Annotated in this window: 51 protein-coding genes (2 of these 51 only partly in view); 24 read left to right on the forward strand and 27 right to left on the reverse strand. The window is 38.2% G+C overall.

The features are described 5' to 3' along the window. Positions 1-295, reverse strand: the start of a protein-coding gene (locus IBX42_RS00330) for a class II aldolase and adducin N-terminal domain-containing protein (RefSeq protein ID WP_294927057.1). It extends 296 nt beyond the left edge of the window; 295 of the gene's 591 nt are visible here — the first part of the coding sequence; the start codon lies at positions 293-295; the stop codon falls past the left edge of the window. 43 nt (positions 296-338) lie between these two features. After that, entirely contained in the window at positions 339-713 is a 375-nt protein-coding gene (locus tag IBX42_RS00335) for a metalloregulator ArsR/SmtB family transcription factor (protein ID WP_294927060.1), read from the reverse strand. A gap of 93 nt (positions 714-806) precedes the next feature. Here IBX42_RS00335 and IBX42_RS00340 point away from each other — a divergent pair, with 93 nt between their 5' ends. Together IBX42_RS00340 and IBX42_RS00345 are read left to right on the forward strand one after the other, a co-directional pair. Next, the gene (locus IBX42_RS00340; protein ID WP_294927063.1) at positions 807-1,286 is read left to right on the forward strand and encodes a rhodanese-like domain-containing protein; all 480 of its coding nucleotides are present in this window, start codon (positions 807-809) and stop codon (positions 1,284-1,286) included. A gap of 10 nt (positions 1,287-1,296) precedes the next feature. Further along, the gene (locus tag IBX42_RS00345; protein ID WP_294927066.1) at positions 1,297-1,650 is read left to right on the forward strand and encodes a DsrE family protein; all 354 of its coding nucleotides are present in this window, start codon (positions 1,297-1,299) and stop codon (positions 1,648-1,650) included. An 18-nt stretch (positions 1,651-1,668) separates the two neighbouring features. On the opposite strand, the gene dnaJ is transcribed toward IBX42_RS00345, so the two are convergent. Then, positions 1,669-2,793 carry a molecular chaperone DnaJ gene (gene dnaJ / locus IBX42_RS00350; RefSeq protein WP_294927069.1) on the reverse strand — a complete coding sequence of 375 codons (1,125 nt, stop codon included), beginning with the start codon at positions 2,791-2,793 and terminating at the stop codon, positions 1,669-1,671. A 142-nt stretch (positions 2,794-2,935) separates the two neighbouring features. On the opposite strand from dnaJ, the gene IBX42_RS00355 reads away from it, so the two are divergent. The 6 genes from IBX42_RS00355 to IBX42_RS00380 all read left to right on the forward strand — a co-directional run bounded on the left by IBX42_RS00355 (position 2,936) and on the right by IBX42_RS00380 (position 8,783). Next, positions 2,936-3,961: an MltA domain-containing protein gene (locus tag IBX42_RS00355; protein WP_294927072.1), complete on the forward strand. Its 1,026-nt coding sequence runs from the start codon at positions 2,936-2,938 to the stop codon at positions 3,959-3,961. Next, on the forward strand, positions 3,961-4,530 hold the full coding sequence (recR, locus tag IBX42_RS00360) for a recombination mediator RecR (protein ID WP_294927074.1): 570 nt from the start codon (positions 3,961-3,963) through the stop codon (positions 4,528-4,530). Before IBX42_RS00355 ends, recR begins: the two co-directional genes overlap by 1 nt. Positions 4,531-4,532: 2 nt before the next feature. Then, positions 4,533-5,321 carry a VacJ family lipoprotein gene (locus IBX42_RS00365; RefSeq protein ID WP_294927077.1) on the forward strand — a complete coding sequence of 263 codons (789 nt, stop codon included), beginning with the start codon at positions 4,533-4,535 and terminating at the stop codon, positions 5,319-5,321. 3 nt (positions 5,322-5,324) lie between these two features. Continuing rightward, the gene (locus tag IBX42_RS00370) at positions 5,325-5,927 is read left to right on the forward strand and encodes an ABC transporter substrate-binding protein (protein ID WP_294927080.1); all 603 of its coding nucleotides are present in this window, start codon (positions 5,325-5,327) and stop codon (positions 5,925-5,927) included. 3 nt (positions 5,928-5,930) lie between these two features. Beyond that, positions 5,931-8,417: an MMPL family transporter gene (locus IBX42_RS00375; RefSeq protein WP_294927083.1), complete on the forward strand. Its 2,487-nt coding sequence runs from the start codon at positions 5,931-5,933 to the stop codon at positions 8,415-8,417. Positions 8,418-8,621: 204 nt separating this feature from the next. Further along, positions 8,622-8,783, forward strand: a complete 162-nt coding sequence (locus IBX42_RS00380) for a hypothetical protein (RefSeq protein WP_294927086.1) — start codon at positions 8,622-8,624, stop codon at positions 8,781-8,783. Positions 8,784-8,802: 19 nt separating this feature from the next. On the opposite strand, the gene IBX42_RS00385 is transcribed toward IBX42_RS00380, so the two are convergent. From IBX42_RS00385 to IBX42_RS00450, 14 genes are all read right to left on the reverse strand, one after another. Beyond that, positions 8,803-9,630, reverse strand: a complete 828-nt coding sequence (locus IBX42_RS00385; RefSeq protein ID WP_294927089.1) for an alpha/beta hydrolase — start codon at positions 9,628-9,630, stop codon at positions 8,803-8,805. Position 9,631: 1 nt separating this feature from the next. Next, positions 9,632-10,057, reverse strand: a complete 426-nt coding sequence (locus IBX42_RS00390; RefSeq protein ID WP_294927092.1) for a hypothetical protein — start codon at positions 10,055-10,057, stop codon at positions 9,632-9,634. Then, the gene (locus IBX42_RS00395; protein ID WP_294927095.1) at positions 10,057-11,487 is read right to left on the reverse strand and encodes a Ni/Fe hydrogenase subunit alpha; all 1,431 of its coding nucleotides are present in this window, start codon (positions 11,485-11,487) and stop codon (positions 10,057-10,059) included. The genes IBX42_RS00390 and IBX42_RS00395 overlap by 1 nt, the downstream gene beginning before the upstream one ends. A 2-nt stretch (positions 11,488-11,489) precedes the next feature. Beyond that, the gene (locus tag IBX42_RS00400; protein ID WP_294927098.1) at positions 11,490-12,029 is read right to left on the reverse strand and encodes a hypothetical protein; all 540 of its coding nucleotides are present in this window, start codon (positions 12,027-12,029) and stop codon (positions 11,490-11,492) included. Continuing rightward, positions 12,026-12,745 (reverse strand): 2Fe-2S iron-sulfur cluster-binding protein, encoded by a 720-nt coding sequence (locus IBX42_RS00405; protein WP_294927100.1) that lies wholly within the window; start codon positions 12,743-12,745, stop codon positions 12,026-12,028. The genes IBX42_RS00400 and IBX42_RS00405 overlap by 4 nt, the downstream gene beginning before the upstream one ends. After that, positions 12,738-14,096 carry an NADH-quinone oxidoreductase subunit F gene (locus tag IBX42_RS00410; protein WP_294927103.1) on the reverse strand — a complete coding sequence of 453 codons (1,359 nt, stop codon included), beginning with the start codon at positions 14,094-14,096 and terminating at the stop codon, positions 12,738-12,740. The genes IBX42_RS00405 and IBX42_RS00410 overlap by 8 nt, the downstream gene beginning before the upstream one ends. Further along, entirely contained in the window at positions 14,093-14,566 is a 474-nt protein-coding gene (locus tag IBX42_RS00415; RefSeq protein ID WP_294927106.1) for an NAD(P)H-dependent oxidoreductase subunit E, read from the reverse strand. The genes IBX42_RS00410 and IBX42_RS00415 overlap by 4 nt, the downstream gene beginning before the upstream one ends. Positions 14,567-14,657: 91 nt before the next feature. Further along, complete coding sequence (locus IBX42_RS00420) at positions 14,658-16,238, reverse strand: 1,4-alpha-glucan branching protein domain-containing protein (RefSeq protein WP_294927109.1); 1,581 nt, start codon at positions 16,236-16,238, stop codon at positions 14,658-14,660. Next, positions 16,239-16,631: a DUF4912 domain-containing protein gene (locus tag IBX42_RS00425; RefSeq protein WP_294927112.1), complete on the reverse strand. Its 393-nt coding sequence runs from the start codon at positions 16,629-16,631 to the stop codon at positions 16,239-16,241. It abuts the gene before it with no gap. Positions 16,632-16,642: 11 nt separating this feature from the next. Then, on the reverse strand, positions 16,643-18,292 hold the full coding sequence (gene glgP / locus IBX42_RS00430; protein ID WP_294927115.1) for an alpha-glucan family phosphorylase: 1,650 nt from the start codon (positions 18,290-18,292) through the stop codon (positions 16,643-16,645). Positions 18,293-18,294: 2 nt separating this feature from the next. Then, positions 18,295-19,068 carry an ROK family protein gene (locus tag IBX42_RS00435; RefSeq protein ID WP_294927118.1) on the reverse strand — a complete coding sequence of 258 codons (774 nt, stop codon included), beginning with the start codon at positions 19,066-19,068 and terminating at the stop codon, positions 18,295-18,297. After that, a complete protein-coding gene (locus IBX42_RS00440) occupies positions 19,065-20,477 on the reverse strand; it encodes a glycogen/starch synthase (protein ID WP_294927121.1) in 1,413 nt (470 codons plus the stop codon). The genes IBX42_RS00435 and IBX42_RS00440 overlap by 4 nt, the downstream gene beginning before the upstream one ends. Further along, entirely contained in the window at positions 20,474-23,107 is a 2,634-nt protein-coding gene (gene galT / locus IBX42_RS00445) for a galactose-1-phosphate uridylyltransferase (protein WP_294927124.1), read from the reverse strand. Before galT ends, IBX42_RS00440 begins: the two co-directional genes overlap by 4 nt. Next, positions 23,108-25,600, reverse strand: coding sequence for a sugar phosphate nucleotidyltransferase (locus IBX42_RS00450; RefSeq protein ID WP_294927127.1), 2,493 nt, complete (start codon positions 25,598-25,600; stop codon positions 23,108-23,110). A 149-nt stretch (positions 25,601-25,749) separates the two neighbouring features. On the opposite strand from IBX42_RS00450, the gene IBX42_RS00455 reads away from it, so the two are divergent. From IBX42_RS00455 to hypF, 14 genes are all read left to right on the forward strand, one after another. Then, positions 25,750-27,672, forward strand: a complete 1,923-nt coding sequence (locus tag IBX42_RS00455) for an alpha-amylase/4-alpha-glucanotransferase domain-containing protein (protein WP_294927130.1) — start codon at positions 25,750-25,752, stop codon at positions 27,670-27,672. A gap of 70 nt (positions 27,673-27,742) precedes the next feature. Next, on the forward strand, positions 27,743-29,212 hold the full coding sequence (gene pyk, locus IBX42_RS00460; RefSeq protein ID WP_294927133.1) for a pyruvate kinase: 1,470 nt from the start codon (positions 27,743-27,745) through the stop codon (positions 29,210-29,212). 68 nt (positions 29,213-29,280) lie between these two features. Further along, positions 29,281-30,840, forward strand: coding sequence for a class I SAM-dependent DNA methyltransferase (locus tag IBX42_RS00465; RefSeq protein ID WP_294927136.1), 1,560 nt, complete (start codon positions 29,281-29,283; stop codon positions 30,838-30,840). Further along, a complete protein-coding gene (locus IBX42_RS00470) occupies positions 30,827-31,921 on the forward strand; it encodes a PDDEXK nuclease domain-containing protein (RefSeq protein WP_294927139.1) in 1,095 nt (364 codons plus the stop codon). Before IBX42_RS00465 ends, IBX42_RS00470 begins: the two co-directional genes overlap by 14 nt. Beyond that, positions 31,914-33,125, forward strand: a complete 1,212-nt coding sequence (locus IBX42_RS00475; RefSeq protein ID WP_294927142.1) for a restriction endonuclease subunit S — start codon at positions 31,914-31,916, stop codon at positions 33,123-33,125. Before IBX42_RS00470 ends, IBX42_RS00475 begins: the two co-directional genes overlap by 8 nt. Then, positions 33,122-35,368 carry an AAA family ATPase gene (locus IBX42_RS00480; RefSeq protein WP_294927145.1) on the forward strand — a complete coding sequence of 749 codons (2,247 nt, stop codon included), beginning with the start codon at positions 33,122-33,124 and terminating at the stop codon, positions 35,366-35,368. The genes IBX42_RS00475 and IBX42_RS00480 overlap by 4 nt, the downstream gene beginning before the upstream one ends. Positions 35,369-35,595: 227 nt before the next feature. After that, positions 35,596-35,826, forward strand: a complete 231-nt coding sequence (locus IBX42_RS00485) for an ATP-binding domain-containing protein (RefSeq protein WP_294927314.1) — start codon at positions 35,596-35,598, stop codon at positions 35,824-35,826. 150 nt (positions 35,827-35,976) lie between these two features. Further along, complete coding sequence (locus tag IBX42_RS00490) at positions 35,977-36,585, forward strand: DUF6088 family protein (RefSeq protein WP_294927148.1); 609 nt, start codon at positions 35,977-35,979, stop codon at positions 36,583-36,585. Next, positions 36,582-37,580 carry a nucleotidyl transferase AbiEii/AbiGii toxin family protein gene (locus IBX42_RS00495; protein ID WP_294927151.1) on the forward strand — a complete coding sequence of 333 codons (999 nt, stop codon included), beginning with the start codon at positions 36,582-36,584 and terminating at the stop codon, positions 37,578-37,580. The genes IBX42_RS00490 and IBX42_RS00495 overlap by 4 nt, the downstream gene beginning before the upstream one ends. Continuing rightward, a complete protein-coding gene (locus tag IBX42_RS00500) occupies positions 37,573-40,737 on the forward strand; it encodes a type I restriction endonuclease subunit R (RefSeq protein ID WP_294927154.1) in 3,165 nt (1,054 codons plus the stop codon). Before IBX42_RS00495 ends, IBX42_RS00500 begins: the two co-directional genes overlap by 8 nt. A gap of 15 nt (positions 40,738-40,752) precedes the next feature. Next, the gene (locus IBX42_RS00505; RefSeq protein ID WP_294927157.1) at positions 40,753-41,772 is read left to right on the forward strand and encodes an aldo/keto reductase; all 1,020 of its coding nucleotides are present in this window, start codon (positions 40,753-40,755) and stop codon (positions 41,770-41,772) included. Positions 41,773-41,776: 4 nt separating this feature from the next. Beyond that, positions 41,777-42,265 carry a histidine phosphatase family protein gene (locus tag IBX42_RS00510; protein ID WP_294927160.1) on the forward strand — a complete coding sequence of 163 codons (489 nt, stop codon included), beginning with the start codon at positions 41,777-41,779 and terminating at the stop codon, positions 42,263-42,265. A 3-nt stretch (positions 42,266-42,268) separates the two neighbouring features. After that, positions 42,269-42,973 carry a CHAD domain-containing protein gene (locus tag IBX42_RS00515; RefSeq protein WP_294927163.1) on the forward strand — a complete coding sequence of 235 codons (705 nt, stop codon included), beginning with the start codon at positions 42,269-42,271 and terminating at the stop codon, positions 42,971-42,973. A gap of 2 nt (positions 42,974-42,975) precedes the next feature. After that, positions 42,976-45,207 (forward strand): carbamoyltransferase HypF, encoded by a 2,232-nt coding sequence (hypF, locus tag IBX42_RS00520; protein WP_294927317.1) that lies wholly within the window; start codon positions 42,976-42,978, stop codon positions 45,205-45,207. Here the strand turns inward: hypF and IBX42_RS00525 are convergent. From IBX42_RS00525 to IBX42_RS00565, 9 genes are all read right to left on the reverse strand, one after another. Beyond that, positions 45,187-45,978, reverse strand: coding sequence for a shikimate dehydrogenase (locus tag IBX42_RS00525; protein ID WP_294927166.1), 792 nt, complete (start codon positions 45,976-45,978; stop codon positions 45,187-45,189). The genes hypF and IBX42_RS00525 overlap by 21 nt on opposite strands. Then, a complete protein-coding gene (locus IBX42_RS00530; protein ID WP_294927169.1) occupies positions 45,979-47,382 on the reverse strand; it encodes an anthranilate synthase component I family protein in 1,404 nt (467 codons plus the stop codon). Between the two features lie 16 nt (positions 47,383-47,398). Then, positions 47,399-48,055, reverse strand: a complete 657-nt coding sequence (locus tag IBX42_RS00535) for an SPOR domain-containing protein (protein ID WP_294927172.1) — start codon at positions 48,053-48,055, stop codon at positions 47,399-47,401. A 113-nt stretch (positions 48,056-48,168) separates the two neighbouring features. Then, the gene (locus tag IBX42_RS00540) at positions 48,169-48,711 is read right to left on the reverse strand and encodes a DUF1882 domain-containing protein (RefSeq protein WP_294927175.1); all 543 of its coding nucleotides are present in this window, start codon (positions 48,709-48,711) and stop codon (positions 48,169-48,171) included. Positions 48,712-48,723: 12 nt separating this feature from the next. Then, positions 48,724-49,971: a serine hydroxymethyltransferase gene (locus IBX42_RS00545; RefSeq protein WP_294927178.1), complete on the reverse strand. Its 1,248-nt coding sequence runs from the start codon at positions 49,969-49,971 to the stop codon at positions 48,724-48,726. A gap of 2 nt (positions 49,972-49,973) precedes the next feature. Then, the gene (gene lysS, locus IBX42_RS00550; protein WP_294927181.1) at positions 49,974-51,491 is read right to left on the reverse strand and encodes a lysine--tRNA ligase; all 1,518 of its coding nucleotides are present in this window, start codon (positions 51,489-51,491) and stop codon (positions 49,974-49,976) included. Beyond that, on the reverse strand, positions 51,481-51,987 hold the full coding sequence (locus tag IBX42_RS00555; protein WP_294927184.1) for a Fur family transcriptional regulator: 507 nt from the start codon (positions 51,985-51,987) through the stop codon (positions 51,481-51,483). Before IBX42_RS00555 ends, lysS begins: the two co-directional genes overlap by 11 nt. Position 51,988: 1 nt before the next feature. Then, positions 51,989-52,639, reverse strand: coding sequence for a CvpA family protein (locus IBX42_RS00560; protein WP_294927187.1), 651 nt, complete (start codon positions 52,637-52,639; stop codon positions 51,989-51,991). After that, complete coding sequence (locus tag IBX42_RS00565; RefSeq protein ID WP_294927190.1) at positions 52,639-53,553, reverse strand: GGDEF domain-containing protein; 915 nt, start codon at positions 53,551-53,553, stop codon at positions 52,639-52,641. The genes IBX42_RS00560 and IBX42_RS00565 overlap by 1 nt, the downstream gene beginning before the upstream one ends. A gap of 159 nt (positions 53,554-53,712) precedes the next feature. On the opposite strand from IBX42_RS00565, the gene IBX42_RS00570 reads away from it, so the two are divergent. Continuing rightward, positions 53,713-55,065 (forward strand): class II 3-deoxy-7-phosphoheptulonate synthase, encoded by a 1,353-nt coding sequence (locus tag IBX42_RS00570; RefSeq protein WP_365943136.1) that lies wholly within the window; start codon positions 53,713-53,715, stop codon positions 55,063-55,065. Between the two features lie 19 nt (positions 55,066-55,084). Here IBX42_RS00570 and IBX42_RS00575 read toward each other — a convergent pair whose 3' ends face one another. Further along, complete coding sequence (locus IBX42_RS00575) at positions 55,085-57,022, reverse strand: ABC-F family ATP-binding cassette domain-containing protein (protein WP_294927196.1); 1,938 nt, start codon at positions 57,020-57,022, stop codon at positions 55,085-55,087. Positions 57,023-57,124: 102 nt separating this feature from the next. Between IBX42_RS00575 and IBX42_RS00580 the strand changes: the two genes are divergently transcribed. Further along, a protein-coding gene (locus IBX42_RS00580) for an MBL fold metallo-hydrolase (RefSeq protein WP_294927199.1) crosses the window boundary here: on the forward strand, positions 57,125-57,671 show its beginning. 851 nt of this gene lie beyond the right edge of the window; the window shows 547 of its 1,398 coding nt (coding positions 1-547); the start codon lies at positions 57,125-57,127; the stop codon falls past the right edge of the window.

Genomic DNA, 57,671 nt, shown 5'->3' on the forward strand with positions numbered 1-57,671 from the left:
TTGTAAAAGGGGGCATACTAAAACAGATAAATTTAGCGTCGGATATTTGGGAGTAGATGCTGTGATGAATATTTGAGTCAATACTCGCTTGGTTCCATCTGTAATCTTTTTTATAATAAAGCTCTATAAGTGAACTCTCATCAAGCGCGTCAAATATAGCTTCTTTAGTATTGATTACAAAGCGGTTTGATTCGGTTTTTGCAGAGATGGAGCCGTGATATATGCCGAAAAAATCTTTTCTAAACATTGATAGTGCAAGTCCGGAGAGTTTCTTTTTGAGATGATCTTTATTCATTAAAATTGCTCTTTTGTTGAAATATAAAAGTTTATCACAAAGCTTACTTTAAAACAACGTCATCAAAAAAGAGTTCTCTATTGTTCTCGAAGTTTTCAACTAGGTTTGTAAAGCATCCCCCAAGCTCTCTGATTGTTTCAATATTTGGCTCAATATATATCTTATTTGCCTTTTTTTGCATTTTTATGACGCCTGCTTCACGAAGCAGTTGCAGATGTTTGGATATTGTAGGCAGTGAGTATTCAAAGTGCTCGGCAATTGTCGATACGCAGGTAGCATGCGGATTTACTTTTACTTTAGGATTCTTCTTGTCGATAGAGCAGACATAGCCGCCGGTAAAAATATTTTTAAAGATTAGAAAACGGGTCTCATTACCCAGAGCCTTGAAAATCTTGATTTTTTGTTGCATATCGAGCATCTATTTTCCTTGACAAATTATTTAGATAATTATATCATACCAAAAGGTATTTAGTTAAATGCCTAAATAAGCAAATAGCTTAAAGGAAAGATTATGAAAAAAGTATCAGGAAGGTTGTTTCATACAGCACTGTTAGTAATGTTACTGCTCTCTAGCAGTTTGTACGCTCAAGAGAGTGGGAAAACGGTGCTTATTAACGAGGCAAAAAAAGAGGCGGGTGAAGTGACCCCTGAGCAACTAAAAGAGATGATAGAGGATGAAGAGGTCATTATTCTTGACGTAAGAGAGAGTGAGCAAAGGACAGAAGGATACCTTTTTAGTGACTTTGCATCAGTAAATACGATTTCCATTACCCGCGGTAATTTAGAGTGGGAGATAGAGGATAAAATCAAAGACAAAGAGACTCCTGTTGTTACTTACTGCAGAAATGGCGGTCGTGGTGCGCTTGCGGCTCAAACATTAAAGAAGATGGGCTACAAAAATGCCAAAAATCTCAAAGGCGGGATTCAGGATTGGGCAAAAGCCGGTTATAGCGTAAAAACTGGATTGGGCGTTTTTAAAATAGCAAAATAGGAGATAAAAAATGATAACGATTATTCTGAACCATGAGCCTTATGACGGCTCTGATATTACGTGGAATGCCCTGCGTCTCGCTTCAACACTACATAAAAACGCAGAAGATGTAAACATCTTTTTAATGAATGATGCAGTTGATTTAGCAAGAGACAAAACAAAAAAGCCTGATAGCTATGACCATGATTTGGTTTTAATGCTAAAAAAACTCTATGCAGATGGAGTTTCACTGCAAGCTTGCGGAACATGTAGCGCAAGATGCGGCATTTTTAAAAACGAACCCTACTTTGATGAGAAAGTATCCTCAACAATGCAGGTTCTATCAGATTGGGTTGTAGGCAGTAAACAGGTGCTTACATTTTGATTTAAATAGGAGGATTCCCTATTTAAACCAGCTTTTCATCTTCTCGATGGCAGAGTCCAAAACGCTCTCGTGCGGTTTTGACTCTATGCCGAAAGACTCTTGAAGTTTGCTAAGGAGTTCGCGCTGCTCATCGGTCAGTTTTTTAGGGTAGGTGATGTTTACCTGTGCGATGAGATCTCCCTTACCGTGACCGTGAACATCCTCGATGCCTTCGCCTCTAAAAACAAACTGCTGCTTATCTTTTGTACCGATATCAAGCTTTAGCTCAAGTTCTCCCGTTAGTGAAGGGATAGCGAGACTCTCTCCCGCAACAGCCTGAGTAAAAAATATAGGAATTGCGATGTAGACGTCATTTGCGTCTCTTTGAAAGTGCTTATCGGGTCTTACGTTAAAAGTGACATACAAATCGCCTCTTGTACCGCGTTTGCCGATATTTCCTTTTCCTGAGACTCTGAGGCGGTTACCGCTGTCAATCCCTTTTGGGATTTTAATGGTTACATTGCCTTTTTCTTCATGATACCCTTTCCCATCACAGCTACCGCAATGCGCTGAGGGTGCAGAACCGCTTCCATGACACACAGGGCAGGTTTGAGAAAATGTCATAAAACCCTGTTTTATAAAGATTTGACCTTGCCCTCTACATTGATGACATGTGGAGAGTTTGCCGTCTTTAGCACCCGTACCCTTACAGCTGTTGCATGAGTTTTTGTACTTAAACTCTATATCTTTTTCGCAACCAAATACCGCTTCGTTGAAACTGATGGTCATGTCAACATTCATATCAAGCGGATACTTCTCCGTATCTGCCGGATTTTGGCGACGGCGCGACGAGCCCCCAAAACCGTTAAACATCTCTTCAAAGATTGAACCTAAATCATCAAACCCTCCAGAAGAACGACCTCTTCCGCCGCCCATGCCTTGAAGCCCCTCTTTGCCATATCTATCGTAAACACTTCGCTGTTTTTCATCGCTTAGACACTGATAAGCTTCGTTGCAGAGTTTAAATTTATGTTCGGCTTCACTGTCACCCTGATTTTTGTCTGGATGATAAATTTTCGCCATTTTTCTATAAGCTTTTTTGATTGTAGTTTGGTCGGCATCTCTTGAGATTTCCAATATTTCGTAATAGCTTAAATCCTGCATATTATTTTAATATCCTAACATCTAAAATTTTTTCGCAATTATATCGTTTTAAATTTAATCTATGTATAATCCCTTTATGAAACATTTTACACTCTATTTAACCTTGTTTTTACTCTTTACGGGCTGTTCTAAAGAGCCTCCGGTGAGCTTTTCAAACATGCCCGATACCAATCTTTACAAGAGCGATTTTAGCGAGCTTCCAAACTGGAGCCAAGAGGATTATGCAAATGCGCTAGAGTCGTTTGTGCGTAGCTGCAAAACGGCTAAAACACAAGAGATTTATGCTGATTTATGCATTAGAGCAACAGATGCCGTAGATGCCAAAGGGTTTTTAACGACCTACTTTACTCCATATAAAATAGCTCTGCCAAATAGTTCGCAAGATGGGCTTCTAACAGGCTATTATGAGCCTGAGCTAAGAGGTTCACTGACTAAAAAAGAGCCATATATCTACCCAGTATATAGAACTCCAAAAGATTTAGTTGTCGTTGATCTGGGCGAGCAGTATCCCGAACTAAAAAGCTATAGGTTAAGAGGTAAAATTATCGGCAATAGGCTTGTGCCTTTCCATGATAGAGAAGATGCTGTAAAAAATGAACTTGATGCGGAGATTATCTGCTATACGGACTCGAAAATTGATCTCTTCTTTTTAGAGGTTCAAGGTTCGGGAAGAGTAAGTCTTGATAATGGAAGCACTATATTTGTCGGTTATGAGAACCAAAACGGGCACAAATACGCCTCAATTGGAAAATATCTTGTAAATATGGGCGAAATAGCTCTGGAAGATATTTCGCTTCAGAGCATAAAAGCGTGGTTAGAGCAAAATCCCTCAAGGATTGATGAAGTGCTCAACTACAACAAGTCTATGGTCTTTTTCAGACAAAAAGAGCATGCGGCAAGCGGTTCGCTCGGGGTTGTGCTTACTCCAAAACGCTCAATCGCGGTAGATAGAAGGTATATTCCACTGGGAAGCATGCTCTATCTGAGCGCACAGGACGAAGCTGTCTCTTTTAACCGTGTCGTTATGGCTGAGGATACGGGCGGTGCCATCAAGGGGAGTGTGAGAGCCGATATATTTATGGGCTACGGGGAGGAAGCAAAAGAGGTGGCGGGCAGACTAAAAGCGCCTCTGAAGCTCTGGATACTTTTGCCAAAAGGGAGCTCTTGATGAACGGCTCACTGGAGAAGTTTAACAAACTGGTAGATGCCCTGCAAGAACTCCCTACCATCGGGAAGAAATCGGCAACAAGGCTTGCTTACCACATGGTTATGAAAGATAGATTTACCGGGATGAAAATTTCCCATGCAATCGAAGAGGCTCTTGGATCTCTCAAAGAGTGCAGTTCATGCGGTGGCATGAGTGAAGATGAGCTCTGCTTTATTTGCTGTGATGAGAGCAGGGATGAGATGCTTTTATGCATAGTTGAAAATGCAAAAGATATATTGATTTTAGAGGAAAACGCACTTTTTGGCGGAAGATATTTTGTTCTGGAATCATTAGCGGAGTTTGATTTCTCAAAACTGGAGAGATTGGTCTCCTCCGGTGTACAAGAGATAGTCTTTGCTCTAACGCCATCTATTGCAAATGATGCGGTTATGTTATATATTGAAGATAAATTAAGTAATTTTAATATAAACTACTCAAAAATTGCTCAAGGCGTTCCAACCGGAGTGAGTTTAGAAAATATTGATATTTTGTCTTTAACGAGAGCGTTATCGGGCAGAGTAAAGGTTTAAATTTGAGATTTATTTATTTGGCTTTTGTTTTTACTTTTGTAGTAACATTGAGCGGTTGTAGTTCAAAGACGCTAGAGAAGCCAAGCGAGGTTGCAGTTGTTGAGCAAGAAAGCGATGACTTTAACGGCGAACTAGAAGGGTTTTCGGACGAGTTTGAAGACAAAGAGGTTTATGACCCGTTTAGCGGTTATAACAGAGCCATGACGACCTTTAATGACGGCATGTATGAGTATGCACTTAAGCCTGTTGCAAATGGATACAACTATGTGATGCATGTTGAAGTTAGAGAGAGTGTGAAAAACTTCTTTAACAATCTCTACTTTCCTATGCGATTTGTAAACAACGTTTTGCAAGGCAAGTTTTCTTACGCTGCCGAAGAGACGGGGCGCTTTGTCATCAACACAACAGTGGGGATACTTGGGCTTTTTGATCCTGCAAAAGTACACTTTAACCTTGAAGTGCATAATGAGGATTTTGGTCAGACTTTAGGATTTTACGGAGTAGGGAGCGGCCCTCATATAGTACTTCCTCTTTTTGGACCATCAAACTTAAGAGATTTAATAGGTATGTATCCTGACGCTCTGCTTAGTCCGCTTGACTACACAGAGAGAAGTTACTGGACATTGACTGATACATGGCCTGAGTATTTGGGTGCAAAAACAGTGGAAAAAGTCAACTATATCTCTTTAAATATGGACAGGTATGAGAAGATGAGAGGAGATGCGGTTGATTTGTACCCGTATTTCAGAGATGTTTATGAGCAGTATCGAAACAAACAGATTGAGGAGTAAAAGTTGAAAAATATCTTTAAAAAAATAGTTGTGTTATGTGTGGCGCTGCTTTTTGCGCAAAATTTGGCGGCAGATGAGCAGAGTAATCTGAAAAATCGTTTTTTAGACAAAATAAATGAAGTGATATTAATAGTTGAAGATAAAAGACTCTCTAAAGATGATAGAAACCGTAGTATTGTAAAAGCATTGACTCCGATGTTTGATTTTGAGCTTATGGCAAAACTAAGCCTCGGAAATGCATGGAGAGAGCTTAAAAAAGAGAACCAAGAGAGATTTATAGAGTTATATGTAGAGAGAATGAAACAGTCTTACTCTGCAAAAATTGATGCTTATGAAGATGAGAAGGTTGAGGTTAAAAAGATTGAGCAGCCGCAGAAAAACAGAATAGCCCTCACAACAGACCTTGTAGGCAAATCTGAAAAACTGGAGATTGTCTATAAATACCACAAGCCAAGCTCAAAACAGGCGGACAAGGATGAGTGGCTTGTATATGACGTAGAGATTTTAGGAGTCAGCATTTTAAAAACCGACAGAGCTCAATTTAAAGAGTTTTTACAGACAAAAAGCATATACGAACTTATGGATGCTTTGGTTAAGCAGTCGTAAATAATGTTAGAGAGTCTATACAAAAACTATATTTTAAAATACCCAAAAATTGTTCTAGCACTCATGAGCGCCTTTATAGTAGTCATGGCTCTTTTTGCCTTTAGGCTGGAGATTGACGCAAGTGCCGAGACACTTCTTCTTGAAGATGATAAAGATTTAGAGTACACAAGAGATGTGCTTAAGAGGTTTGAAGCGCCGAACTTTTTGGTTGTTACCTACACCGCGCAAGATGACCTTCTCAGTGATGAGAATATTGCAAACATTAAGAAATTAAGCTCGCAGGTACAAACTCTTGAGGTAGTACAGAGTATCAACTCTATAGTAAATGTTCCGCTTTTGCAATCTCCTCCGGTTGAGCTAAAAGAACTCCTTAAAGATATACCGACGTTAGAATCCCCTAAAATTGACAAGAGTTTGGTAAAGCAGGAATTTTTAACAAGTGCTATCTATAAAAGAAATCTGGTAAGTGATGATTTTATGACTACCGCATTGATGGTAAACCTTAAAAGAGATGAGAAATATTTTAGTCTTATAGACAACAGAGACAGATTTGTAAAGCTTAAAAAGCAAAAAGAGCTGAGTGAGGATGAGAAGGGAAGTTATAAAAAAGCTGAGACAGAACTCAAAGAGTATAGAGATATTCTAAGAGAAGAAACTCATCAAATGATACTGAAACTAAGAGAAATTCTCAAAAATTTTGAGCAGGAGCACAGCAACGTCAAACTCCATCTAGGCGGGGTCGAGATGATTGCCGATGATATGGTTGAATTTGTAAAGTATGACCTGAAAACCTTTGGGTTTTTGATAGTCATACTTCTTATAGCAGTTCTATATATACTTCTTAAGAAGGTGCAGTGGGTTGTTATAGCACTTTTTATCTGCACCACTTCGCTTATTGTTACAAGCGGACTTTTGGGGCTTTTTGGCTGGGAGATAACGGTTGTCTCTTCAAACTATATCTCGCTGCAGCTTATTATGAACATGTCGCTGGTCGTGCATCTTATAGTGAGGTACAAAGAGTTATATGCCCATGATAAACATGATACGCAGAGGGAAATAACGCTAGACACTGTGCTCTCCATGGCAAAACCCTCTTTCTTTGTTGTAATTACAACTATGGCTGGATTTAGCTCTTTGGTTTTTAGCGGTATTTTGCCGGTTATAAACTTTGGGTGGATGATGAGTACGGGGATAGTTGTCTCACTTCTTATGACATATATTCTGTTTCCGATTATTCTGCTTCTGTTTGAGAAGAAAGAGTCTCTTAGTTTTGGCAAAGGAGGCGCTCCATTTACCGCCAAAGTAGCGCATGTCGCATATCATTACAGAAAAACCATCCTTCTCTCAGCTCTGTTTGTAGTGCTTTTTTCCATCTCCGGTGCGACAAAGCTTAGGGTTGAAAACAGTTTTATAGACTACTTTAAACAGGACACTGAGATATATAAAGGGATGGCTCTTATTGATCAAAAGCTCGGCGGAACTACACCGCTGGATATCGTCTTAACCTTTAAAGCCAGAAGCGATGAGGTGGCTTCCGTTGAGGTGGTCGGAACAGATGAAGATGAAGAACTTGACTCGTTTGCAGATGAGTTTGAGGAGAGTCAGGAAGATAGAGAGAAGTACTGGTTTACGCAAAACAAGATGCGCAAGATTAAAGAGGTTCATCAGTACTTAGAGTCTCTTGAGGCTGTGGGAAAAGTGCTCTCTCTCTCAACAACAGGAGAGATTTTAAAGGTTTTAAACGATGGCAAAGAGGCGGACGGTCTTACGCTTGCACTTATGTACAAAGAGTTGCCGGAGGAGTATAGAAAAATCATACTCACACCTTATGTGGATATAGAAAATAATCAGGTACGTATAAGTACAAGAATCATCGACTCAATGCCAAATCTGCAAAGAGATGATCTCATTAAGAAGATAAACAGAGACATAAAAGAGATGCTCAACCCTGAGTATGAGGAGCATAAAGCGGCAAATCTTTTAATCATGTACAACAATATGCTCCAGTCACTTTTTGATTCTCAGATTAAAACCATAGGGGTAGTTGTTCTCATACTCTTTTTAATGTTTTTAGCCCTTTTTAGAAGTCTCAAAGTTGCGGTAATAGCAATTATTGCAAACATTATTCCCGTAGGTGTGATTTTTGGATTTATGGGATGGATGGATATTCCTCTTGACATGATGACCATAACTATTGCCGCCATCAGTATCGGCATAGCGGTTGATGACACCATACACTACATCTACAGATACTCTCTGCTTTACCGAGAGTCGGGCGACGCAAAAGGCTCTATGTTTAGAGCGCATAAAAGCATTGGAACGGCGATGTTTTATACCTCGACCATTATCATGATAGGGTTTTGTGTCTTGGTGCTCTCCAACTTTCTGCCGACTATCTACTTTGGGTTGCTTACTATGCTTGCCATGTTTATGGCGATTGTCGCCGACTTGCTGCTGCTTCCTGTTTTGCTTCTAATTTTCGGTATTTAATACTTAAAACCGAACCCTTAGCTTTTGTAATAGAACTGTTTTCTAGTAAAGAGATATTTTTTAACAAGCTCATCCGTGCTCAAAATTCTCGTTTTCTCTGCACTAATTTTTCATTAAATCCGAATACAAGAGAGCGTTAAAAACACCGTAATCATTATCACCCACGATATTGACGAAGCTGTGCTTTTGAGTGACAGGGTTATTATGATGACTAACGGTCCGAGCGCTACTATCGGAGAGATTTTGGAGGTAAATTTGGAGCGTCCAAGAGACAGAGTTTCTCTTCAAAGCGATCCTGGGTATATAAGATGCCGCGAAGCTATACTTGAGTTTTTATACAAAAAGTTTGCAAAAGAGGATGAGTAAAGCAGAGTAGTAGATACTCTTATTTTTTGCCATCTAAAAACTCTAAAATAAGAGCCATCCGCTGATAGTGAACCTTTAGGTCTTTGTCGGCGAACGGATGTTCATACTCATTGTCATCGAGCGTTTTGGCACCTCTCTCTTTTGCACTCTCTCTTAGCGGGGATGTCATGCTACTAGGAAGAACAGAATCACTTTGTGCAGTGATCACAAAAATTTTACTGGCATCTTTGGGGATATTTTCCAGCGGGTCTATGGATTTTGGACATCCAAACGGGGAGAGAAAGCTCGGAGCAGAATCTATAACAGCCGCGTCATACTCCAAGCCCGAACCTATGACGTTTAACATTACCGCACCGCCAAGCGAGATACCGTAGAGCAGTTTTCTTTTGTACCTTTTATTTAGCGTTTGGGTTATCTCTTTGTAGTCCTCTATTATCGCTTTTATGCGTCTGCTTCCCTCTGAATTTGCATAACCTCTGTAGTCGTAAACATAAACATCGTAGCCTCTTTGTGAGAAGCTATTTAGCATAACGACCATCTGATCGGAGAGCATTGTATTTCCCATAGCAACCAAAATATACCCTTTTGGAGAGGTTTTTGCGTAGCCGTTATTTGAGGAGTATCTGTAACCTCTAAGCGTTTTGCCATCAGACGTCACGTATTGGCTTGGCTCTATAAATGGAATATTTGCGACTATGCTGCTCTCAGGTTTGGGTGTCATAGAGCTCCACATCCAAAAAACAAACGGCTCAAAAAAAGTGCCGCAAAGAGCCTCCTCTCTATCATTTGCATATATATTTATGGCAAAAAGAGAGGATAAAAGCAGTGAAAAAATCGATTTTCTCATACTACTCTCCACCAAACGAAACAATATAATCTGCCGTCATTGAGACTCTATCTTTATAGCGTACGTTATCGGTTATGCCATCAAAACTGCCGCTCATCATGGAGTAGATATAAAAGTGAGGGTTTTTAGCATATAGACTTCTTAACATGTAGATAATTGTTTTTGGCGAAATATGGTGGCTTAGGTTTAGGGTGCTCTGCTCACGCAAAGAGCAAGCCAAAGCGTAGGGGTTTTTCTCATCATGGCAGCTGTCTATAAAGAGTATCTCATCAGCATCTTGAAGCTCCAAAACCATCTCAGGTGTTAGCTGATGTACAGATATGAGTTTTGTCTCTTTTAGCGGAAGTTTTTGCAGCTCTTTTATGACATCAAGCCCAAAAGCATCTTCGCCTCTAATAGAGCTCCCATAACCAATGATGGCTCTCATCAGTTTCTATCAATCACTTGGATTACTTTTTTGTTGTGGTCGCGCACCTCGATTTTAGATGAGACAATTCCCAGCGCATGCGTAGAACAGCTAAGGCAGGGGTCAAAACATCTTATGACCGCTTCGACTCTGTTTAGCGCTCCGTCTGTTATGTTTTTGCTATCCACAAACGCAAGGGCTGTCTGTTTTACCCCCGCGTTCATTGCAAGGTTGTTGTTTCCCGTCGCAATGATGAGATTTACGGCTGTTATGATGCCGTCTTTTGTAACTTGGTAGTCGTGAAAGAGTGTTCCTCTTGGCGCTTCCGAACACCCGACACCTCTAAGGTTGCTTATTTTTGAGGTTACTTTTACATTTTCGTTCATCGTCTCATCAGCGTTTAAAAGCTCTTCTATTTTCTCAATTGCGTAAATAATCTCTATAAGCCTTGCATAGTGGTAATAGAATGAGTTTAAAACAGGTTTGCCGCCACCAAGCGCTTTAAACTTTTTAAGCTCCTCATCCGCCAAAGGAGTGCCGCAAGTTTTGGCGATGTTTAGTCTTGCAAGTGCTCCGACTCTGTACATTCCATTCTCGTAGCCAAGCGGTTTGTAGTATGGAGATTTTAGGTAGCTGTCCTCCTCCACTGCTTCGCCGATAAACTCTCTGTAATCTTGCGGATTGATTTTATCTTTGAGAATATTTCCCTCGCTGTCCATAAAACAGAGCGCACCATCATAATGTTCAAGCGTTCTATTTTCATTTGTAAGTGCCATAAAAAGAGAGGGAAACGAAGCAAATGAGTCTATCTCTTTTTGAAACTTGTGAAGATTTGTTTTAAAAAACTCTAGCGCACCCTGCGCTATTTTCATCATATCCGGGATTTGTGAGAGTATCGCCTCTTTTTGGCTTTGCTCTATTTTATGCTCCACTCCGCCTGCCACTATGCCTGTGGGGTGGATTCTTTTTCCCGCCAACTCCTCTATGATTTTTTGCCCGAATGCTCTTAGATTTATACCGTCTCTTGCCATTTGAGGATGCGTCTGCATCATCTTAAAGATATTTCTATCCTCTTTTGGCGCGTCAAAACCGTAGATAAAATCGGGACTTGAGAGGTGAAAAAAGTTTAGTGCGTGGGATTGGACTATCTGAGCTAAGTTTATGATTTTTCGTATATTTATACCCGCTTGCGGCGGAGTGATACAGAGAATCTTATCAATGGCTTTAGTAGATGCTATAACGTGGCTGACTGGGCAGATACCACAAGTTCTCGCAGTTATTGCTGGCATCTCGGTGTAGATTCTGCCCTCGCAAAACTTCTCAAAACCGCGGTATTGCGTTACATGTATCTTTGCATCTTCTACTTTGCCGTTTTCATCAAGGTCGATTGTTATCTTTGCATGCCCCTCGATTCTTGTTACGGGGTCGATTATGATTTTTCTGTTTTCCATAACTATTTTCCAAATCTTGTAAGGGAGTGTATATTTATCTCTCTGCCCTCTATAAGCGCTTTAAGCATCTCATATATTGCATCTGAGGGAGTAGGGCAGCCGGGCAGAAAATAGTCTACATGTACAACTTCATGCAGAGGCAAAACTTTATCTAAGAGTTTTGGAACTATCTTGGAGGGGTACTCTTTACTCTCATTTATATCTGCCAAATCTAAATAACCCCTCTCTAAAACTACATCACTTCCAAATAGGTTTTTCATAGCCGAGACATTTCCGGTAATGGCGCAATCACCAAGAGCGAGCATGAGTTTGGAGTTCTCTCTTATCTTCTTTATCATCGCTATGTCATGGTCGGTGCTGAGTGCACCCTCAACTATGGTTAAATCAACATCCTTTGGAAACTCTTTAGTATCGACATAAGGGCTGTAAACTACATCTATAAACGGCGCTATTTCTATTAGCTTCTCATCCATATCAAGTATCGACATGTGACATCCTGAACAGCCATCAAGCCAAAGAGTTGCAAGGCGAATCTTCTTCATCTTTGGCTCCTGTTTTTTATAAGCTCAGTAATAATACCTCTCTTTTTAATGACCTCTTCTTCGCTGATATCTTTCTCATAAAGCGCACCCGTTGGGCAGACATAGACGCATTTGCCGCAGCTCGTGCAACTCTGTGAAGCAGCCCACGGCTCATCCATATCATGCACTATTCTCATATTTAACCCTCTGCCTGCTAAATCAAGCGCATGTGCGCCCTCAATCTCATCGCAGACACGGATACATCTTGTGCAGAGTATGCATCTATTTGGGTCATTTACAAAGTTTTTATGCGAAGCGTCTATCTCAAATCTTTGGTTCAGATACGGCACCTCAGAGTGCTCAAGCTCAAGCTCTACCGACTTGCTTTGCAGTTCGCAGTCTCCGTTTGCAACGCAGGTAGAGCATACGTGAGAGCGCTCGCTAAACATCATGGAGAGTATCATCTTCCTTGCGGCTTCTATCTGGGGCGAAGAAGTAGTTACTTCCATCCCCTCTTTTATCTTTGCGGTGCATGCGGGGGTAGGCTCATGGCTGCCCTTTATCTCCACTATGCACATTCTGCACGAGCCGACACAGCTAAGTCCTTCAAGATAACACATAGTGGGAATCTCGATATTGTTGTCACGCGCAACTTCCAAAATGGTCTGGTTAGACTGCCCGGTTACACAGATATCATTTATCTTAAAGCTTTTAACTCTTACTTTTTCTCTAATCATTTTTAATCCCTGCCAGATACTCATCTTCAAAGTATTTTATTGTGCTTAAAACCGGATTTGGCGCAGTCTGTCCAAGCCCGCAAAGACTGGTACTCTTTACCATATTGCACATCTCTTTTAGAAGTTCAAAGTCACTTTTTGTCGCCTCTTTTTTTATAAACTTATCCAAAAGAAGTGTTAGCTCGGTTGTTCCTACCCGACACGGTGTGCACTTTCCGCACGACTCACTCCTGCAAAAGTCCATAAAGAAGCGCGCGATCTCAACCATATTTGAGCTCTCATCAATTACTATCAGCCCGCCGCTTCCCATAATGGAGCCTGCGCTTTTAAGCGACTCATAATCAACCTGCAGGTCTAAGAGATGCTCTGGAATACACCCTCCGCTAGGTCCTCCCGACTGTATGGCTTTAAATTTTCTACCCTCTTCAACTCCGCCGCCGATATCAAAGATAAGCTCTCTTAAAGTCGTTCCCATTGGAACTTCGACAAGTCCCGTATTTTTTATATGTCCAGTGAGTGCAAAAACTTTTGTTCCGCTTGAGTTCTCTGTCCCGATGGCCCTAAACCATGCACCGCCGTTTTTTATAATCGGTGCGATGTTTGCGAGCGTTTCGACATTGTTTAAAACGGTAGGTTGACCCCAAAGACCGTGATCGCTCAGATGAGGCGGTTTCTGCCTTGGATGTCCGCGATTGCCTTCTATGGAAGCTATAAGTGCGGTTGCTTCTCCGCATACAAACGCTCCTGCTCCGAGGCGAATTTCAACAGTGAAATTAAAACCGCTGTGAGCGATATTTTCTCCCAATATCCCAAGTCTTGTTGCCTGTTTTATGGCTCTGTTAAGCTTCTCTACCGCTATTGGGTATTCCGCGCGAACATAGATATAACCCTTGTTTGCTCCGCAGGCATAACCTGCAATCGCCATTCCTTCCAATACTCTGTGAGGATCGCCCTCCATAACCGCTCTGTCCATAAAAGCCCCAGGGTCGCCCTCATCGCCGTTGCAGATGATGTACTTCTGTAGGCTTTGCACTTTTGAGACGCTCTCCCATTTCAGCCCTGTCGGATATCCTCCGCCTCCGCGACCGCGAAGAGCGCTAATCTTTACCTCTTCGATAACCTCTTTTGGTGTCATCTCATCGAGTGCCTTAAATAGCGACATATAACCGCCGTGAGCTATATAATCCTCTATATCGTCAGGGTCGATAAGCCCCTCGTTTTCAAGAACGATTCTTCTCTGTTTTGTGTAAAAAGGAGTTGAACGCTCAGAACTAATCTCTCTTGGATTTTTTTCATTCTCTTCTCTTTTTTTGTTAGCTAACTCTTGGAGCTCTGCGGTTGATGTTATCATTTTATCATCTCCTCAATCTCGAGAGTAGAGCTCTCAAGCGTTGTTTTTGGCTTTATCACATCATCGCAAACTATAACGGGAGCAAGAGAACATGAGCCGAAACATCTAGCGGTTAAAATTGAGAGAGCCTCATCAGACGTCGTCTCGCCTGCTTTAATGCCGTATCTCTGCTCTATCTTTTCAAGGATTTTGTCAGAGCCTTTTATATAACAGGCAGTTCCCAAACAGACGACTACATTGTGTCTGCCTTTTGGTTTGAGCCTGAAGTAGTTGTAAAACGTTGCAACACCGTAAACTTTTGAGTAGGGGAGTTTTAATCTTTTGGCGATGTATTTGAGCGTATCAATACCCAAATATCCGAATGTCTCTTGAGCGCTGTGAAGAACCTCGATGAGAGCGTTTTTCTCATAAGAGAGCTTTTTCATGCTTTTTTCAAGTGTGTTGTATCTGTCGTCTGTTTGCATTGACATCTCATCTATCCTTTGCAGTCTATTATAAGGAACAATTTATTAAAATAGTCTAATCTTTACAAAATAGGGGTACTTTTATGAAATATATTGCTCAATGATTTGAATAAACTCTAAAATCTAAAAAGTCAAATATTGAGTTTTTCTTGGCTATGGCAGCGAAAAACTCTTCATCAAAATAGTTATTCTCAAGCATATCCGCAAGCTTGAAAAAGTTATATATATGCTCTTTTGTTCTGGCTGTACTGTACTCTGTAGCCGTTTGTGTGCTCATCAAAAATGCCCAGTCGCTGCTTTGGGCAAGAAGCAGCTCTCTTGCCATCTGATTTAACACTTTAGTTTGATGCTCATTTGCATTAAAGTATCTGTCTGCATAGTCGCACATAGTATCAGCCATCTCATGAAGGTGTCTATATATCCAGTCGTTTGAGTTGTTTAGCCAGACATCAAAGTAGCCTTTGTCTCCCCAAGACGAGGGGTGTGGAACCGCTTCTTGATTTTGCGGATAGATGTTTAAGTATTGCAGCGGAGTGATTGATTTTATGACCTTATGTTTGTCTATCTCTTTAAATATGTTATATAAAAATTCAGGACCCTCAAACCACCAATGCCCAAAAAGTTCTGCATCGTATGGAGATACAATAGCGGGGAGCCTATCCATCGTGGAGCCTACTTGGTTTATCTCTATTTCTCTGTTGAAGTGAAAATTCTGCGCATGTTCTATAGTTTTTTGCAGTGCGACAGATGGGTCGTAAATCTCTTTGTAGTCGCTATTTCCCGTAATCTTATAATACTTAAAGCCGGTAAAGATTCTTATGCCGTCGGGATTGATATAATCTTTTATATATTCAAAATCAAGGTCATATCCGATATCTCGGTAAAAATCACGGTAACAAAAATCACCCGGATAACCATCTTTTGAGCTCCAGACTTGTTTGGATGATTCATTGTCTCTTGCAAATACCGCTACTTTGTTCGGCGTTATTATCGGCGCAAATACGCCGTTTTTCGGGGCTGGAGTCGCATAAAGCAAACCATGGGCGTCCAAAATAAAAAACTCAATCCCGCAACTCTTTAGTATGGCATCCAACGACTCATAGTAAGCGCACTCAGGTAGCCAGATGCCCTTTGGAGCTTTGTTAAAATGTTTTTTATGAGACTCTACAGCAACTTCTATCTGCGCTCTTACTGCTTGTTCATTTACGGATAACAGCGGTAAAAAACCGTGTGTCGCGCCGCAAGTGATAATCTCTAAGACATTTTTGTCATAAAAGTATCTGTAGCCGTTTAAAATCTTTTTGTCTAAAAAGCCCTCAAAAAACTCTTTAGTACGGGTAAAAAAATCCAGATAAAATTTTGCGACATTGTAGCTGTCGCTGTTTTTGGTTCTTGTGAGCTCTTTCTTTCCCAGTTCTATAAGGTTTTGCAGATAGTTGCCATACTTTTGCATAAGATGTTCGTCATCAAGCATCTCCGCTAAAGGTGGGGTTACGGAGACGGTTAGAGCAAACTCTATATTTTCATCTTCAAGTTTTTTCAGTCTCTGCAAAAGCGGTATATAGCACTCCGTAATAGCCTCAAATAACCAGCGCTCTTCTAAGAAGTCCTCATGTCGTGGGTGTTTTACAAACGGCAAGTGAGAGTGAAGGATGGGTATCCAGTATCCTTTTATCATCTATTTTTCTCCCAGTAGAGCTGAAGTGTAGATTAAGTCATCGCGTATGCTCTTTGGAGTGCTTTGCAGTGCTGCTATAATATTTGAGCACAATATACATTCAAGCTCTCCGCCGAGGTTTAAAAATAGTTTTACATATAAGGATTTGTGGTCTGATTCGTGGTTTATGTAGTAGTCGCCTGTTGCAAAAGAGGAGCTAAATTCTACAATCTCATGATTTGCTGCATCAAAAAGCTTAAAAGAGAGCTGTACATTTTTTGGGTCGATACCGAATTTTTCGAGTGTTTTGTCCGTAATTTCCCAGTATGCAAAAGAGCTGTTTGGGTTTATAGGAAGCAGTATAAGCCTATCTTGATTATATCTCTGTGCAATCAATTTATCCGTAAAATTCATCTCCGGTTCCTTTAACTATTTTTATCGTACATGTTAACGTAATACTCATGAGCCATTCTGCCTGAATCAAAGGCATTTATGGTATCAATCATAGAATTTTTCATAATGGTGACCCATTTTTCACTATTTTCATAGTAGAGCGGAATAATTTCATTGGATAAAATATCCATAAGATTTGCATTGTCTATAGAGTCCTGCTCTTCGATCGGCAAAGTTGGGTCCGTTGCTTCGATTGTGAAGCAGTTTATGCCATGCTTTTCAAATTCAGGATGCCATCCATCCAATGTGGAGAGATTTACGGCACCGTTCATAGCAGCGCTCATGCCGCTGGTTCCGCTTGCTTCTTGTGTGATTCTTGGGGTATTTAGCCAGATGTCCGCTCCTTTTTTAAGCATCATTGACAAGCTGAGTTCATAACCCATTAGTACGGCTACATTCTTTATGTTTTTGCTTGTGTGGTTTATTTCGTTAAAGATGTTTATTGCGCCGCTGTCAAAAGGGTACGGTTTTCCTGCCCATATAATCTGAACAGGCATCTCTCGATTTTCAATAAGCTCTAAAAACCTTTTCATATCATATTTTAAGAGACCGGGTCGTTTATACTCGGTAAATCTTCTTGCCCATACAATAGTCAAAATATTTGGGTCAAACATCTTGCCTGTTTGATTTGCTACTTCATCAAAAAGCATCTTCTTTAGATGTTTTTTTCTGGCTTCAAGTTCATAATCCTCATGCTCGTCAAGCGCTTTTAGAACTCCTTTGTCAGCCCAATATCTTCTGTTTTGAGCGTTTGTGATATGTATAATTTCGGATCTATTTTGAACATGCGACCACATTTTGTTTGCTACTTTTGCATGAAGAAGTGAGACACCGTTTGAAATTTTTGCGGCTTTTAGAGCGCCGATTGTCAGGTTGAAGATGTCGCCTTTACCCTCTGTGAACTGTTGGATCTCATCTATGGACAACTCCGCAAAAAATCCCATTTTATGAAGCAGTGCCGTACTGTGTTGTTCATTTCCCGCAGCTTCGGGGGTATGTGTCGTAAAAACTATTTTTTGTTTTAGAGCGTCAAGGTTTTTGCATTTTTTATATAATTCAAATACGACAGGAAGAGCATGACCCTCGTTAAGATGGTAGATTTTTGGCTTTATATGCAGTGCCTCAAGCACTTTGGCACCTCCGATACCAAGAACTATCTCTTGTGCTATTCTTGTCTCTTCGTCAGCACCGTAAAGCTTATGGGTTATTGTTCTGCTCAAATAGTCGTTATCTTCTATGTCGGTTGAGAGCAGTATAACCGGAGCCGTGTTAAATATCTCGCTCTCTATTAAAAAAGGCTTTACTTTAACCGTTTTGGAGTTTATAACTACATCAACGCTTATCTCCAAATCTTTAAGAAAGTAGTATTTTTTTCTTCTAAATTCTATTTTTAGATTTCTCTCCTCATCTCTTGTCTGGTCATAGTATCCATAGCTCCATAGTATCCCGACGCCTATCATGTTCTGTCCTAAATCATAAGCGCTTCTCATGTGCGAACCGGCTAAAAATCCAAGTCCTCCGCCGTAAAGCTTGAGCGCTTGATGTATCGCAAATTCCATAGAAAAGTATGCTACGCTTGTGGAGTATTTTTCATTTATGCTGTATGGTATAAAATTTGACATCTCTAACCTCTGGATAATATTTTCAGACCTTCTATACTAGCATTGTCAATATCTGAAATAGATATTTTCAATTCGCTTCTGATTGCTTTAAAAGAGCTGTTATTGTACTCCTCTTTTAGAAAATCCAAAATAAACGGATTGTTTCTTACAACCCCGCCGCCTAAAATAAAAAGATCCGGATTAAATAAATTAAGCACGGTATGAAACGCAAATGCCAAGCCCTCTAAAAACTCTTTTTTTGCAGCTTCGTCTGCATGCTCAAACGTGCCTTTAAGAGCCTTGCCGCTTACGCAAAGTTCCAGACAATCATCCCTGCCGCAGCCGCACTGTAAATCCTTTTTTCTAAATGGGATATGACCTATTTCGCCTGCTATGTTATCTTTGCCCCTTAATATCTTACCATCAATGACAAAGGCGCTTCCAAAGCCTGTTCCTATATAAAAAAGTGCCAAAACGTCTGCGTCTTTGTATTTTGAATATTCATAAACAGCGGCACAATTAAGGTCGTTTTCTAAAAAAACTTCAACACTGTATTTATCGTAAAAATATTGCCCAAGATTAAAATTTTGTATCTTTATATTTGGCGCTGATAATATTTTGCCGTTTTTTACCTGTCCTGCAAAAGAGATAAATATTTTTTTGATACTGTTGTGCATATTTATTTGGGACTCTAAAAATGGTATCAACTCTGTTTCATCACTCTTTAGGGTGAGGAGGTCACCATCATCTAAGCAGTATCTAAAGTTTGTTCCGCCGAAATCTATATAGAGATTCATCTGTAAACTCTCATATACTCTTTAGCAGAGTGCTTCCATGAGTTATCTACGCCCATATTGTGTTTTGCAACTTTGATATATTTTTTTTGATTTGAGTACAGAGAGATAGCCTTTGTGATAGCGTGCATGTACCAAAACAGGTTGTACTCTTCAAAAGTGATGCCGACTCCCACCTCTTTTGTATAATGCTCTGTATAGTCGATTACAGTGTCTTTAAGCCCTCCTGTTTTGGCTACTATCGGTACTCCGCCGTATCTCATCGTTATCATCTGGTTTAGCCCGCATGGTTCAAACATGGAGGGCATAAGTAAAAAATCGGCAGCCGCATAAAGTTTTCTCGCAAATTCTTCGTCATACCCGACTCTTATATGAATATTTGGATATTTGTTCGTCAGTTTTGCAAAAACAGCGTTGTAATAATTGTCGCCGTTTCCCAAGACGGCAACATTTATCTCAAAATCTTTTAGAAGGTGCAAACTTTGCAAAATTATATCTACCCCTTTTTGAGGCGTAAATCTGCCGATAAAGATAAACAGCGGACGATGCGGCTCTCCCAAATTTAGCTCTTTTGAGAGTTTTATTTTGTTTTTTAGTTTTAAATCGTAACTCTCTTTGTCAAAATGTTTGTAAATATTTTCATCATCTAAGGGGTTAAAAACATCATAGCTTATACCGTTTATTATTCCATGTAGTTTATGGTTGTTTGCAAGAAGCATATTCTCCAGAGTGTGACCATAAGAGGGCGTTTGTATCTCTTGTGCATATGTCGGGCTGACCGTCGTGATGGCATCACTGTAAAATATACCGGCTTTTAGGAAGTTGACTTGGTCGAAATACTCAAACCTGTCGCTTTTAAAACACTCTTCCCAGCTTAAATCCAGTTCGTTCATGGCACTTTTATGAAATATCCCCTGATAGGCAAGGTTGTGAATGGTAAAAACTATTTTTTGCCTAAGAGAGTATTTTGTCTTTGCCAACAGGGCAACAATCGCCGTTTGCCAATCGTTGATATGTATAACGTCTATTTTTAGTTTAAGTCTTAACATGGTCTCAATAATAGCGTAAGAGAAGAGTCCAAATCTTAACTGGTTGTCGCCGAACTCTCCGTAATGGTCATTATATAGGCTATCCCTATCGCATAAAACAGGGTTGTATAAAAAAAACTCAAAATCGTTGTCTGCTTTTTGGTACAAATCTATTTGGTGGTTAATTCCATTTAGGGGAATATCGAACGAAAAATCAGATGAGCGGATGTTGTACTTTAGTCTATCTACGGATGCGTAAAGAGGCATAAAAGTATATACATTGGCAACCTTTTTAAGTTCGGCGGGCAGACTCTGTGCGACATCCCCAAGTCCGCCGCTTTTTGCATACGGAAAAATCTCGCTTGAAGCAAACAGTATATTCATGAGAGCTCCTTGTAAACTTCTTTTAGTCTGTTGGCGGCAATATTTGGCAGAATACTGTTTAGATGTATTTTTGAATCTATCTCAAACCCTGCAATACCGCTTAACCTAGGAAGAATATTTACACAAAACCTAAAGTAATCTTTTGAGTTCTCATTGTATCCTTCGTATGGGTGATTTTTGAAAACCATATTGAATGAAAAATAGTCCAAAACATTTTTATACTTTTTGAAAATCAGCTCTAAAGATTTTGCCAGATTTAGAAGTGTATTTTCATCAAACTCTGCTATAGAAGCGTATTTCTCTTTTGCAACAATCTTCACCTCATACGCAAACCTTGAAGCGTAGGGCGCATAGCAGATAAACGACTCATTTTCAAATATAAGATTTCGTTCATACTGCTTCTCTTCGTATACCAAGTCATCCAAAAGTGCACGTTTATATCTCTCATAATACTCTTTTTTGCGCTCTATCTCTTCAGCTACTTCATTTGGCAAAAACGGCATTGCTATAATTTGAGAATGGCTATGGCTTACTGAAGCTCCTGCTACTTCTCCATGATTTTTAAAAAAAGAGATGTAAGCAAGACGTACGTCATATTTTAAACTTACAATCCTCTCTTTTGCTATTTTCAAGTAGTCTGCAAACTCCTCTAGAGAGTAGTCAAACATCTCAAGATCATGTTTTGGCGTTTCTATAATAACCTCATGCGCTCCAAACCCGCTAAAAGTATCAAAGTAATCATCCTTTTTTCCAATGGGCATTATGTCCGTTGATAAAACATTGTAGAGGTTTGGGACAACTCTTGCTCGCCACTCTTTAGTGTCGCCGATTCTCGTAATCTCTTTTGGGGTAAGATGCTCGTTTCCTGCGTCAAACGGGCAGATACACTCCTCTATCTGAACCTGTTTTTTAATGAAATTGTTTGGTCTGTCTGAGCGCTTTGGAGCAAAAAGCACCCATCTTTTGTTTAGCTTGCAGTATCTAAATTCCGACTCTGTAGATTTTAAATCTCTGGATTGGTGCATAGTAGCGTATTTTGCCGACACTATCTCATCTTCCGGTACTATGGGGTGGATAATCATTTGCGGAATATTTAGCCCCATAAGCGTATATATATTTTGCAGGTGGAGTCTAAAAAGTTTGTCAAAAAGCGGCTTTAAAGCTGTAAAATGGTCATCGTCATACCACCAAAACCAGTCGCTTCCAAGAGCAATGGCAAATTCATCTAAGATTTTTTGATTTGTTTTCTCGTCCAATGATGCACTCTTTTTTATAAAATCCTCTTTTGTAGATGCCAGAAGTTCCCACGCTCTATTTTTTTGAGGTTTTCCTATCCATATGTCAAAATTTGCATCTATCCAGCTTCCCGCTTCTATCTCTTGCAGCGGAAGTTTTTCTATATCTAAATTTATGGCTTCGCTCGGTAGAATAGTTTGCACAAACGAGTCGCTCTCTTGCAATGTTTTGTAGAGTTCATTGAAAAAATCTTTAGCGTTGTTTGGATAGAAATCCCAAGCGTTTTCGCCGTCCAATATAATGGTTACAAGATAGTCTCCGCTACTGTAGGATTGAATCTTTTTTATCTTATCTATAAAATCAAGTGTGGCAATCTGGGGTGGAATCTTAGAGTACTCAAACCCTATTAAGTCGCTTATATGTTTATCTCTAAAAAACAGAAAGGTTTTAAATTTTTCATGAGTGTAAAGCTTATATAGCTTCTCTTTGGTGTGATTTTTTATACTTTTATATAAAACCTCTTCGTCCGTTGCAATCCATGCTATGCCATGTTTGGCTACAAGTTCGATTGTTTCTTCACTGATGGCGCCCTCTGAGGGCCAAAAACCGTTTGGTTTTGCGTTGAAGGTTTGTTCAAAAAATTCTATTGCTTTTGTGATTTGCCCTTCGCTAAACTCTTTGAATGAATCATTTGCGATATTTGGCAGCTTTACACTGTCGTCGGCATCTTTTGCGCTGTTTATATCTATAAGCAGAGGCAAAATAGGGTGGTAGTAGGGTGAAGTAGATATCTCTATCCGTCCCTGTGAAAAAAGTTGTTTATAGAGGTTTAAAATATTGGGCAAGAACCCTATAAGTTCATGTACTAACTCTAGTTTTTGTACATGCGTATAGTTTGCACCTTGAGAGATGAGATTTTTTACAGTTTTATTATTTTCCTTTAAATAGTTTCCGCACCAAGATAGTAAAAACAGAACTTGAGCATCTTCAATCTCATTTTTGTCAAATATTTTTATCCCTGTTTGTGAATTTTTAAATTTTATATATAACTCTTTATATCTCCAAAACGGATTAATCATATTTTTTTCATTTGAGAGAAAAACGTAGCTGTTTAAAACATCCAGCTGGGCGTCATTTAGCATGCCTGCATCCCGTGATAAAATCTCTAAAAACTCATCATTTGCACTGCCGTCTATATAGTGATTTATCTGCTCAATTAAAGATGGAACCAGATTGAACGTTGCTTTTATGGTAGGGTTGAGACTTAAGAGGTAAGGCATATCGTAGTAATCTTTAATAGCGTGCAAAAAGACCCACGGCATCTTTGTCTTGCCTGATAAGTTGTCCCTGTAGTAGGGCTGATGCATGTGCCAGATAAAATTTAAGTAAACCATCTATTCATTAATCCATAAGTCAATTTTTCTTTTGTATTCGTTGAAAATTTTCTCTGCATTAGTATCATCTTTTGCCTGAATATATATATTTAGAAACTCTTTATGTTCGTCAGGAACCATTAAAATCCACTCGTTTTTGCTAATCCATATCTTAACGCCGTCGGCATGAGAACTTTTTTTGCCTTTTGAATCTTCTAAAAATTTTCTCATCATCTTACCTTTATGAGCGCTTTGACATGCTATATTTTCGCCCCTGTAGGTAAAGTTTGGTATAGAATCTACAATATCACTCAGAGTTGTTTTGTTTTTTATCAAAAGCTCCAAAAATTTAAAACTGGAAAAAACGGCGTCAGTATTTAGAGAAAATTCGCTAAATGCAAAATATCCGTCGGTATTTGCTATGAGATTATACTCTTTTAGCTCTTTTGCATTTAATCCATAAACTTTGCCTCTTGTAATCTCAAGATGTTTATATTTTATAAAATCAGGCGCCCAAGCAGGCAGAAAAACTTTTTTAATAAGAGTGTTGTTAAAATCCAGCAAATTGAGCAAAACCAGCAGCGCTATATAATCTTTTACAAGAGCTCCCTTGTCGCTTATAAATTGAAGCTTGTGACCGTTTGGATATATCAAAATACCGCAGTCAAATCCTAGCGATTTTACAATTTTACCTACTTCAGAGTGTGCTCTGTTGATGACGGAGGGCATTTTTTGCAGCTGTTTGTCGTCTTTGTAGGCATTTAAAATTATTGATTCTATATTGAGGTTATTCAAAATATTCGGATAAATCTTTGAGGTTGAACCAAACATCAAGTTAGTTACTATTTTTATATCTCTTTTTTTAAATAGATTGGTATCTATCTTCTCTTTGATAGCATTTGAATATCTAGTATTCGTCTCAAAGTCTTCATCTATCTCACCAATTTGATTTGATCTTGCTCTTCTAAAATTTTCCCTAAAAAATATTTTTTCTATATTTTTTGATAAATTTGTATCAATAAATAGACCTTCGCTTGTGTAAAAGAGGATCTCGGTCTCCTCCTGATCTTTTGCCGATTGTCTAAAATGAACACCTGCTATTATCTCATCTTGGATTGAGAGGTTATATCTCATAATGACTGATGGGATATTTGAAGTATCTACAGCATTGACTCCTGTTGAGAGGAGACCGCTTACAAAGGCGCGTTTGAGCATGATAGAACTTTTATGATAATCGCGAGATATATATACTTTGGATCCTATGGGCAGGATTGAGCCGAATGATTCAGCCAGCTTAAGCGATATATCGCAAGATAGCTCTATGTTTGCTCTTCCTGCAACTGTGCCAGATTCAAATATTGAGGCTTTATATTTGTCTCCCCAGATTATATTGTTGCTTACTACGGAGTGCTCTTCTATAATTTTATTGGGCCAAACCATAACATCTTTTTTGAAAGATACATCTTTGTCAAGAGTACAGTTTTGGGCTATTATAACGCCATGTTTTGCTTTTACTCTTTTATCTATTTTTACGTCATTGCAAATTATGCCGTTGTGTATATTTGTTTTTGAGCCGACGCTGCACCCTTGCCAAAAAATAGTGTCGCTTAACTTTACATCTTCATCAAGAGTACAGTTTTTACCAATAACAGTATTGTTTAGTTCGCTCAATCCTGCTACTTTAGAGTTCTTGCCGACTATAACCACTCCTTTTATCTGAACGCTTCTATCTACGGATGCACCTTTTTCGAGATAGAGAACTCCTTCTGGATATAGCGTTTTTTCGCCTTTTATCGGAAGCGTTATTTTACCTTCAAATATATCTTGATACACTTCGCGGTAACTCTGCGGATTTCCTACATCTCTCCAGTATCCCTCAATGTGACACCCCCAGATTGTTATATTGCTTGACATAAGACGCACAAAAAGGTCTTTTGCAAAATCGTAATTCTCCTCTTTTGGTATAAAGTTTAATATTTCAGGTTCTAAGATGTAGATACCCGTGTTTATAGTGTCGCTAAAAACCTCTCCCCAGCTAGGCTTTTCTAAAAATTTCTCAATTTTGCCCTGTTTGTTTGCTATGACTACGCCAAATTGCAAAGGGTTTTCTACGGGGGTTAAGGCGATAGTGAGTTTTGATTTTTTTTGTTTGTGAAATTTATAGATATCATTAAATTTAAAGTCAGTTACCAAATCCCCGCTTACGATAATAAAAGTCTCATCCAAAAAATCTCTTGCAAATCCTACGGCGCCTGCTGTTCCATAATCATCATCAGGCAAAAAGTAGGTTATGTTTACCCCGAAATCTTTTCCGTCTTTAAAATACTCTTTTATAACTTCAGGCATAAAATAGAGCAGAACTGCTATATCTTTTATCCCCAAATCATCTCTGAGTTTTATAATAATATGTTCCATCATGGGAGCGTTAAGGATTGGCAACATGGGCTTTGGAATAGTGCTGGTAAGAGGTTGGATTCTTGTCCCGAACCCTCCGGCTAAAACGATTGCTTTCATATTTAAAACCTCATTGTATTTAAAATTATAAGTAATAAGAGTGTATGCTCTTGATGTGTAGTAATTGTGGAGGCAACCATCCAAAAGTTGAGTTTATGTATTGTAACTCAATTAGGATAAAATTTGTAAACAATGTTGAGGATAGTATGATGAAAAAAACAAAACTCCTTTTTGGGGTTCATTCGCATCAGCCGGTCGATAATTTTGACGAGGTACTCTTTGGCGCTATAGCTAAAGCTTATAAGCCTTTTTTTCAAACACTGAAACTGTTCCCGGATTTTAAATGTTCTGTGCATTTTAGCGGCTGGCTGCTAGAGTTTATCAAAAAAAACGATAACGAACTTTTTTCGCTTATGCAAAATCTCTCAAATCAGCTAGAGTTTTTCAGCGGCGGTTTTTATGAGCCGATTTTAGCCTCCATACCCTCATGTGACAGAGTAGCCCAAATCCAAAAATTAAATAGCTTTATAGAAGAAAATTTCAACCAAACACCAATCGGCTTATGGCTTACCGAGAGAGTTTGGGATGACTCTATAATATCTGACTTGAGTTTATGCGGCATAAAATATGTAATCGTTGATGATTATCACTTCATAGCAAACGGCATTACACAAAATCTTCATGGGTACTATTTGACGGAAAACAACTCTCACAAGATAGCGATATTTCCCATAAGCAAGGCTTTGAGATACTCTATTCCTTTTAACGACATAGATCATATAAAAGAGCAGCTTTTGTCGATTGCAACAACAAAAGAGGGTAACAGCGGCGCTATTATCTTTGATGACGGCGAGAAGTTCGGCATATGGCCGCAGACTTACGATTTGTGTTATACCAACGGATGGTTAAAGAATTTTTTTGAACTCTGCACCGCAGGCACCGTAATTGAAACTCAAACCTACAGAGAGTTTTTTGAAACGAACAGGGCGTTGGGACTTGTATATTTGCCAACGCTCTCTTATGAAGAGATGGGAGAGTGGTCTGCTCTTGATGAGAGGCACAGTTCGCGAGGCGGAATATGGAAAAACTTTTTTATAAAATACCCCCAAAGCAACTGGATACACAAAAGGGTACTGGAGCTTTCAAAAAAACAGATAAATGATGAGAACTTTCTGGAGTGCTTATATAAGGCAGAGTGTAATGACGTCTTGTGGCACGGAGTCTTCGGCGGGATCTATCTGCCAAACCTTAGAGATACTGCCTACAGGTATATTATAGAGTGTGAAAATATTTTAAAAAGCAAAGATATAGAGATTATTGATATAGATTTTGACGGGCATGATGAGTATAAACTAAGCAGCAGCGAGCTTTTATGTATAGTGAAACCAAATTATGGAGCGAGTATTGTTGAGTTTGATTTAAGAGATAAAAAGTTTAATCTCTTAAATACGCTTACAAGAAGAGTTGAAAAGTATCATCACAAAGCAGAGAGTGAATATCCGGTAGAGGACGATTCTGTTACAAAAACAATTCATAGTAATGTTTTTGTCTTGGGGGCTGATAAGCAGAGATATATAGACAGATATCAAAAATATTCCAATCTTGACCATATAAGTGATGGTTCTTTAAATATAGAGAATTTTAAATCAAATCTGTTTGCAGAGTATGGAAGTTTTGTCGACTCCTCGTATGAAAGCGTAGATGAAAAGAGAGCGTTGTTTGAGTGCAATGGCAAGATTTTAGATACTCACGCGGAGGTAACAAAAAGCTACATGTTAGAAAGTGAGACTCTTCTGTGTGATACTGAGATAAAGAGTAAAGTTGAGGAGAGTATGGTATATGCAAATGAGTGGAATTTGCATTTTGTAATGTATGATAAATTGAAGATAAACGGTACGCTTTTGGAAGAGGAAATGACTCTTTATGCAAATATATTGAGTATCTTTGATCCATATTTAAAAAAAACTCTAAAGTTTGATTTTGAGAACGAGGTACAGATATTTATCTGTAAAAACTATACTGTGAGTCAAAGTGAATCCGGAATTGACTACACAACGCAGCATCTATCTTTGATGTTCTTGAGAAATTTTACAAAAGATTTAAAATTTAGTTTCAGTTTTAGCGTGGAGTGAAAAGCCGAGTTTTATAATTATATTCCAAAGATAATAGTTGAAGCTGATATAGATAAAAAAGGCAGAGGAAATGAAAAAAAGGACAAAAATAGTAGCAACTGTTGGACCCGCATGTGATAGTCTGGAGACAATCACGGCTTTAGTGAGAGCGGGGGTAAATGTTTTTCGGCTAAATTTTTCTCACGGCACTCACGAGTATCATTTTGGTGTTTTGCAAAACATAAGAGAGGTAAGCAAGCAAACAGGTTTGTATATCGGTGTTTTGCAAGATATCAGCGGACCCAAGATTAGGGTGGGTGACTTGAGGGATACTTTTGAGATTATGCACGGCGACAAGATAGAAATTTTAAAGAGCGGTATAGTTGGGTACAAAAGCAAAAACAACACTTATGTTTTAAGCATAAGTGAGCCAAAAGTTCTGCAAGATTTAAATATGGGGAGTGATATCTTCTTTTGTGATGGGCAGATTAAGACAAAAATAGTAGAAATAAAAGATGACAAAATTGTGGTTGAAGCTCTTAGCAACGGTATCTTGTCCTCTTTTAAAGGGGTTAATTTTCCAAACACAAGACTAGGTCTTGATGTACTTACGCCAAAAGATATAAAAGATATGGAGTGGGGCGTAAAAAACAGTGTTGATTTTATGGCGATATCGTTCGTTCAACATGCAAAAGACGTCATAAAAGCCAGAGAGATTGTAAGCTCTTTTGGCGGAGATGTGCAGATATTTGCAAAGATAGAGAAGTTTGACGCCGTTGAAAATATTGATGGGATCATAGAAGCAAGTGACGGGGTAATGGTGGCAAGAGGCGATTTGGGGATAGAGATTCCCTACTATGAGGTGCCTCAGGTTCAAAAAATGATTATCCAAAAAGCAAATGAGATGAGCAAGCCCGTAATTACCGCCACTCAAATGCTTCTCTCGGTGACAAACTCCAAGAGCGCGACAAGGGCGGAGATAAGCGACGTGGCAAATGCCGTACTTGATGGAACTGACGCAGTTATGCTCTCCGAAGAGACGACCGTGGGCAAATACCCTGTAGAGGCGGTAACAATTATGATGGAAACCATCAGAGCGACTGAGAGGTCAACTTATCCATATCATAAATTTTCAGATTTTGTGATGCATGATTTTACCGACAGCATAAACTACTCCGCTGCAAGGTTGTCAAACCATCTAAAAACAGACGGTATTATTGCTATGACAAACTCAGGCAACAGTGCGAAAAAAATCGCAAGATACAGACCAAACCAGACTATTTACGCGGGCTTTCATTCGCAAAAAACGGCAAGAGTTCTTACTATTGTTTGGGGCGTAGTTCCGGCATTTTTGGTAAAAAAAGGCTCAATCGGGCAGATGCTCAACCAGCTTTTAAACGATGGAATAAAACGCAATCTAATCAGCTTTGAGAGAAGTTACATCCTTATAGCAGGCGACCCGTCAGGGGTGAGCGGCAGCACAAATATGATAAGAGCGCTTCGAAAAGAGGAGATGGAATTTTTTGTAAATCTAAAAGATTTGGAACGTTATGAAGGGTAAATATTCTAACTAATTTAGTTAAAATACATAAAAAAATAATAAAGTACATATATTAGGAAAAAGAAGCAATGGCGAAAGAGAAACAAGAAGAGTCGATAGAAAAACAACTATGGAAAGCCGCAGATAAACTACGAAAAAATATTGATGCCGCAGAGTATAAACATGTGGTTATGGGGCTTGTGTTCTTGAAGTATATCTCAGACAGTTTTCTTGAGCTTTATAACCAACTAAAAGCCGGTAACGGTGATTATGCAGGAGCTGACCCAGAAGATAGAGATGAATACAAAGCTGAAAATGTGTTTTTTGTTCCACCTACTGCCAGATGGTCGTTTCTTCTTTCAAATGCAAAACTGCCAAACATCGGAAAAATTGTTGATGAGGCTATGGACGTTGTCGAAAAGGACAATCCATCACTAAAAGGAGTTCTACCAAAAGTTTTCGCACGAGATAATCTCGACAGCAAATCTCTTGGTGGACTCATTGACCTTATAGGAAACATAGCGTTTGGAGACGCAAAGGCTAGAAGTGCAGATGTACTTGGTCATGTGTTTGAGTACTTCTTGGGCGAGTTTGCACTTGCTGAGGGCAAACAGGGCGGACAGTTCTATACTCCAAAAAGTGTTGTTGAACTTCTTGTAAAAATGTTAGAGCCTTACAAAGGCAGAGTGTTTGACCCATGTTGCGGCAGTGGCGGTATGTTTGTTCAATCTGAAAAGTTTGTCACAGAGCATCAAGGAAAAATAAACGATATTTCTATCTACGGTCAAGAGTCAAACCAAACCACATGGCGACTGGCAAAAATGAACCTTGCCATCCGTGGAATAGACAGCTCACAAGTCAAATGGAACAACGAAGGCTCATTTTTAAATGATGCTCACAAAGACCTCAAAGCCGACTTCATCATCGCTAACCCGCCTTTCAATGTGAGTGACTGGAGCGGTGACCTGTTACGAAACGACGGAAGATGGAAATACGGAACGCCGCCCGAGGGAAATGCCAACTACGGATGGATACAACACTTTCTCTATCACTTGGCACCAACGGGAACGGCAGGTTTTGTTCTGGCAAAAGGAAGCCTTACTTCCAACACTTCAAATGAAGGGGAGATAAGAAAAGCTCTCATCGAAGCCAACTTAATCGACTGTATAGTAAATCTACCTGCAAAACTCTTTTTAAATACTCAAATCCCCGCTTCAATATGGTTTATGAAACGAGGACGAACAACCAAAGATATTTTATTTATAGACTCTCGAAATATGGGTGCGCTTATCAACAGACGCACTAAAGAGTTCAGCCATGAAGACACAAACTGTATAGCTAAAGTTTACCACGACTGGAAAATTCATACCTCTCGTCATTCCGTACTTGATACGGAATCCACTTATCAAGACATAAAAGGCTTCTGCGTATCAGCAAGCCTTGAAAAAGTACGAGAAATGAACTATGTTCTCACTCCTGGGCGATATGTAGGACTGGAAGATGTTGAGGATGAATTTGACTTCAAAGAGAGATTTGCTTTTCTACAACAAGAGCTAAAAGAGCAGATGCAAGAGGAACAAAGCCTAAACGACAAAATCTTGGCAAATCTAGCCAAAGTAAACTTGGTGGTAGAAAATGAAGCCAACTAAGATAATCTCATCAGAGTATAAAGAGTGGATAAATGAGATAAAACAAAAGTTTCAAAGATCTCAAATAAAGGCATCAATACAAGTTAATAGCACTTTGTTGGAGTTTTATTGGAACCTTGGAAATGAAATAGTTGAAAAACAAAAAAATAGCACTTGGGGAAGTGGTTTTTTACAGCAACTAAGCAATGATTTAAGTGCAGAATTTTCTGATGTAAAAGGGTTTTCATATCGTAATTTAAAATATGTACGACAGTGGTTTTTATTTTATACGACAATGGATACAAAAGGGAAACAGCTTGTTGCCCAATTTGATGATAAAAAAAGGAAACAAGTTGTTTCGCAAATTTTGATGATACCATGGGGACATAATATCGCCATCATTCAAAAATGCAAAAGTGTAGATGAAGCCCTATATTATGTACAAAACACTATTAAAAACGGTATTAGTAGAAATGTACTTATTCACCAAATAGAAACAAATCTTTATGCAAGGGATGGAAAAGCTATCACAAATTTTGAAGCTACATTGCCACCTATTCAATCTGATTTAGCTAAAGAGATTACAAAAGACCCTTATAACTTTGATTTTTTGAGCCTTACAAAAGGCTACCTTGAAAAAGAGTTAGAAAATGCTCTCACGGACAATATCACAAAGTTTTTACTAGAACTTGGAAGCGGATTTGCCTTTGTGGGCAGACAGTATAAGCTCCTAGTCGGTGGTGATGAGTTTAGAATAGATTTGCTTTTTTATCATACCAAGCTTAAATGTTATGTGGTAGTGGAGCTAAAGGTAGAAGCGTTCAAACCAGAGTTTGCAGGAAAACTTAGCTTTTATACATCAGCAGTAGATGGTGAGCTAAAAGATAAAAATGACAATCCAACCATAGGGATACTCATCTGCAAATCCAAAAATGACATAGTCGTAGAGTATGCACTCAAAGATATAAATAAACCTTTGGGTATTAGTGAGTACGAGCTCACAGAAATCCTTCCAAAAGAGTATAAATCATCACTTCCTAGCATAGAGCAAATAGAGGCACAATTAGAAGATGAGAATGCAGAGGCGGTGGGTGATGAGTAAGACAGTCATTGCGAGGAGCGAAGCGACGAAGCAATCTACTTGGAGAGAGTGTAAGTTGGGGGATGTTTGTATAAATATTGCCTATGGATACACTGCCAGTGCAAATTCTGAAAGAATTGGACCAAAATTTGTAAGAATTACCGATATAGTTCCAGCCAGAATTAATTGGGATACTGTGCCATTTTGTCAAATTGATGAATCAAAGAAAGAGCAATACAGACTAGAAATAGGCGATATAGTCATTGCGAGAACAGGAGCAACAACAGGCTATAACAAAGTAATTAGAGACAATGTAGATGCCGTTTTTGCATCATATTTAATAAGATACAAAATTAATTCAAAAATTGCCAATCCATCATATGTAGCATACAATTTACAATCTTATGAATGGAAAGGTTTTGTTGAAGGGATTATTGGCGGTTCAGCACAACCAGGAGCGAATGCAAAACAATTTGCAAGTTTTAATTTTCTACTTCCACCACTAGAAGAACAAAAAGCAATAGCAGAAGTTCTAAGCTCCCTTGATGATAAAATCGACCTTCTCCACCGCCAAAACAAAACCCTTGAAGAGTTAGCACAAACACTTTTTAGACAATGGTTTATTGAAGAAGCTAAGGATGAGTGGGAAGAATACAAAGTAAGAGATTTTGCTACTCATAAAAAAGTTAGTATAAAACCTGCACAAAATCCTAATGATGAGTTTTTACATTTTAGCTTACCTGCTTTTGATACAAATAAAGAACCAAATATTGAATTGGGTTCAGATATTAAAAGTAATAAATATCAAGTAGAACCTTTTTCAATTTTAATGTCAAAACTAAATCCAAAAACTCCAAGAGTATGGGATATTTACTTTGAACCTAAAGTAAATTCAATTTGTTCTACTGAGTTTCAAGTAATACAACCAAATGAAAAAGGGCTTTTCCCTTTCATATCAACACTTTTAAAATCAGATAAAGTTATTGGTGATTTGACAATGTCAGCTTCTGGTACAAGTGGAAGCCATCAAGGGGTAAAGCCAGAAGATATATTAAATATAAACTTTTTAACTCCATCAGTTGATAAGATAAGAGAATTTTCAGAATTACTAGAACCAAATTATTTAAAACAAATGAAAAATCAAAATCAAATCAAAACTCTTGAAAATATGCGAGACACACTTTTGCCGAAGCTTATGAGTGGGGAAGTGAGGGTTGAATCATGAATGAAGTAAATCAAGCTATTTTATCCGTTGATAAAAACATCTCAAAAAACATAAGTAAATTTGATGATAGTGAAAGAGGTTTGCTTTCACAAAACATTTTATCACACCTTCGAAATTTAGTAGAACTTATTTTTTTAACAATTTATAATCAAAGAAAAAACACATCTCTCAAACCTGAATATGAAAATTTTAGGATTGCAGAAAAATTTGTGAAATCAATTGGAACATTTAGATTTTTAGGTAAATTTCATGATTTATTACAAATTTCTGCTTCTCATTATACTCTTGATGAAAATGCTTCTGAAAGATTAATGCTCAAATATTATGAATATCTTTTAAAAATAAAGTCATTTTTACTAAAAGAATATAGTTTAGAAGTTTTTTTAAATATCAATGAATTTCCTATAAAGTTGGATAAAACCACACAAGAATATTATGAAAAGATTGCAGAAAGAATAGATATACCTTTAATAGGGAAAACTCAAAAAGACAGATACTATATTCAAAAAATTAAACCTTTTTTTGTAAATAATGAAGTCTACTATGAGGCAACTTTTACAAAATCTCATGATAAAGTAAGTAAGTTTGATAGGATAATTGCTTTTACAAAATTAGACATTACTCAAAACTATGCTGTTGATTTATTTATTGGAAAAGAATATATCGAAATATTAGGTAAGCAAATGCCTATAAATGTTATTCAAAATTGGGAAGTTTCAATAAGACCTTGTGAACTTAATAATTTTGCAAGAATATGCGGCATAAATATAAATATACAATCTAGTCATAAAGAATACAAAGAATTAATGCTGTTTTTAACTCAAACAAGTTTCAGTCTTAATGAATATGTCATTCAAGAACAAGGATATTATGATTTTGTAAAAAATAAAGTAACAGATGGCAGCAAAATACAATTTTTTGATGTATTAGATAATTGTAGAGAGCTGTTATTGCATAACAGAGCAGGTTCAAATATTGTTCGATACCTTCTACATATTATGAATAATAAAATTATAAAAAAACAAACTCATAATGAATCAAACTTTAAACTATCTAATTTATTACTTAACTGGGGATGTATCCCTTTTGATCAAATGCCTTTTACTACATCATTGATCAATCATAATCCAAGAATATATGATTTGTTTGATTGCATAAATCATGAAAATAGAGAACACGAATTTTTGGCTAGATTTATTCAAAACAATACAGAGATCAAAGGAGAACTATTTACCCCATTAAATGAAGTGGAAAAATTTGATAATCTAAATACTCTTATCAAAAAATATAACGGTTTAATTTATAGAAAAACCCAGTCAAATCGCTTAATTGAAAGTTATAAAGATAGTTTTCTTTATATGAAAGGCTATAAAGAAAACACAATAGAGATAATCAAAAAATTAGAAGAGTTGTCAAATGAATGTATTGAAAATTATTCTAATTCTGTAAAAGCTTGGATTGAAGGAACAGACCATAATATTGATTGTGAAGATAAAAAGAAATTTTTAATTAAAATGTTTGAAAGTTCAAAAGTGGCTATGATTTATGGAGCGGCTGGAACTGGAAAATCTACAATGATAAATCATATTTCTAACTTTTTTAAAGATAAGAAAAAAATTTATTTAGCACAAACAAATCCCGCAACAGATAATTTAGAAAGAAAAGTCGATGCTCCAAATTGTAAATTTATGACAATTACAAAATTTTTATCTAAAAGAAATAGTGATACTAAATGTGTAATTTTATTTATAGATGAAAGTAGTACAGTTAATAATTCTGATATGCTCGCTATTTTAAATAAAGCTTCCTTTTCTCTGATAGTATTAGTTGGCGATATTTTTCAGATTGAATCTATTAGGTTTGGAAATTGGTTTGAATCATCAAAAGATTTTTTACCAAAAAATACTATTTTTGAGCTAACTAAGCCTTGGAGAAGTAAAAATGATAATTTACTTGAATTATGGGATAAAGTTCGAAGTTTAAAAGATGACATTTCAGAACATATTCAAAGAAATGGGTACTCTACTAATTTAGATGAGTCTATTTTTGATAATCATAGAGATGATGAAATAATACTTTGTTTAAATTATGATGGACTTTATGGAATAAATAATATAAATAGGTTTTTACAAGCTAATAATCCAAATAAACCCATTGAGTGGGGAAGTTTAATATATAAAATAAACGATCCCATTTTATTTAATGAAAAAAAAGATTTGGTGATGCCATATATAATAATCTAAAAGGCAAGATAGTTGATATAAAAGTTTTAGACAAACAAATCGAGTTTGATATAGAGATAGATAAAGTAGTAAATCAGTTAGATATAGAATGGTACGATTTTGAATTAGTAAGTAGTGATAGCAAAAAATCAGTTATTAGATTTAAAGTTAATCAATTTCCAACAACAGATGAGGATGATGAATCATCAGAAGCAATAGTTCCATTTCAAGTTGCTTATGCCGTATCTATTCATAAAGCTCAAGGCTTAGAGTACAGTTCTGTCAAGATTGTCATAACTAATGAAGTAGAGGAAATGATAACCCATAATATATTTTATACCGCAATAACAAGAGCCAAAGAAGATTTAAAAATATACTGGTCGCCTGAAACAGAAAACAAAATTTTACAAGAGTTAAAACGAAAAGACAATAATAAAGATGTTGGATTGTTGAAATCAATAATTGAAAGAGCAAAGTAAAATGACTAAAATAACCGAAAATGAAATAGAATTGTTTGTAATTGAATTTTTAGAAAAACTTAAATCACACTATTTTAACAGACTGATTAAAGTAAATATAAATCTAGAAAAGTATATACTTTTTTCTAGATATTAATAAAAAGGAAACCTATGTCTAGCCTCTATAATAAAGCATTTTATTTTATATCTGGACATGGTAGGGGGTGGGCATTTTCATCTGGTGATTTACTTGGTAAATTTAGTAGAACGCAAGCAGATAACCTTCTCTGTGAACTTCTAAAAGATGGCAAGATACGCAGAGTAAGCAGAGGCATCTACGACTACCCAAAATATAGCGAGTTTTTAGAGCAAAATGTAAGTCCTGACATTGATCAAGTAGCGAGAGCATATGCAAGAAAATTTAATTGGAGAATAGAAATCTTAGGCGATAGTGCTTTAAATATGCTTGGGTTATCTACACAAGTTGTTGCTAAGTACATTTATCTCAATGATGGGGCAAATAGAACCTATGACATATTAGGTACAACGCTAGAGTTTAAAAAAGCCACTTTAAAAGATATAGGTTTTAAGTACAAAGAGAGTTCATTGATAGTTCAAGCTCTTAAAGCTTTAGGTAAAGAGCGAATAACTGCTGATGTTATAAAGCAAATTCAAAAAAATATTGACCCTAAGATGTATGAGAAGATTTTAAAAGACACTCAGTCTTCAACGACATGGATTTATGAAACAATTAAACTGATTTGTCAGGTTGAAACATGAATAAAATAGCTCTAGCATCATCAGAAAATAGAAAACAACTTTTTAGTGCAACTGCTAGAAAAATGAACACAACATCTGCTATCATTGAAAAAGATTTTTGGGTTGTATGGGTGTTAGATAAGATATTTTTTGATGAGAGACTTAACAAAATTTTGATGTTTAAAGGCGGTACGAGTCTTTCTAAGGTCTTTGATCTTATAGGTCGCTTTTCAGAAGATATAGATCTGATACTAGACTGGAGAGAGGTTACAAAAGAAGACCCAAAAGAAGAGCGAGATTCTAAAACAAAACAAGTTAAGTTTAACGAGCAAGTTAATGAAGATGCAAAAGCTTATATAAAAGATGTATTGTTGCCTATTATTTCAGAGATTGTTTTCCCTCAATGTGTTTGCACAATAGATAAAAGTGAGGCATTCAATATTAATGTAAAATATCCTGCTACTTTTGATGATTTATATTTAAGACCTCAGATTTTACTCGAAATTGGTCCTCTGGCTTCTTGGTTGCCATATGATAGTTTTGAAATAGTGCCATATGCTGCACAACATTTTTCAAAGGTGTTTGAAAGACCAAAATGTAGTGTTAATGCTATAGTTGCTAAAAGAACATTTTGGGAAAAAACTACGATTTTACATCAAGAAGCCCATAGAGTTCAAGAAAAGCCTTTACCTTCTAGATATTCAAGACATTATTATGATTTGGCAGTAATGGCTAAATCAACCGTAAAAGATGAGGCTATTAAGGATTTGGAACTTTTAAAAAATGTCGTTGAGTTTAAAAAGAAATTTTATCCTTCTGCTTGGGCAAAATTTGATGATGCAACACCTGGTAGTTTAAAACTTTTGCCTCCTAATTTTAGAGTCGAAGAGTTACGAAAAGACTACAATGCTATGGAACATATGATTTTTAATAAGTATCTTACTTTTGAAGAAATAATGTTAATATTAAAAGCACTAGAAGATGATATAAATTCTTTGGAGCCAACTGATGACTAAAATAACCGAAAATGAAATAGAACTATTCGCCATAGAACTTTTGGAGCGCCTTGGGTTCGAGTATATCTATGCACCAAACATAGCACCTGACAGCCAAACTCCTATGAGAGAATCTTTTGAAGATGTGATCTTAAAAGACAAACTCCAAAACGCACTTATAGCTATCAATCCTACTTTAGAATATGACCTAATAGAATATGCTATAAAACAGTGCCAAAGACTTAGATCTACAGAGCTTTTGCGTGATAACGAAACTTTTCACAAAGTGCTTACGGAGGGTATAACTGTTGAGGTTCAAAGAGATGGTGTCACACGTGGAGAGATAGTTAAACTCATAGATTTTGATGATGTGAGCCGTAATGATTTTGTAGTATCCAATCAATTCACTATCGTTGAAAATGGTATCAACAAGCGACCTGACCTCATCCTCTTTGTAAACGGCTTGCCATTAGTGGTAGTTGAGCTGAAAAACCCCGTAGATGAAAATGCAACTATTGGTTCCGCTTACAAGCAGATACAAACATATAAAAGTGTTACACCGTCGCTATTTACCTACAACGCTTTTTGTGTCATAAGTGATGGCTTTGAAGCGAAAGCGGGAAGTATATCCGCAGGTTTATCACGATTTATGAGTTGGAAAAGCAGTGATGGAAAGAGTGAGGCTTCAAAGCTTGTCTCACACATGGAAACGCTTATAAATGGTATGTTAAATCCTGCTACATTGCTTGATTTAGTCCGAAACTTCATCGTTTATGAGAAGAGTACAAAGGTAGATAGCAAAACGCAAATCACTACCATTGAAACAGTAAAGAAGTTAGCAGCTTATCATCAATACTATGCGGTAAACAAAGCAGTCGAGAGAACGACACGGGCAAGCAGCATTGACGGCGATAAAAAAGGCGGGGTTGTCTGGCATACGCAAGGAAGCGGTAAGTCGCTCTCTATGGTTTTTTATACCGGTAAAATCGTTCTCAGCCTAAACAATCCGACCATCTTGGTAATCACCGATAGAAATGATTTGGATGACCAGCTTTTTGATACTTTTGCCAGTTCACAGAGTTTACTCAGACAGGAGCCTATTCAAGCGCTAAACAGAGACCATTTAAAAAGTCTTCTGAAAGTTGCAAGCGGCGGAGTCATATTTGCAACTATTCAAAAGTTTTCGCCCCAAGATGGAAATATCTATGATGAGCTCTCAGACAGACGAAACATCATAGTCATAGCCGATGAGGCACACCGTACACAGTATGGGTTTAAACCTAAAACGGTTGATGAAAAAGACAAAGACGGCAATGTTATCGGTAAAAAGATTGTTTATGGATTTGCAAAATACCTCAGAGATGCTCTCCCAAATGCCACTTATCTTGGATTTACAGGCACGCCGATAGAAAGCAGTGACATAAACACGCCTGCCGTGTTTGGTGATTATGTAGATATTTACGATATTTCACAAGCGGTTGAAGATGGCGCTACTGTTAAAATCTACTATGAAAGCCGACTTGCAAAGATACAGTTGAGCGATGAAGGCAAAAAGCTTGTCAAAGAGCTTGATGATGAACTTGGAAATGAGGAACTGGACGATACGCAAAACGAAGTTTCTTTAGTAAAAGCCAAAGCGAAATGGACGCAACTTGAAGCGCTCATAGGAAGTGAGAACAGAGTTAAAGAAGTCGCAAGCGATATTGTAAATCATTTTGAAGCGCGTCAAGAAGTGTTTGATGGCAAAGGGATGATAGTAGCAATGAGTAGAAGGATAGCTGTCAGCCTCTATGAAGAGATTATTAAACTTCGTCCTCAGTGGCATAGTGATGATTTGAATAAGGGCGTTATCAAAGTTATCATGACAGCCAGTTCTAGTGATGGTCCGCAAATGGCAAAACACCATACTACAAAGCAACAAAGACGAGATTTGGCTTCTCGTATGAAAGATACGAATGATGAACTAAAACTCGTCATCGTTAGGGATATGTGGCTGACTGGATTTGACGCACCGTCAATGCATACACTCTACATTGACAAACCGATGAAAGGGCATAATCTCATGCAAGCCATCGCAAGGGTTAATAGAGTTTATAAAGATAAGCCGGGTGGACTCGTTGTTGATTATCTTGGGATTGCGAGTGACCTTAAAAAAGCCCTTTCGTTTTATAGTGACAGTGGCGGTAAAGGTGATCCTGCACTTGCACAAGAAAAGGCTGTTGCACTGATGCTTGAAAAACTTGAAGTTGTATCGCAGATGTATTATGGATTCGCTTATGAAGATTATTTCCAAACAGATACGAGAGGTAAATTAACCCTTATACTCGAAGCAGAAGAACATATACTCGGCATTGAAGATGGTAAAAAAAGATACATAGATGAAGTAACAGCATTATCACAAGCATTTGCTATCGCGGTTCCTCATGAAGAAGCTATGGATGTAAAAGATGAAGTCTCATTTTTTCAAGCGGTAAAAGCACGACTAGTGAAGTTCAATGGCACTGGAAGCAGTGTCACGGATGAAGAGATGGAAACAACCATCCGCCAAGTCATAGATAAAGCACTTGTAACGGAGCAGGTGATAGATATTTTTGATGCTTCTGGGATTAAAAAGCCTGATATCTCTATCTTGTCTGAAGAGTTTTTACTAGAAGTTCAAGGGATGAAGCATAAAAATATAGCTCTTGAAGTACTAAAGAAACTACTTAACGATGAGATAAAAACTAGAATGAAAACAAATTTTGTTCAAAGTAAAACACTCATGGAGATGTTAGAAAATTCTATCAAAAAATATCAAAATAAAATACTCACCGCAGCTGAAGTTATAGATGAGTTAATAAAACTCAGTAAAGATATTCACAAGATGGATGAAGAGCCAAAAGCAATGGGTTTGAGTGATTTTGAATATGCATTTTATACGGCAGTTGCAAATAACGAAAGCGCAAAAGAGCTTATGAGCAAAGATGTTTTACGAGAACTTGCCGTTGTTTTGACTCAGAGGGTGCGAGAAAATGCTTCTATTGATTGGACTATCAAAGAGAGTGTCAGAGCTAAATTAAAAGTTATAGTTAAAAGAACTCTGCGACAGTTTGGTTATCCGCCGGATATGCAAATGTTGGCGACTGAAACGGTACTCAAACAAGCGGAAATGATTGCAAACGAACTTACAAATTTTTAAGATGGAGATTTTTATATGAAATACAGATACATTGGAAAAACAGGACTTAGAGTTACTCCAATCTGCTTGGGAACTATGAGTTTTGGCTCATGGAGCGATGAGGCGGAGGCTTTTAAAATCATGGACAAGGCTTATGATAGAGGGATTAACTTTTTTGACACAGCAGAACTCTATCCCGTCCCGCCTGATGAAAAATATGCAGGCGTAACCGAGACTATTGTGGGAAAATGGCTAAAGGGCAAACCAAGAGAGAGCATCATCTTAGCTTCAAAGGTCGCAGGTGCGGCAAACGGCTGGTTTGTTCCGCCAATCCGCCATGGCTATACGGCGATTGACTCGTTTCATATAAAAAGAGCTATAGAGGGGAGCTTGAAGCGGTTGCAGACCGACTATATCGACCTATATCAGATGCACTGGCCTGACAATGTTGTGCCGATAGAGGAGTCATTAAGGGCGTTTGACGAGCTTGTAAAAGAGGGCAAGGTAAGATACGTCGGAACTTCAAACGACACTGCTTACGGGCTTACAAAAGCAAACGAGACCTCAAAAAGGCTAGGCATTGCAAGATTTGAGTCCATTCAAAACAACTTTTCACTCAACAATCCGCGCTTTTTGGATGAGCTCTCAGATGTCTGCAAAAGAGAGCAGATATCGCTTCTGCCGTACTCTCCGCTTGCCGGTGGAGTGCTCAGCGGAAAGTATAACGGCGAACTTTACCCTAAAAATGCGCGCTATTGTGACTATCTTTTGAGTAAAAGTAGTCGTTTAAACTCGCAAGTTGCAAGATTTGTAAATGAGAAAACCCTAAAAGCAACTGCGCGCTATCTGGGTATTGCAAAAAAGCTTGAAATGTCCGTTGTCACTATGTCAATCGCTTATACAAAGCAGTTTGATTTTGTCGCTTCAACGATTATCGGGGCTAGAAACATAGAGCAGATGGATGAGTCACTCGCTGCGCTTGATGTAACACTGAGTCAAGAGACCATGAGTGAGATAAAAGCGGTGCAGCAAGAGATTATGTACCCGATGGGATGAGAAGATGAAAAAGCTATACATTATCAGACATGCAAAATCGAGCTGGAGTGATGTGACGTTAGATGACTTTGAGAGAGCTCTGAACAAAAGAGGCAAAGCAAATGCTCCTATGATGGGTGAGCGGCTCAAAAAAAAGGGCGTAATGCCCGACATCATCATCTCTAGTCCCGCAAAAAGGGCGAAAAACACCGCGGAGATAATAGCTAAGGAAGTGGGATATAAAAACATACTCTTTTTGGATGATATATACGAAGCAACATCTGAGACGCTGAGTAAGATACTTAAGGCACTTGATGACAGTTACGGAGTCGTCTTTTTGGTAGGACATAATCCATCGCTTAATGAACTGGCATATAAGCTCGCAGGCTTTAGTGAAAATATACCGACATGCGGCATTGTAGAGATAGAGTTCGAGTGTAGGAAATGGGCAGAAATAGCTCCCCAAAATGCAAAGTTAGTGATGTTTGAGTATCCTAAAAAGAGTAGTGAGTAGGTTATGAAAAATGCGCTTTTAGCTAAAAAACTTGAAAAATTTAAAGAGTTTATAAACCGTTTCACAAAAAAATCCCTCCAAAGCGCCGATGATATCCACTCTTTGCGCATCAAGTGCAGAGAGCTTTTTTCTCTGCTTGACAAAGAGGGCACATTTGCCAGAAGTGTAAAAAAGGTCATCTCTTTGAGTAATGAGATAAGAGATATCGATGTCTTTTTTGATGAGTATCTTGAGTCTTTGCCAAAAAAGTATAGAAAAAAAGTACTAGAGGAAATATCCTCAAAAGCAAAAGAGGGTGTGAGAAAAAAAGAGATAAAAAAACTTCGTAGTTACCTTAGAAATCTAAAAGTTCCAAAGAGCGCAGAGCAAAAAACAGAGGAAGAAACAGAGCAAAATTTGGTTGCGATGAAGCTTCCAAAGTTTGACAAAAAGAAGCTGCACAAATATAGAATCTACATAAAAAAGAGGCTCTACATAGAGAAAAACAGCTCCCTAAAAGATGAGAAGAAGATAGAGAGGCTAACAGACATAAAAGACGCTTTGGGCGCGATAAACGACAACTATAACGCTTTAGAGAGACTGTGTAGCTACAATATAAAAGAGTCATTGTATGAAAAGATAGATAGATTTACGCACAAAAAAAATAAAAAATTATATAAGAAGTTAAAAGATAAAGAGGTCTGTCTTATGAATTTGGAATTACAATAGTGATGTTTTCCATAGAGATAAGAGGAATAGTGCAGGGTGTCGGATTTCGCCCTTTTATCTATAATCTTGCCTCTTCATCCGGGCTAAGAGGAGAGGTCTCAAACAACGGTTACGGCGTGCTTATACTTCTTGATTGCAAGCAAGAGAGAGCCGACGAGTTTATTAAAAATGTAAGAGATGACAAGCCGCCGCTTTGCGAGATAGACTCCATAAGAATAACCCGTATTAAAAAAACAAAATCGTTTGATGGCTTTAGCATAGAGATGAGCGAAGGTGCCAAAAATCTCTCCAGCCATATTCCGCCTGACATCGCAATGTGCGAGGAGTGCGAGAGAGAGCTACATGATAAAAGCAACCGCAGATTTGAGTATCCGTTTATTACATGTACTAATTGTGGACCCCGTTTTAGCATCATAAGAAATCTTCCATATGAGAGAAAAAATACCTCTATGGATGAGTTTGAAATGTGTGAAAAGTGTTCACAAGAGTATAAAAATCCGCATGATAGAAGATACCACGCTCAGCCCATCGGATGCCACGAGTGCGGACCAAAGCTCTCTTTTTTTGACAACAAAGGCAATATAATAGAGAGTGAAAATATCATAGATAAAGCAGCCGAGCTTATAACTGAGGGCAGGATTGTTGCCATAAAAGGAATAGGGGGCTATCATCTGGTCTGTGACGCTACGAATGATGAAGCCGTGAAACTTCTGCGAGAGAGAAAGCAGAGACCATCAAAACCGTTTGGAGTTATGGTAAAAGATATCTACATGTCAAAAAATATTGCCCCCATAAACGAAAAAGAGGAGGAGTTGCTCTGCTCAAACAGACGTCCTATAGTTCTGGTTAAAAAAAGAGAAGATAACGCTCTAAGCAAGAATGTCGCTCCAAATATCAACCAAATCGGGCTTTTTTTGGCATACACGCCGCTTCATCATCTTATTTTACAAAGGTTGAACAGACCCATAGTCGCGACAAGTGCGAATATCTCAGATGAGCCGCTTTGCAAAAGTAATGATGAGATTATGAGGCTTCGCGGCATTTGGGATTTTTGCTTGGAGCATAATAGAGAGATAGTAAATAGTTGTGACGATTCGGTAGCCTTTGTCGAATGTGAGAAAACATTTATGCTAAGAGACGCAAGAGGATATGCGCCTCTCTATCTTAAACTTCCTCATAAAACGGACAAGAAGATTTTGGCACTTGGTGCAAACCAGAAGAGCAGTGTGGCTATTACCATCGGAGAGAGTGTTGTTTTATCTCCTTATATCGGGGATTTGGGAAGCTTGACGAGCATAGAGCATTACAAATCGCACATAGAGACGTTAAAGCGGATCTATGAGTTTGAGCCAGATGTGGTAGTTTGTGATAAACATCCAAACTATGAGTCAACAAAATACGCAAAAGAGTTAGCGGCACAAAACCAAAATATAGAGTTACTGCAAGTTCAGCACCACTACGCGCATATTTTGGCAACTATGGGTGTGAATGGTATTGCATCAAAAGTTTTGGGTGTCAGTTTTGACGGCACTGGGTACGGCGATGAGGGTAATCTTTGGGGTGGAGAGTTTTTTGTCTGCAACTTAGAGAGTTATGAGAGAGTAGGACACTTTAGATACTTTAAACTTCTTGGCGGTGAGATGGCGATAAAAGAGCCTAGACGTGTCGCTCTTAGCTTCTTGTTTGAGATATACGGCGAGGAGGTTTTTAACCTTAACAATGCGACTCTAAACTCTTTTTCTGCCGCTGAGATAAAAACACTTTACACGGCATATAAAAATAGTCTAAATTCGCCATTATCAAGCTCATGCGGGCGTCTTTTTGATGCAGTAGCATCTATCTTGGGTGTTGTTCAAGTTTGCAGCTACGAGGGCGAGAGCGGACTGCTTTTGGAGAGCCTCTATGACGAGAATGTTTTAGAGTCTTATCTCTTTAGCATAGAAGATGGCGAGATAGATTTTAGCCAAATATTTAGGCAGATTTTAGATGAAAAAAATAGTCGTATTGCCGTTTCGAAGTTTTTTAACACGATAGTCGAGATAATTTACGAGATGCACAAAAAGTACGATTTGCCATTGGTTTTAGGCGGCGGAGTGTTTCAAAATAGAGTGCTTTTAAAACTGATTATAAGGAAAATTCCAGACGTAATCTTGCCTGAGATGTTTGTAAGCAATGATGGCGCAATAGCCTACGGACAGGCAATAGCCGCTGCCTCAGAGTTCGAAACTCTTTGACATGTAGTTTTTAATATCTTCTGTTTTTAGCTCATTTTTTACCATAAGCTCATTCGCTAAAATACCCTGAGCTAGAAGCATGTCTGCACCATCTTTGCAGGTAATGTTTTTGTTTTTACAGAGTTGTAAAAATGGTGTAACTTTGCCGTATATGGCATCCGCTGCAAACGAGCTGTTATCTAAAATTTTGTCTATTAATTCTAATGGAGCTGGGAGATCTTCGTCCTTAAGCCCGGCACTTGTCGTATTTACCACCAAATCATATTCGCCGATTGTAAAGTTATCCCATGTAAAACATTCACATCCAAGCTCTTTAAAATAAACTAGTCTGCTTTGGCTTCTGTTTAGAACAGTTACTTTTATATTATCTTCTATAAATCTTGCACATAACGCTTTTGCTGTTCCGCCTGCACCAATAACCAAGATGTTTCTAATAGTGCCAAACTCTTTTATGGCAAACATAAAACCGTCAGCATCGGTGTTGTAGCCTATAAGTTTGCCGTTTTCGTTTACGATAGTGTTTACGACTCCAACCTTTTTGGCAAAGCCTCTTACTTCATCGCAAGCCTCATACGCCGCCTCTTTATGAGGAACGGTAATATTTGCTCCGCTAAGACCAAGGGAGAAAAAAGTCTCTTTTAATTTTGAGCCATCCGCTAGATGAACTCTTGTGTAGCAGGCTTTGTAGTTTAGGTGCTTAAATACGCTGTTGTGCATAAGCGGAGAGCGGGAGTGTGCAACAGGGTCGCCAAAGATGGCAAATAATTTCATTTAGTCTAAATCTTCAAGCGAGGCGACAAGTGCGCCGAGTTTGTTTTTAACTTCCAAGTATTCTAATTCGTTTTGGCTGTCTGCAACTACACCAGCACCAGCTTGAAGAACAACTTTATCATCTTCAACAAGAGCAGTTCTAATTGTAATTGCGCTGTCCATATTGCCATCAAACCCGAAGTATCCGACACTTCCGCTGTAAAAACCGCGCTTTAGTCCTTCATACTCTGCTATAAGCTCCATAGCACGTATTTTTGGCGCACCCGTCATAGTTCCAGCCGTAAATGTAGCCATAAAGAGATCAAACATATCTTTGTCATCCGCAAGAGTAGCGGTAACGTCAGAGACTATGTGCATAACATGAGAAAAGCGTTCGATATGCATCATATTTTCAACTTTTACGCTACCTGTCTTTGCGACACGGCTTACGTCATTTCTGCCAAGGTCGATCAGCATAAGATGTTCTGAGAGCTCTTTTGGGTCTGCTAAAAGCTCATCTTCAAGCTCTTTGTCTCTTGCTTTTGTAGCACCTCTTTTTCTTGTTCCCGCGATAGGGCGAAGAAGAAGTTCGCCGCCAGTGAGCCTTACCATAACCTCAGGAGAGCTGCCGACTATGTTAAAATCTTCATACTCCATTAAAAACATGTATGGTGATGGGTTTTTGCTCCTAAGGATTCTGTAGAAGCTAAAAGGATCTACATGTATATTTCTCGTAAAGCGGTTTGTCATAAGAATTTGAAAAACGTCGCCGCTTCCAATCATCTCTTTTGATTTGTCAACCATTTCAAAAAACTGCTCTTTTGAGAATGCAAAACTTCCTTTATCATTACCGACATTTCGCTTCATGTGGACATATTCGTAAGAGTTTTTTAGCTCATCTTCAATCATGTCAAACTTTCTGCTCATCTCTTCTTGAGTGCTTATAAGTGTGAGTTGATAGTTTTTGTGAGAGTATACAAGAATGATTTTTGGAAGAATGAGGTCTAAATCAGGAGTGTTTAGCTCATCTCTCAGATTGTCCATTGTGTTATGGAGCTTTGGTTCAAAAACCTTTACCATATCGTAACCGATATATCCTATAAAGCCATCAACATAGCCTACTTTAAGCTCTGCTGTTGCTTTTTTATAGATGTCTGTATCAATATTTTTATAGTATTTTTTTAAAAAAGTAAAAGGAGATTCATCTTTTGTGTGCAAGATGCCATCTGCGTCTGTATATATGGTTTTTCCGTCTATGTATTGAACTCTCTCTCTGGCACCGATGCAGATAAAGCTGTAGTTTCCTTCGCTTCCTCCGGCACTCTCGAAAAGATAAGAGATCTCATCTTTGAAAATTGCCTTTAGTTTTGCGTAGATGGCAACGGGAGCCAGCTGATCTTGAATAAATTGTTTAGAGTAAATCAAAAAAAACCTTGATTGGCTATATTTTAGTTAAAAAAGCACCTGCTTCAACAGACTTTCTAACCGGGGTTAACGCTTTTCTTGCTTCTGCTTCATTGTGAAAAGGACCGACTAAAACTTTGTTTAATGTCTTAGAATTTACGGTTACTTTATGAAACTTATATTTGTATCCAAGGTTGAGTATAGAGTCTAAAAACTTTTTGTTTGGCTCATATTTTGCGAATGAACCGACTTGAATATAGTACTCACCTGAAGTTGCGGGGGTAGAAGTCTTTGGCGAAGTTGGCACTTTTTTTGTCTCTACTGTTTTTTGAGCTACCGGAGCAGATGCTACACTCTCCTCTTTTTTAGTTTGAAGATTCTCTTTCGTGCTCTCTTCTTTTAGCTTTTGAGCAATCTCATCTAAAGATGTACTCTCAGCAGAACTCTCTTGAACAACAGGGACATCTTCAAAAAGAGGCTCTTCGTTTTTTGTGGCGAGCTCTTTTTGCGGCTCAGGAGGAAGAACGGCTTGCGGCAGATTGTCTGTACCGCTTGATGTAAGAGTATTCATCAGCATAACGACAACTATTAAAATAACGCCAAGTGTTGCAACCGCTAAAATTATCTTTTTATTGCTAGATGATGAACCACCTTTGTTTAAGATAATATCATTGAGTTCATTTTTTTCTTCCATACCCACTCCTTTGTAATTCTTCTCTTATAATAATACCCAAAACTTGTTTATGCGTACTGTTTTTTCTCAAAAAGCATACTCTGTTCCATTACATAGACTTTTCTAAAGAAACACTACATGTGTTTTGACCAAGATGCTCCGCGCTCTTTTGCATAGACCTCATAAGGAAGTGTTAAAATATTGTACTCATCAGGCATATCAGGATTTGGAAACATTCTCCACTGATTTGGCTGTTTTGCCGCAAGTTTCATACTTATCATTTTACCAAGTTGTATGGCTTCTTGAAGAGTTGTGTGACCTTTGTGGATATAAACATGAAGGTGACCCTCTGTTTTTGTTTTATATGCGGTAAAGTTTATAAATCCCTCTTCACGAAGAAGAAGCTGAGCTTTGTGGTAAAAACGCTCAGGATCTCTTCCGTTGTAGTCAATGACTATGTTTTCAACTTTATTGTTTTTGTTAATTAAAGAGTGAGCTACGGTTATCTCGCCTTTAATGTGCTGGTTGATGATAGATTGGGACAACACGGCATTTACTTTTTCAAATTTGTTGTAAAAAGTGCGTCCCTTGAACACAATTTTCTCCACTACCTCGTCTTTTTTGATCCAGTAGTGGTCGTTTACCATCTTTATGAGGTTTAAGTCTGATGCTGTCATCCCAACAACCACTTAGTATGTTGACTGATGGTACACCACAAAGTTTTGAGCCAGCTCTTTGAGCTCTTTTTTAACAGCAGCCTGCAGCTCTGTGTTGTTAATATCATCCAAAATATCGGCAATTTTATTTGCAATAAACTCAAACTCTTTCTCTTTCATTCCTCTTGAAGTAAGAGCAGGGCTTCCTACGCGTATGCCCGAGGTTACAAATGGGCTTCTTGTCTCACCAGGAACTGTGTTTTTGTTAACAGTAATGCCGGCATTTCCAAGCGCGATATCCGCATCTTTGCCTGAGAAATCACGATTTAAAAATGAGAGAAGAACCAAATGGTTATCCGTTCCGCCGCTCACCAGCTCGTACCCTCTCTTCACAAGAACTTCGCCTAAAATTCTTGCATTTGCTTTTACCTGCTTTGCATAATCTTTCCATTCAGGAGAGAGGTTGTATTTAAATCCAACTGCTTTTGCAGCGATTACATGAACAAGCGGTCCGCCTTGAATGCCGGGAAATATTGCAGAGTTGATTTTTTTTGCTATTGTCTCATCGTTTGTCATAATCATACCGCCTCTTGGACCTGCAAGAGTTTTGTGTGTTGTCGTAGTTACAACATGGGCATGAGGAAATGGACTTGGATGTTCACCTGCTGCTACAAGTCCCGCAACGTGCGCGATGTCTGCAAACATAATTGCTCCGACTTCATCGGCTATTTCGCGGAATTTTTCAAAGTCTATCTCTCTTGCATACGCTGATGCGCCGCAAACGATTATCTTTGGTTGTACAGCCTTTGCAATCTCCATAATCTTGTCGTAGTTCATTCTTCCATCAAGCTCTACGCCATAGGTAAATGATTGGTAATTCTTCCCGGAAAAACTCGGTTTGCTTCCGTGTGTTAAGTGCCCACCGTGGCTTAAGTCCATACCTAAGAGTTTATCGCCTGCATTTAAAAGTGCTGCATATACAGCTGCATTTGCTTGACTTCCTGAGTGTGGCTGAACGTTTGCATACTCGCATCCAAAGAGTTGTTTTGCTCTGTCAATTGCAAGTTGCTCTACGCCATCGGCATATTCGCATCCGCCGTAGTAACGCTTGCCCGGGTAACCCTCTGCATATTTGTTTGTAAAAACAGAACCCATAGCTTCCATAACGGCAGGTAGGGTAAAGTTCTCAGAAGCTATCATCTCTAGATGTGTAGTCTGTCTCTCTAGCTCTTTTTCGCATAACTCAAAAATTTCACTATCATATTCTTTTAAAAAACTCATTTTTATTCCTCTTCTTGCTGATTTTTTTCTTCTGTGTGTATTGGCTTCATAGCAGGGAAGAGCAGAACGTCTCTTATAGAGTGCTCATTTGTTAGAAGCATTACCAATCTGTCTATGCCTATGCCTTGACCGGCAGTCGGTGCCATTCCATAGCTAAGCGCCTCTACGAAATCCAAATCCATCTCATGCGCTTCATCATCTCCGCTCTCTTTTGACTCGACTTGAGCTTTAAATCTCTCATACTGATCAACAGGATCGTTTAACTCGCTAAACGCGTTTGCTATCTCACGCCCTGCAATGAAGAGCTCAAAACGCTCCGTAATTTCAGGATTTGCGTCGCTTCTTCTTGCAAGAGGAGAGATATCAACAGGATACTCTGTAATAAAAGTAGGATTGATAAGTTTTTCTTCAACAAACTCATCAAAAAGCTCGCCCTGGAGTTGACCTAAATTTAAACCGTTTTTTACTTGAATATTTTTACTCTTTAAAAACGCAATGATTTTATCTTTATCGTTTACTATCTCTTGTGGAACATCCCCTATAGTGTATAGCGACTCTATCAGAGGCACCTCGCTAAAGCGGCTAAAGTCAACCTCCAAATCTCCATAAGGAAGCTGCGTGGGAAGGTCTAGATGGTCGAAAAGATACCTGAAGTACTCTTTTGTAATTTCTATGAGATCTTTATAGGTTTTATATGCCCAGTAGAACTCTATAGAGGTAAATTCAGGATTGTGCGTAGCATCCATTCCCTCGTTTCTAAAGTTGCGGTTTATCTCAAATACAGCCTCAAATCCGCCTACAATTAATCTTTTTAGATAAAGCTCAGGCGCAATTCTTAGGTATCTGTCAATTCCAAGTGCATTATGATGCGTAACAAAGGGCTTTGCATTTGCTCCGCCGGCGATCGGGTGCATCATAGGAGTTTCAACCTCTAAAAAGCCCTTCTCCTCAAAGAAACGGCGAGTCAGAGAGATAACTTTTGAACGAGTTTTAAATGTTTTGCGAACATCCGCGTTCATAATAAGGTCGAGATATCTCTTTCTGTATCTAATCTCTTTGTCCGTTACGCCGTGAAACTTCTCAGGAAGCGGCGATATAGCTTTTGTAAGAAGTCTCAGCTCATCAGCATGAAGCGAAAGCTCACCTTGACCTGTTACAAATGGATAACCCATAACCTCTACAATGTCGCCTACTTCTATATTTTTCTTAAAAACATCGTTGTAAAAACCCTCGGTAAGATTGTCTCTTGCCACATAGACTTGGAGCATTCCGCTCTCATCTTCAATCTTTATAAAACTAGCTTTTCCCATAACTCTAAAAAATTTAATACGACCGCTTAGCGTGTAGTGGCGCTTCTCATCTCTTTTGTTCTCTTTGTTAACAATATCCGTATTAACATTTAAAAATTTTTCAATTGTTGTATTTCTTTTTGAGTCGTTAGCGTAGGGATTTATCCCCTCTTTTTTAAGAAGTTCTGCTTTCTCAATTCTTAGTTGTATATATTTGTTATCAAAAACCAATAGTTTTTCCTTTGTTATTTCTTATTTTTTGGCACTCTTTGCAAATTCCGTAAATCTGCATGGAGTGGTCTTGCATCAAAAAACCGAGTTCCTCGGCAATTTTACGCTGTCTCTCTTCTATCTGCTCATCAACAAACTCACTTATAGAGCCGCACTTAGTACATATAAAGTGGTCGTGGTGGTGCTTGGCACCAAGTTCATATTTTTTCCCCTGTGCGCCAAAAGATAACGAAGTGACCATATCTGACTCCTCCAAAAGAGAGAGCGTTCTGTAGACGGTGGCAATTCCGGTTTTTAGATCAGGAAATTTCTCCTGAATAAGATTGTGAAGCGACTCGGGAGTCAGGTGCTCGTCGGAGTTGTAAAGAGTCTCTAAAATAACCTCTCTTTGAATAGTGAATTTGAGACTGTTTTTTTTCAAAAGTGTTTTGAAATTCTCAAGAAGTTGCTTATAGGCGACTGTTTTATCGTTGAAATCGGTTGTAATCTCAGACATACTACTGCTCATCTTTGCTAGATAAATTCTGATCTATTGTTTGGTTTATCCTCTTTTTTGCATCATCAATAATATTTGCAGCAGGCTCTTTAATATTGCTCTCTATGCTATTTTGAACCATATCAGAGCCTTTTTGTATAGTAGCGTTTATGTCATCTGATATTTCAATAGGGTCAAGTTTCATGATGACACTTCCGACTTCCACCAACACAGGAAAGATAAGACTGTTTTGCATCATAGAGTCGATATTTGTTCTCATTGCCTTGATGTTATAAGCGGCGTATGAGATTACAGCGGCGATGAGAAAAAACTTACCTGCACTAAAGATAAATCCCAAAATTTTGTCAAATATGCCAAGACCGCTCAGTGAGCTTAGTTTTTTGAAAATTAGACCTACTGCAATCATAAGAAGCCAAAAGAGAGCAAGAGTTGCTAGAAAGCCCGTAAAAGAGATAGCAGAACTGTTTTCAAATTTAAAAATAGAGTCGCTTATAAGTAGTCCTACGTCGTCTCCGACGCGAGAAGCTATAAAGATACCGCCGATAATCCCTAAAAGCCCAAACAGCTCTTTAAAAAAGCCGTTTATAATTCCCTTGAGTCCTAAAAAAAGGATTATAATCGATACAATAATGTCAAAATAACTAAACTCCATTATTCACACACCTTGGAGACCATGTTTTTTCCGTTGTTTTTAGAAGCATACAGAGCTTTGTCCGCTCTTGACATAAGTGAGTCAGGAGTATCGTCTTTTATAAAATTTGTCATGCCGATACTTGCCGTAATTGATATTTTTTGACCCATATATATAAGGTTGTTTGAGCTGATTAATTTTAAGAGTCTGTTAGCTATGGCTTCAGACTGCTCATCGCTGTTGCGGTTTAGTATAATTGTAAACTCCTCTCCACCAAATCTGAAAATCTTATCTCCGTCTCTTAGCGCTTTTCTAAGGATGTTTGAGATGAAAATAAGGATTTTATCTCCCGTTATGTGACCGTAGTTGTCATTTATGGATTTAAAGTTGTCTATGTCTATCATCAGTACATGCAGACTGTATGGAATATCTTTATTTACACACACCTCTTTTAAGTAGGACATAAGAGCTCTTCTGTTTAAAACTTTAGTTAGAGGATCAAGATTTGAGGTTTGTTCTAAAACTTTCACTTTGCTTGTGAGTTCGGAGATTACTTCGTTTGCTTTTTTTACCTCTTGGGTCATATGAGTCTGAATTTCATTAAACTTTTTTGTCAACGTCTCGAGATTTATATGTTTATCACTGCATTGGTCTATCGTCTCTTTATTGAGTTGCGTAAGCTCTCCAAACTTCTCGTTTGTATTTTTATAAGAGGTTAAACTCTGCTTTACAATCTCTTTGTAGGAGTTATTAAAAGCCTCTTTTGCATGCTCTATGGAGTCAATATCTTTGTCATTAATGTTTGAAACGACCTCAATAGCATCTTTTAAGTAGCCGATTACTTGCCCTTTTGTTGCTTTTTTATCTGAGTTAATACGCTCTAGCAGGTTTTCATAAATCTCTTCGATAAGTGCTTTTAAATCGTTTTTTTCCATAATGTGCATCCATAAAAAATATTGAGCAGTATACAATTTTAAGCATAAAAAAAAGCTTTTATGCTCTTTTAATTGCTTTTAGATAGAGTAATCAGTGCTATTTTAGCTACTTTTATGTAAAATATTCAAAAAATTTGATATATAAAGAAAAAAGGTTTTATAATGAGTATCTGGACTCCTTCTAGCTGGAGGCAAAAGCCTATTGTGCAGCAGCCTACTTACCCGAATACAGAGGAATTAAATAGAGTTTTAGCAGAGTTGAAAGAGTATCCGCCTCTTGTTTTCGCAGGTGAAGCACGTTCGCTAAAAAGCCAGTTGGCAAATGTTGTAGAAGGGAAGGCTTTTTTACTTCAAGGAGGAGATTGCGCTGAGAGTTTTAGCGAATTTCATGCAACAAATATTCGCGATACTTTCAAAGCTATTCTTCAGATGGCTGTGGTTATGACCTATGCAGGCGGACTTCCCGTCGTTAAAGTCGGGCGTCTTGGCGGGCAATTTGCAAAACCTCGCTCAAGCGACACCGAGACTATTGAGGGTGTAACTCTTGATGCTTACCGTGGTGATATCATAAACGGTGTTGATTTTACTTCTGAGTCACGTACTCCAAATCCGCAAAGAATGATAAAGGCGTACAACCAATCGGCTGCAACGCTTAATCTTTTACGCGCATTCGCAACAGGAGGATTTGCTGATTTGCATAAAGTTCATCAGTGGAATCTTGATTTTACGCATCAGAGTGAGATAAGTAAAAAGTATGAAGATTTGGCGGAGGAGATTAGTAAATCTTTAAAGTTTATGGAGGCATGCGGCATTACGTCAAAAACTCATAGAACTTTACGTGAAACTGATTTTTATACCTCTCATGAGGCGCTTTTACTTCCTTATGAAGAAGCGTTTACTAGAAAAGATTCTACTACGGGCGATTGGTATGACACCTCTGCTCACATGTTGTGGATAGGCGATAGAACACGCCAGATTGATGGTGCTCATGTTGAGTATATGAAAGGTATTCATAACCCTATAGGTGTTAAAGCCGGACCTACAATGGATCCTGATGATTTGATAAAGTTGTGCGATATTTTAAATCCCCAGAACGAAGCAGGACGTCTGAATGTTATCGTTAGAATGGGTGCAAACAAAGTTGCTGATGGTATGCCAAAGCTTATACGAGCAGTCGAGAGAGAAGGAAAAAAAGTTCTCTGGAGTTGTGACCCGATGCATGGAAATACGATTAAATCATCAAATAACTTTAAAACACGTCCCGTTGATGCTATTTTGACAGAGATGAAGCAGTTCTTTCAGGTTCATAAGTCTGAGGGCACATTTGCAGGCGGTGTTCACTTGGAGATGACCGGAAGAAATGTAACTGAGTGCATAGGCGGCTCTTTTGTTGTAACGGAAGAGGATCTTAGTTCACGCTACCACACGCATTGTGACCCTCGTTTAAATGCAGACCAGGCTTTAGAGCTGGCATTTTTAATCGCAGATACTCTTAAAGAAACTCAAAAATAGTTAGCACAAAAGGTGCTAGCTATGTATTTATCGATTCTTCTTTCTCCTGAATAGTTAAAAGCTCTTCAACTTTTTCTTCATACAGACTCTTAAGCTCTTCAAACTCTTTTGCCAATTTCGTTATACCTATTTTTTCATAACATGCAGGATTTGCCAGACAGCTGTTTTTTTCATCTATTTTGGCTTCAAGCTCCTCTATTTCAATAGGCAATTTCTCCAGTGCCATCTTCTCTTTAAAGGTAAGCTTCAGCTCTTTTGGCTTGTTCTCTTTTGGTTTTGATTCTGCTTTTTGACTCTCTTTTTCCATGTCGGAAAGCTCTTTTAACTCATGTTCTAGCTCAAGATACTCCGTATAGCTTTGGTAGCTCTCTTCTATATGTTTATCCTCTTTAAAAATAAAGAGTTTTTTAGCAATCTTATCTACAAAATATCTGTCATGGCTTACTATAATTACAGCTCCGCTGAAGTTTATAAGCTGCTCTTCTAAAATATTTATAGTGGGAATATCTAAATCATTTGTAGGCTCATCAAGGATGAGAATATCAACATTTTTTGTAAAGAGCAGGGCTAAGGCGATGCGGTTTTTTTCTCCGCCGCTAAGGATACCTATCTTTTTATCCAGAAACTCTCTGGGGAAGAGAAAGTTTTTTAAGTAACCATAGACATGCATATCACGTCCGCGCACGCTTACTCTATCCCCTCCATGCGGGCAGAAGGTCTCTATGAGATTTTTATCATCATCGAGCATCTCTCTATGCTGATCGAAGTATCCCACCTTAAATTCGCCTCTTTTAATCACTCCGCTTGTAGGTTCAATGCGCCCTAAAAGAGCTCTAAGCAGTGTTGATTTCCCGCTTCCGTTTGGTCCTACGATGGCTATAACGTCTTTTTGCAGAATCCTTGTGCTAAAATCTTTTAAAAGCTCTTTGTCACCAAGTTTTAATCCTAGATGCTCCACTTCAAAGAGCATTTTTTGCTTGTTGACACTTTTATCACGGTTGAAATGTTTTGCTTCGCGTTCAAGTTCGAGCGTCATCTTTTTTATCTTAGCGGGGTTTGTTTTAGCCTCTTCTCTAAGAGATATAAGACGCTCTTTACGACCCTCGTTTCTTTTAAGTCTCGCTTTAACTCCTCTTGAAAACCACTCGTTTTCTCTCTTTAAGATATCAAGAAGATTTTCATGCTGTTTCTCTAACGTTCGCATATACTCCTCTTTTTGCTCAAGATAGTTGCTGTATCCGCCGCTATACTCTCTAAGTGAGCAATCCTCTACTTCAACGCTTTTTGTAGCTACTCTGTCGATGAAATATCTGTCATGTGATATAAAAACAAGAGTAAATTTCTCTTTTAAAAGCAACTCTTCTAAAAATTCGACCATGTATACGTCAAGGTGGTTGGTCGGTTCATCAAGAAGCAAAACATCGGGTTTTTGAAGTAGTAGAGATGCAAGAGCAACCCTTCTTTGTTCTCCTCCGCTAAGCATAATGACAAGTTTGTTTTCATACTGTTTAAGGTCAAAATGCTGGATGATTCTCTCTACTTTGTCATCAAGATTCCATGCGTTGTGATGCTCTATATAAAGAGAGAGTCTCTCATGCTCTTCAAGGAGCGTTTTGTTTTCAAAATCTTCCGCAAGTCTGAGGGAGAGCTCGATGTATCTCTGTTTTGCAGAGTTGAGCTCTTTTAGCCCGGCTTCTACGGCTTGGCGTACTGTATGCTCCTCGTTAAAATCCGGTTTTTGATCAAGCATTTTTACTTCTAGATTTTGTTTGGTGATTCTCTCGCCGCCATCTTGCTCAAGCGTTCCATTTATAATCTTCATCAGAGTTGACTTGCCGCTTCCGTTTTTTCCAATGATGACGATTCTTTCCCCTTCATCAACATGAAAATTTACATCGGTTAAAATTTTTTGCGCTTCGTAATGTTTTGATATATTTAGTAGATCTATGAGTGCCATGAAGTATTTGTATCCCTTTATTGTTGCGTAATTATAGTATAAGTTTCATAATAGATAAGTTTGAATATAATCTATTACATTTAATACAGATAGGGATAAATTATGGCAACAGTAACATCTTACGGAGCAGCCCAAACGGTAACAGGTTCGTGTCATCTGCTTAAAATAGGCTCTATAAAAATTTTAATAGATTGCGGAATGTTTCAGGGAAACGGGGGAAGTAAAAAAAACTATGAGCCGTTTGGTTTTGATGCTTCGGATATACATTATCTTATTTTGACACATGCGCATCTTGATCACATCGGAAGAGTTCCCAAACTCTTTAAAGAGGGGTTTAACGGTAGAATTATCGCAACGAAGGCTACTCGTGATATTGCAAAAATTATGCTCTTAGACAGTGCCGGAATTTTGCTGGAGGAGTATAAGACTATAAGCAGAAAAGCTCGAAGACGCGGTGAAGAGGAGAGTGTCCTAGAGCCACTTTATACAAAAGATGACGTAAAAGAGGTGTTTTCTAAAAAGTGGTGTACGCTGGAATATTATGAGGAGCATAAATTAAAGCAGCACATAAAAGTCTCTTTTGGAAATGCCGGTCATATTATGGGAAGCGCTTTTGCTATGATTGATTTTCATGAGGAGAATCAGTATA

This window comes from Sulfurimonas sp. (genome assembly GCF_014859695.1).
Lineage (GTDB): Bacteria > Campylobacterota > Campylobacteria > Campylobacterales > Sulfurimonadaceae > Sulfurimonas.

Excerpts from the sequence above, each read along its gene's own strand:
- IBX42_RS00505 (WP_294927157.1), top strand. The coding sequence starts at position 40,753 with ATGAAATACAGATACATTGGAAAAACAGGACTTAGAGTTACTCCAATC.
- hypF (WP_294927317.1), top strand. The coding sequence starts at position 42,976 with ATGTTTTCCATAGAGATAAGAGGAATAGTGCAGGGTGTCGGATTTCGC.
- IBX42_RS00400 (WP_294927098.1), bottom strand. The coding sequence starts at position 12,029 with ATGAAGAAGATTCGCCTTGCAACTCTTTGGCTTGATGGCTGTTCAGGA.
- glgP (WP_294927115.1), bottom strand. The coding sequence starts at position 18,292 with ATGTCAAATTTTATACCATACAGCATAAATGAAAAATACTCCACAAGC.
- IBX42_RS00410 (WP_294927103.1), bottom strand. The coding sequence starts at position 14,096 with ATGATAACATCAACCGCAGAGCTCCAAGAGTTAGCTAACAAAAAAAGA.
- IBX42_RS00450 (WP_294927127.1), bottom strand. The coding sequence starts at position 25,600 with ATGAAAGCAATCGTTTTAGCCGGAGGGTTCGGGACAAGAATCCAACCT.
- IBX42_RS00425 (WP_294927112.1), bottom strand. The coding sequence starts at position 16,631 with ATGAATTTTACGGATAAATTGATTGCACAGAGATATAATCAAGATAGG.
- IBX42_RS00395 (WP_294927095.1), bottom strand. The coding sequence starts at position 11,487 with ATGGAAAACAGAAAAATCATAATCGACCCCGTAACAAGAATCGAGGGG.
- IBX42_RS00420 (WP_294927109.1), bottom strand. The coding sequence starts at position 16,238 with ATGATAAAAGGATACTGGATACCCATCCTTCACTCTCACTTGCCGTTT.
- IBX42_RS00510 (WP_294927160.1), top strand. The coding sequence starts at position 41,777 with ATGAAAAAGCTATACATTATCAGACATGCAAAATCGAGCTGGAGTGAT.
- IBX42_RS00405 (WP_294927100.1), bottom strand. The coding sequence starts at position 12,745 with ATGATTAGAGAAAAAGTAAGAGTTAAAAGCTTTAAGATAAATGATATC.
- IBX42_RS00435 (WP_294927118.1), bottom strand. The coding sequence starts at position 19,068 with ATGAATCTCTATATAGATTTCGGCGGAACAAACTTTAGATACTGCTTA.
- IBX42_RS00515 (WP_294927163.1), top strand. The coding sequence starts at position 42,269 with ATGAAAAATGCGCTTTTAGCTAAAAAACTTGAAAAATTTAAAGAGTTT.
- IBX42_RS00575 (WP_294927196.1), bottom strand. The coding sequence starts at position 57,022 with ATGGCACTCATAGATCTACTAAATATATCAAAACATTACGAAGCGCAA.
- IBX42_RS00375 (WP_294927083.1), top strand. The coding sequence starts at position 5,931 with ATGTTAGAGAGTCTATACAAAAACTATATTTTAAAATACCCAAAAATT.
- IBX42_RS00560 (WP_294927187.1), bottom strand. The coding sequence starts at position 52,639 with ATGGAGTTTAGTTATTTTGACATTATTGTATCGATTATAATCCTTTTT.
- IBX42_RS00390 (WP_294927092.1), bottom strand. The coding sequence starts at position 10,057 with ATGAGAGCCATCATTGGTTATGGGAGCTCTATTAGAGGCGAAGATGCT.
- dnaJ (WP_294927069.1), bottom strand. The coding sequence starts at position 2,793 with ATGCAGGATTTAAGCTATTACGAAATATTGGAAATCTCAAGAGATGCC.
- IBX42_RS00385 (WP_294927089.1), bottom strand. The coding sequence starts at position 9,630 with ATGAGAAAATCGATTTTTTCACTGCTTTTATCCTCTCTTTTTGCCATA.
- IBX42_RS00540 (WP_294927175.1), bottom strand. The coding sequence starts at position 48,711 with ATGACAGCATCAGACTTAAACCTCATAAAGATGGTAAACGACCACTAC.
- IBX42_RS00440 (WP_294927121.1), bottom strand. The coding sequence starts at position 20,477 with ATGAATATACTGTTTGCTTCAAGCGAGATTTTTCCGTATGCAAAAAGC.
- IBX42_RS00555 (WP_294927184.1), bottom strand. The coding sequence starts at position 51,987 with ATGTCTGAGATTACAACCGATTTCAACGATAAAACAGTCGCCTATAAG.
- recR (WP_294927074.1), top strand. The coding sequence starts at position 3,961 with ATGAACGGCTCACTGGAGAAGTTTAACAAACTGGTAGATGCCCTGCAA.
- IBX42_RS00490 (WP_294927148.1), top strand. The coding sequence starts at position 35,977 with ATGTCTAGCCTCTATAATAAAGCATTTTATTTTATATCTGGACATGGT.
- IBX42_RS00475 (WP_294927142.1), top strand. The coding sequence starts at position 31,914 with ATGAGTAAGACAGTCATTGCGAGGAGCGAAGCGACGAAGCAATCTACT.
- IBX42_RS00495 (WP_294927151.1), top strand. The coding sequence starts at position 36,582 with ATGAATAAAATAGCTCTAGCATCATCAGAAAATAGAAAACAACTTTTT.
- galT (WP_294927124.1), bottom strand. The coding sequence starts at position 23,107 with ATGGTTTACTTAAATTTTATCTGGCACATGCATCAGCCCTACTACAGG.
- IBX42_RS00455 (WP_294927130.1), top strand. The coding sequence starts at position 25,750 with ATGAAAAAAACAAAACTCCTTTTTGGGGTTCATTCGCATCAGCCGGTC.
- IBX42_RS00345 (WP_294927066.1), top strand. The coding sequence starts at position 1,297 with ATGATAACGATTATTCTGAACCATGAGCCTTATGACGGCTCTGATATT.
- IBX42_RS00335 (WP_294927060.1), bottom strand. The coding sequence starts at position 713 with ATGCTCGATATGCAACAAAAAATCAAGATTTTCAAGGCTCTGGGTAAT.
- IBX42_RS00470 (WP_294927139.1), top strand. The coding sequence starts at position 30,827 with ATGAAGCCAACTAAGATAATCTCATCAGAGTATAAAGAGTGGATAAAT.
- IBX42_RS00415 (WP_294927106.1), bottom strand. The coding sequence starts at position 14,566 with ATGTCAATGCAAACAGACGACAGATACAACACACTTGAAAAAAGCATG.
- IBX42_RS00535 (WP_294927172.1), bottom strand. The coding sequence starts at position 48,055 with ATGGAAGAAAAAAATGAACTCAATGATATTATCTTAAACAAAGGTGGT.
- pyk (WP_294927133.1), top strand. The coding sequence starts at position 27,743 with ATGAAAAAAAGGACAAAAATAGTAGCAACTGTTGGACCCGCATGTGAT.
- IBX42_RS00565 (WP_294927190.1), bottom strand. The coding sequence starts at position 53,553 with ATGGAAAAAAACGATTTAAAAGCACTTATCGAAGAGATTTATGAAAAC.
- IBX42_RS00545 (WP_294927178.1), bottom strand. The coding sequence starts at position 49,971 with ATGAGTTTTTTAAAAGAATATGATAGTGAAATTTTTGAGTTATGCGAA.
- IBX42_RS00340 (WP_294927063.1), top strand. The coding sequence starts at position 807 with ATGAAAAAAGTATCAGGAAGGTTGTTTCATACAGCACTGTTAGTAATG.
- IBX42_RS00465 (WP_294927136.1), top strand. The coding sequence starts at position 29,281 with ATGGCGAAAGAGAAACAAGAAGAGTCGATAGAAAAACAACTATGGAAA.
- IBX42_RS00525 (WP_294927166.1), bottom strand. The coding sequence starts at position 45,978 with ATGAAATTATTTGCCATCTTTGGCGACCCTGTTGCACACTCCCGCTCT.
- IBX42_RS00380 (WP_294927086.1), top strand. The coding sequence starts at position 8,622 with ATGATGACTAACGGTCCGAGCGCTACTATCGGAGAGATTTTGGAGGTA.
- IBX42_RS00500 (WP_294927154.1), top strand. The coding sequence starts at position 37,573 with ATGACTAAAATAACCGAAAATGAAATAGAACTATTCGCCATAGAACTT.
- IBX42_RS00480 (WP_294927145.1), top strand. The coding sequence starts at position 33,122 with ATGAATGAAGTAAATCAAGCTATTTTATCCGTTGATAAAAACATCTCA.